The organism is Cetobacterium somerae (assembly GCF_022430525.1).
In the GTDB taxonomy this organism is placed as follows: domain Bacteria; phylum Fusobacteriota; class Fusobacteriia; order Fusobacteriales; family Fusobacteriaceae; genus Cetobacterium_A.
On record NZ_CP092519.1, the window covers coordinates 1,730,143 to 1,787,813 of the forward strand.

At 30.4% G+C, this 57,671-nt stretch carries 70 protein-coding genes (2 of these 70 only partly in view); 6 read left to right on the forward strand and 64 right to left on the reverse strand.

Translation table 11 applies throughout. The features are described 5' to 3' along the window. The 6 genes from MKD34_RS08075 to MKD34_RS08100 all read right to left on the reverse strand — a co-directional run. Positions 1–748 carry the 5' portion of an aldo/keto reductase gene (locus MKD34_RS08075; RefSeq protein WP_240219002.1) on the reverse strand. 77 nt of this gene lie to the left of the window's left edge, so the window shows 748 of its 825 coding nt (coding positions 1–748); it begins with the start codon at positions 746–748; its stop codon lies off the left edge, out of view. Positions 749–770: 22 nt separating this feature from the next. After that, the gene (locus tag MKD34_RS08080) at positions 771–1,937 is read right to left on the reverse strand and encodes a class I SAM-dependent rRNA methyltransferase (protein WP_240219003.1); all 1,167 of its coding nucleotides are present in this window, start codon (positions 1,935–1,937) and stop codon (positions 771–773) included. Between the two features lie 74 nt (positions 1,938–2,011). After that, a complete protein-coding gene (locus MKD34_RS08085) occupies positions 2,012–3,406 on the reverse strand; it encodes a potassium/proton antiporter (RefSeq protein WP_240219004.1) in 1,395 nt (464 codons plus the stop codon). Positions 3,407–3,414: 8 nt separating this feature from the next. Beyond that, positions 3,415–3,591 (reverse strand): hypothetical protein, encoded by a 177-nt coding sequence (locus MKD34_RS08090; RefSeq protein WP_023050304.1) that lies wholly within the window; start codon positions 3,589–3,591, stop codon positions 3,415–3,417. Between the two features lie 44 nt (positions 3,592–3,635). Then, complete coding sequence (locus tag MKD34_RS08095) at positions 3,636–4,013, reverse strand: hypothetical protein (RefSeq protein ID WP_240219005.1); 378 nt, start codon at positions 4,011–4,013, stop codon at positions 3,636–3,638. A gap of 141 nt (positions 4,014–4,154) precedes the next feature. Beyond that, positions 4,155–4,418: a glutaredoxin domain-containing protein gene (locus MKD34_RS08100; RefSeq protein WP_240219006.1), complete on the reverse strand. Its 264-nt coding sequence runs from the start codon at positions 4,416–4,418 to the stop codon at positions 4,155–4,157. 144 nt (positions 4,419–4,562) lie between these two features. Here MKD34_RS08100 and MKD34_RS08105 point away from each other — a divergent pair, with 144 nt between their 5' ends. Beyond that, positions 4,563–5,012 carry a hypothetical protein gene (locus MKD34_RS08105; RefSeq protein WP_240219007.1) on the forward strand — a complete coding sequence of 150 codons (450 nt, stop codon included), beginning with the start codon at positions 4,563–4,565 and terminating at the stop codon, positions 5,010–5,012. Between the two features lie 25 nt (positions 5,013–5,037). Here the strand turns inward: MKD34_RS08105 and pgl are convergent, their stop codons facing one another. Genes pgl through MKD34_RS08125 form a run of 4 tightly spaced genes read right to left on the reverse strand, consistent with a single transcriptional unit; the run spans position 5,038 to position 10,789 of the window. Next, on the reverse strand, positions 5,038–5,682 hold the full coding sequence (gene pgl, locus MKD34_RS08110; protein ID WP_240219008.1) for a 6-phosphogluconolactonase: 645 nt from the start codon (positions 5,680–5,682) through the stop codon (positions 5,038–5,040). Then, positions 5,679–7,739: a polyphosphate kinase 1 gene (ppk1, locus tag MKD34_RS08115; protein WP_240219009.1), complete on the reverse strand. Its 2,061-nt coding sequence runs from the start codon at positions 7,737–7,739 to the stop codon at positions 5,679–5,681. Before ppk1 ends, pgl begins: the two co-directional genes overlap by 4 nt. Then, positions 7,736–9,262 carry an HD domain-containing protein gene (locus MKD34_RS08120; protein WP_240219010.1) on the reverse strand — a complete coding sequence of 509 codons (1,527 nt, stop codon included), beginning with the start codon at positions 9,260–9,262 and terminating at the stop codon, positions 7,736–7,738. The genes ppk1 and MKD34_RS08120 overlap by 4 nt, the downstream gene beginning before the upstream one ends. A gap of 12 nt (positions 9,263–9,274) precedes the next feature. Next, a complete protein-coding gene (locus MKD34_RS08125) occupies positions 9,275–10,789 on the reverse strand; it encodes a Ppx/GppA family phosphatase (protein ID WP_240219011.1) in 1,515 nt (504 codons plus the stop codon). Positions 10,790–10,949: 160 nt separating this feature from the next. Between MKD34_RS08125 and lon the strand changes: the two genes are divergently transcribed. After that, a complete protein-coding gene (gene lon / locus MKD34_RS08130; RefSeq protein WP_240219012.1) occupies positions 10,950–13,331 on the forward strand; it encodes an endopeptidase La in 2,382 nt (793 codons plus the stop codon). A gap of 27 nt (positions 13,332–13,358) precedes the next feature. Here the strand turns inward: lon and yfcE are convergent, their stop codons facing one another. Next, the gene (yfcE, locus tag MKD34_RS08135; protein ID WP_240219013.1) at positions 13,359–13,904 is read right to left on the reverse strand and encodes a phosphodiesterase; all 546 of its coding nucleotides are present in this window, start codon (positions 13,902–13,904) and stop codon (positions 13,359–13,361) included. Positions 13,905–14,095: 191 nt separating this feature from the next. On the opposite strand from yfcE, the gene MKD34_RS08140 reads away from it, so the two are divergent. The 4 genes from MKD34_RS08140 (at position 14,096) to MKD34_RS08155 (ending at position 17,679) form a co-directional block, all read left to right on the forward strand. Further along, the gene (locus tag MKD34_RS08140) at positions 14,096–14,275 is read left to right on the forward strand and encodes an indolepyruvate ferredoxin oxidoreductase subunit alpha (protein ID WP_023049759.1); all 180 of its coding nucleotides are present in this window, start codon (positions 14,096–14,098) and stop codon (positions 14,273–14,275) included. A 67-nt stretch (positions 14,276–14,342) separates the two neighbouring features. Beyond that, a complete protein-coding gene (gene sfsA / locus MKD34_RS08145) occupies positions 14,343–15,065 on the forward strand; it encodes a DNA/RNA nuclease SfsA (RefSeq protein WP_240219014.1) in 723 nt (240 codons plus the stop codon). A gap of 74 nt (positions 15,066–15,139) precedes the next feature. Beyond that, positions 15,140–16,219 carry an SEC-C metal-binding domain-containing protein gene (locus MKD34_RS08150; RefSeq protein WP_240219015.1) on the forward strand — a complete coding sequence of 360 codons (1,080 nt, stop codon included), beginning with the start codon at positions 15,140–15,142 and terminating at the stop codon, positions 16,217–16,219. A gap of 167 nt (positions 16,220–16,386) precedes the next feature. Beyond that, positions 16,387–17,679: an NCS2 family permease gene (locus MKD34_RS08155; RefSeq protein WP_240219016.1), complete on the forward strand. Its 1,293-nt coding sequence runs from the start codon at positions 16,387–16,389 to the stop codon at positions 17,677–17,679. A gap of 18 nt (positions 17,680–17,697) precedes the next feature. Here MKD34_RS08155 and MKD34_RS08160 read toward each other — a convergent pair whose 3' ends face one another. The 53 genes from MKD34_RS08160 to yqeB all read right to left on the reverse strand — a co-directional run. Further along, positions 17,698–18,402: an alpha/beta hydrolase gene (locus MKD34_RS08160; protein ID WP_240219017.1), complete on the reverse strand. Its 705-nt coding sequence runs from the start codon at positions 18,400–18,402 to the stop codon at positions 17,698–17,700. 55 nt (positions 18,403–18,457) lie between these two features. Next, on the reverse strand, positions 18,458–19,990 hold the full coding sequence (locus MKD34_RS08165) for an AbgT family transporter (protein WP_040405921.1): 1,533 nt from the start codon (positions 19,988–19,990) through the stop codon (positions 18,458–18,460). 198 nt (positions 19,991–20,188) lie between these two features. Continuing rightward, positions 20,189–21,253: a M24 family metallopeptidase gene (locus MKD34_RS08170; protein ID WP_240219018.1), complete on the reverse strand. Its 1,065-nt coding sequence runs from the start codon at positions 21,251–21,253 to the stop codon at positions 20,189–20,191. A 12-nt stretch (positions 21,254–21,265) separates the two neighbouring features. Further along, positions 21,266–22,309 (reverse strand): tRNA 2-thiouridine(34) synthase MnmA, encoded by a 1,044-nt coding sequence (gene mnmA, locus MKD34_RS08175; RefSeq protein WP_240219019.1) that lies wholly within the window; start codon positions 22,307–22,309, stop codon positions 21,266–21,268. 8 nt (positions 22,310–22,317) lie between these two features. Next, positions 22,318–23,025 carry a biotin--[acetyl-CoA-carboxylase] ligase gene (locus MKD34_RS08180; protein WP_240219020.1) on the reverse strand — a complete coding sequence of 236 codons (708 nt, stop codon included), beginning with the start codon at positions 23,023–23,025 and terminating at the stop codon, positions 22,318–22,320. 47 nt (positions 23,026–23,072) lie between these two features. Continuing rightward, the gene (gene galE / locus MKD34_RS08185; RefSeq protein ID WP_023050840.1) at positions 23,073–24,062 is read right to left on the reverse strand and encodes a UDP-glucose 4-epimerase GalE; all 990 of its coding nucleotides are present in this window, start codon (positions 24,060–24,062) and stop codon (positions 23,073–23,075) included. Positions 24,063–24,212: 150 nt separating this feature from the next. Then, positions 24,213–26,729 carry a DegV family EDD domain-containing protein gene (locus MKD34_RS08190; RefSeq protein WP_240219021.1) on the reverse strand — a complete coding sequence of 839 codons (2,517 nt, stop codon included), beginning with the start codon at positions 26,727–26,729 and terminating at the stop codon, positions 24,213–24,215. 15 nt (positions 26,730–26,744) lie between these two features. Then, positions 26,745–27,293 carry a helix-turn-helix domain-containing protein gene (locus MKD34_RS08195; protein ID WP_023050838.1) on the reverse strand — a complete coding sequence of 183 codons (549 nt, stop codon included), beginning with the start codon at positions 27,291–27,293 and terminating at the stop codon, positions 26,745–26,747. 3 nt (positions 27,294–27,296) lie between these two features. Then, a complete protein-coding gene (locus MKD34_RS08200; RefSeq protein WP_240219022.1) occupies positions 27,297–28,502 on the reverse strand; it encodes a CinA family nicotinamide mononucleotide deamidase-related protein in 1,206 nt (401 codons plus the stop codon). Positions 28,503–28,514: 12 nt separating this feature from the next. After that, complete coding sequence (locus tag MKD34_RS08205; RefSeq protein WP_240219023.1) at positions 28,515–29,012, reverse strand: phosphatidylglycerophosphatase A family protein; 498 nt, start codon at positions 29,010–29,012, stop codon at positions 28,515–28,517. After that, positions 29,012–31,162, reverse strand: a complete 2,151-nt coding sequence (locus tag MKD34_RS08210; RefSeq protein WP_240219024.1) for a peptidase U32 family protein — start codon at positions 31,160–31,162, stop codon at positions 29,012–29,014. The genes MKD34_RS08205 and MKD34_RS08210 overlap by 1 nt, the downstream gene beginning before the upstream one ends. Continuing rightward, positions 31,159–31,755, reverse strand: a complete 597-nt coding sequence (gene coaE, locus MKD34_RS08215) for a dephospho-CoA kinase (protein ID WP_240219025.1) — start codon at positions 31,753–31,755, stop codon at positions 31,159–31,161. Before coaE ends, MKD34_RS08210 begins: the two co-directional genes overlap by 4 nt. A gap of 105 nt (positions 31,756–31,860) precedes the next feature. Further along, the gene (locus MKD34_RS08220) at positions 31,861–32,061 is read right to left on the reverse strand and encodes a cold-shock protein (RefSeq protein ID WP_023050833.1); all 201 of its coding nucleotides are present in this window, start codon (positions 32,059–32,061) and stop codon (positions 31,861–31,863) included. A gap of 232 nt (positions 32,062–32,293) precedes the next feature. Next, on the reverse strand, positions 32,294–32,644 hold the full coding sequence (rplQ, locus tag MKD34_RS08225; protein ID WP_023050832.1) for a 50S ribosomal protein L17: 351 nt from the start codon (positions 32,642–32,644) through the stop codon (positions 32,294–32,296). Between the two features lie 24 nt (positions 32,645–32,668). Next, positions 32,669–33,646: a DNA-directed RNA polymerase subunit alpha gene (locus MKD34_RS08230; RefSeq protein WP_023050831.1), complete on the reverse strand. Its 978-nt coding sequence runs from the start codon at positions 33,644–33,646 to the stop codon at positions 32,669–32,671. 26 nt (positions 33,647–33,672) lie between these two features. Then, complete coding sequence (gene rpsD, locus MKD34_RS08235; RefSeq protein WP_023050830.1) at positions 33,673–34,260, reverse strand: 30S ribosomal protein S4; 588 nt, start codon at positions 34,258–34,260, stop codon at positions 33,673–33,675. A gap of 61 nt (positions 34,261–34,321) precedes the next feature. Then, the gene (gene rpsK / locus MKD34_RS08240; protein WP_023050829.1) at positions 34,322–34,711 is read right to left on the reverse strand and encodes a 30S ribosomal protein S11; all 390 of its coding nucleotides are present in this window, start codon (positions 34,709–34,711) and stop codon (positions 34,322–34,324) included. Between the two features lie 56 nt (positions 34,712–34,767). Beyond that, positions 34,768–35,124 (reverse strand): 30S ribosomal protein S13, encoded by a 357-nt coding sequence (gene rpsM / locus MKD34_RS08245; RefSeq protein ID WP_023050828.1) that lies wholly within the window; start codon positions 35,122–35,124, stop codon positions 34,768–34,770. Positions 35,125–35,278: 154 nt separating this feature from the next. Beyond that, the gene (rpmJ, locus tag MKD34_RS08250; protein ID WP_040407302.1) at positions 35,279–35,392 is read right to left on the reverse strand and encodes a 50S ribosomal protein L36; all 114 of its coding nucleotides are present in this window, start codon (positions 35,390–35,392) and stop codon (positions 35,279–35,281) included. A gap of 28 nt (positions 35,393–35,420) precedes the next feature. Further along, complete coding sequence (gene infA, locus MKD34_RS08255) at positions 35,421–35,639, reverse strand: translation initiation factor IF-1 (RefSeq protein WP_040407300.1); 219 nt, start codon at positions 35,637–35,639, stop codon at positions 35,421–35,423. A 91-nt stretch (positions 35,640–35,730) separates the two neighbouring features. After that, entirely contained in the window at positions 35,731–36,498 is a 768-nt protein-coding gene (map, locus tag MKD34_RS08260; RefSeq protein WP_240219026.1) for a type I methionyl aminopeptidase, read from the reverse strand. A gap of 25 nt (positions 36,499–36,523) precedes the next feature. Further along, positions 36,524–37,165, reverse strand: a complete 642-nt coding sequence (locus MKD34_RS08265; protein ID WP_040407298.1) for an adenylate kinase — start codon at positions 37,163–37,165, stop codon at positions 36,524–36,526. A 57-nt stretch (positions 37,166–37,222) separates the two neighbouring features. After that, positions 37,223–38,503 carry a preprotein translocase subunit SecY gene (secY, locus tag MKD34_RS08270; RefSeq protein ID WP_023050824.1) on the reverse strand — a complete coding sequence of 427 codons (1,281 nt, stop codon included), beginning with the start codon at positions 38,501–38,503 and terminating at the stop codon, positions 37,223–37,225. 37 nt (positions 38,504–38,540) lie between these two features. Next, positions 38,541–39,020 (reverse strand): 50S ribosomal protein L15, encoded by a 480-nt coding sequence (gene rplO, locus MKD34_RS08275; RefSeq protein ID WP_023050823.1) that lies wholly within the window; start codon positions 39,018–39,020, stop codon positions 38,541–38,543. A gap of 3 nt (positions 39,021–39,023) precedes the next feature. Then, the gene (rpmD, locus tag MKD34_RS08280; protein WP_023050822.1) at positions 39,024–39,206 is read right to left on the reverse strand and encodes a 50S ribosomal protein L30; all 183 of its coding nucleotides are present in this window, start codon (positions 39,204–39,206) and stop codon (positions 39,024–39,026) included. Positions 39,207–39,219: 13 nt separating this feature from the next. After that, a complete protein-coding gene (gene rpsE / locus MKD34_RS08285) occupies positions 39,220–39,720 on the reverse strand; it encodes a 30S ribosomal protein S5 (protein WP_023050821.1) in 501 nt (166 codons plus the stop codon). Between the two features lie 24 nt (positions 39,721–39,744). Then, positions 39,745–40,113, reverse strand: coding sequence for a 50S ribosomal protein L18 (rplR, locus tag MKD34_RS08290; protein WP_023050820.1), 369 nt, complete (start codon positions 40,111–40,113; stop codon positions 39,745–39,747). A gap of 47 nt (positions 40,114–40,160) precedes the next feature. Continuing rightward, a complete protein-coding gene (gene rplF, locus MKD34_RS08295) occupies positions 40,161–40,697 on the reverse strand; it encodes a 50S ribosomal protein L6 (RefSeq protein WP_023050819.1) in 537 nt (178 codons plus the stop codon). Positions 40,698–40,715: 18 nt separating this feature from the next. Continuing rightward, positions 40,716–41,111, reverse strand: coding sequence for a 30S ribosomal protein S8 (rpsH, locus tag MKD34_RS08300; RefSeq protein ID WP_023050818.1), 396 nt, complete (start codon positions 41,109–41,111; stop codon positions 40,716–40,718). A 23-nt stretch (positions 41,112–41,134) separates the two neighbouring features. Next, positions 41,135–41,422 (reverse strand): 30S ribosomal protein S14, encoded by a 288-nt coding sequence (rpsN, locus tag MKD34_RS08305; protein ID WP_023050817.1) that lies wholly within the window; start codon positions 41,420–41,422, stop codon positions 41,135–41,137. Between the two features lie 22 nt (positions 41,423–41,444). Continuing rightward, positions 41,445–41,996, reverse strand: a complete 552-nt coding sequence (gene rplE, locus MKD34_RS08310) for a 50S ribosomal protein L5 (RefSeq protein WP_023050816.1) — start codon at positions 41,994–41,996, stop codon at positions 41,445–41,447. An 18-nt stretch (positions 41,997–42,014) separates the two neighbouring features. Next, positions 42,015–42,356 (reverse strand): 50S ribosomal protein L24, encoded by a 342-nt coding sequence (gene rplX / locus MKD34_RS08315; protein WP_023050815.1) that lies wholly within the window; start codon positions 42,354–42,356, stop codon positions 42,015–42,017. A gap of 22 nt (positions 42,357–42,378) precedes the next feature. After that, on the reverse strand, positions 42,379–42,747 hold the full coding sequence (rplN, locus tag MKD34_RS08320) for a 50S ribosomal protein L14 (protein ID WP_023050814.1): 369 nt from the start codon (positions 42,745–42,747) through the stop codon (positions 42,379–42,381). Between the two features lie 34 nt (positions 42,748–42,781). After that, on the reverse strand, positions 42,782–43,033 hold the full coding sequence (gene rpsQ / locus MKD34_RS08325; protein WP_240219027.1) for a 30S ribosomal protein S17: 252 nt from the start codon (positions 43,031–43,033) through the stop codon (positions 42,782–42,784). A gap of 50 nt (positions 43,034–43,083) precedes the next feature. After that, positions 43,084–43,266 (reverse strand): 50S ribosomal protein L29, encoded by a 183-nt coding sequence (rpmC, locus tag MKD34_RS08330; protein WP_023050812.1) that lies wholly within the window; start codon positions 43,264–43,266, stop codon positions 43,084–43,086. Continuing rightward, positions 43,266–43,688, reverse strand: a complete 423-nt coding sequence (gene rplP / locus MKD34_RS08335; RefSeq protein WP_023050811.1) for a 50S ribosomal protein L16 — start codon at positions 43,686–43,688, stop codon at positions 43,266–43,268. The genes rpmC and rplP overlap by 1 nt, the downstream gene beginning before the upstream one ends. A 2-nt stretch (positions 43,689–43,690) precedes the next feature. Next, positions 43,691–44,347 (reverse strand): 30S ribosomal protein S3, encoded by a 657-nt coding sequence (rpsC, locus tag MKD34_RS08340; protein WP_023050810.1) that lies wholly within the window; start codon positions 44,345–44,347, stop codon positions 43,691–43,693. A gap of 15 nt (positions 44,348–44,362) precedes the next feature. Next, complete coding sequence (rplV, locus tag MKD34_RS08345; protein WP_023050809.1) at positions 44,363–44,695, reverse strand: 50S ribosomal protein L22; 333 nt, start codon at positions 44,693–44,695, stop codon at positions 44,363–44,365. Positions 44,696–44,742: 47 nt separating this feature from the next. After that, positions 44,743–45,024 (reverse strand): 30S ribosomal protein S19, encoded by a 282-nt coding sequence (gene rpsS, locus MKD34_RS08350; protein ID WP_023050808.1) that lies wholly within the window; start codon positions 45,022–45,024, stop codon positions 44,743–44,745. A 24-nt stretch (positions 45,025–45,048) separates the two neighbouring features. Then, positions 45,049–45,879: a 50S ribosomal protein L2 gene (gene rplB / locus MKD34_RS08355; RefSeq protein ID WP_023050807.1), complete on the reverse strand. Its 831-nt coding sequence runs from the start codon at positions 45,877–45,879 to the stop codon at positions 45,049–45,051. Positions 45,880–45,968: 89 nt separating this feature from the next. Beyond that, positions 45,969–46,256 (reverse strand): 50S ribosomal protein L23, encoded by a 288-nt coding sequence (gene rplW, locus MKD34_RS08360; protein WP_023050806.1) that lies wholly within the window; start codon positions 46,254–46,256, stop codon positions 45,969–45,971. Then, a complete protein-coding gene (rplD, locus tag MKD34_RS08365; RefSeq protein WP_023050805.1) occupies positions 46,256–46,888 on the reverse strand; it encodes a 50S ribosomal protein L4 in 633 nt (210 codons plus the stop codon). The genes rplW and rplD overlap by 1 nt, the downstream gene beginning before the upstream one ends. A 30-nt stretch (positions 46,889–46,918) precedes the next feature. Then, positions 46,919–47,545 carry a 50S ribosomal protein L3 gene (gene rplC / locus MKD34_RS08370; protein ID WP_040407289.1) on the reverse strand — a complete coding sequence of 209 codons (627 nt, stop codon included), beginning with the start codon at positions 47,543–47,545 and terminating at the stop codon, positions 46,919–46,921. 183 nt (positions 47,546–47,728) lie between these two features. Beyond that, positions 47,729–48,040, reverse strand: coding sequence for a 30S ribosomal protein S10 (gene rpsJ, locus MKD34_RS08375; protein WP_023050803.1), 312 nt, complete (start codon positions 48,038–48,040; stop codon positions 47,729–47,731). 205 nt (positions 48,041–48,245) lie between these two features. Next, positions 48,246–49,430: an elongation factor Tu gene (tuf, locus tag MKD34_RS08380; protein WP_040406695.1), complete on the reverse strand. Its 1,185-nt coding sequence runs from the start codon at positions 49,428–49,430 to the stop codon at positions 48,246–48,248. A gap of 112 nt (positions 49,431–49,542) precedes the next feature. Then, a complete protein-coding gene (gene fusA / locus MKD34_RS08385) occupies positions 49,543–51,624 on the reverse strand; it encodes an elongation factor G (protein ID WP_023051097.1) in 2,082 nt (693 codons plus the stop codon). Between the two features lie 36 nt (positions 51,625–51,660). Further along, positions 51,661–52,131 carry a 30S ribosomal protein S7 gene (gene rpsG, locus MKD34_RS08390; protein ID WP_023051096.1) on the reverse strand — a complete coding sequence of 157 codons (471 nt, stop codon included), beginning with the start codon at positions 52,129–52,131 and terminating at the stop codon, positions 51,661–51,663. Between the two features lie 25 nt (positions 52,132–52,156). After that, complete coding sequence (gene rpsL / locus MKD34_RS08395; RefSeq protein WP_023051095.1) at positions 52,157–52,525, reverse strand: 30S ribosomal protein S12; 369 nt, start codon at positions 52,523–52,525, stop codon at positions 52,157–52,159. Positions 52,526–52,647: 122 nt separating this feature from the next. Continuing rightward, positions 52,648–54,549, reverse strand: a complete 1,902-nt coding sequence (locus tag MKD34_RS08400; protein ID WP_240219028.1) for an ABC-F family ATP-binding cassette domain-containing protein — start codon at positions 54,547–54,549, stop codon at positions 52,648–52,650. 64 nt (positions 54,550–54,613) lie between these two features. Further along, a complete protein-coding gene (locus MKD34_RS08405) occupies positions 54,614–55,951 on the reverse strand; it encodes a sodium/glutamate symporter family protein (RefSeq protein WP_240219029.1) in 1,338 nt (445 codons plus the stop codon). Further along, complete coding sequence (gene moaC, locus MKD34_RS08410) at positions 55,944–56,414, reverse strand: cyclic pyranopterin monophosphate synthase MoaC (RefSeq protein WP_023051092.1); 471 nt, start codon at positions 56,412–56,414, stop codon at positions 55,944–55,946. The genes MKD34_RS08405 and moaC overlap by 8 nt, the downstream gene beginning before the upstream one ends. Beyond that, positions 56,398–57,189, reverse strand: a complete 792-nt coding sequence (locus MKD34_RS08415) for an XdhC family protein (RefSeq protein ID WP_240219030.1) — start codon at positions 57,187–57,189, stop codon at positions 56,398–56,400. The genes moaC and MKD34_RS08415 overlap by 17 nt, the downstream gene beginning before the upstream one ends. Continuing rightward, a protein-coding gene (yqeB, locus tag MKD34_RS08420) for a selenium-dependent molybdenum cofactor biosynthesis protein YqeB (RefSeq protein ID WP_240219031.1) crosses the window boundary here: on the reverse strand, positions 57,158–57,671 show its 3' portion. The gene runs 323 nt beyond the window's last position; the window shows 514 of its 837 coding nt (coding positions 324–837); its start codon lies off the right edge, out of view; its stop codon occupies positions 57,158–57,160. The genes MKD34_RS08415 and yqeB overlap by 32 nt, the downstream gene beginning before the upstream one ends.

Genomic DNA, 57,671 nt, shown 5'->3' on the forward strand with positions numbered 1-57,671 from the left:
CATCTAAAATAAAATTCAATTGAAAATTCTCTATAATTCTAGATGGTGTAACTGATTTAGGTAATGGTAATAATCCTTTTTGTAAATGCCATTTTAAAACTATTTGAGCTACAGTTTTTCTATTCTTTTCAGCTATCTTCTTTAAACCTTCATGATCTAAAGCTCCCTGCATTAATGGACTCCAAGCTTCTACTACAATTCCATTTTCATCACAGAATTTTTTTAATTCTCTTTGTTGTAAATATGGATGTAACTCAATTTGATTTACTGCAGGCACTATTTCAAAATTATTCATTATATATTTCAAATGGTGTTCTTTCATATTACATACACCAATAGCTTTAACCTTACCACTTTTATAAAGTGTTTCTAAAGCTCTCCACGTCTCCCAAGTTTTATTTAAATCTTTAGGTTGTGGCCAATGAACTAAATACATATCTATATAATCTAATCCTAACTTTTTTAAAGATTCTTCATAAGCTTTTAAAGTTGTATCATAACCTTGTTCAGTATTCCAAACTTTAGTTACAATAAAAAGTTCTTCTCTTGAAACATTATTATTTTTTAAAAATTCAGCAATTCCCTCTCCTACAGCATCTTCATTTCCATAAATAGCAGCTGTATCAATATGTCTGTATCCTATTTCTAAAGCTGTTTTCACTGCATTTTTACACTGCTCTTTATCAGTTGCTTTCCATGTTCCAAATCCTACTTTTGGGATCTTTAAACCATTATTTAATAAATACATATTTCCCCACTCCCCTTTTATTTTAAATTATTCTTATTAAAAAACCTTTTAAATACTCAGTTTCAGGAACTGCTACTGATATTGGATGACATGGACTTTGGTGTAGTTGATTTACTATTACCGCTTTTACTCCTGCGTCTTTAACAGCATAAGCCAAAGCCATTCTTAAATCTGCACTTGTAACTGCTCCACTACAGCTATAAATTGAAAGTAATCCGCCTTTTTTTGTAAGTTTTATTCCATTTAAAATTATGTCCTTATACGCTTTTAAAGCTTTATCTAAATCTCTTCTATTTGGTGCCAATTTTGGTGGATCTAGATTTACTACATCCCATTGACGTCCTTCTTTTACTAAATCTCTTAAAACATTAAATATATTCCCCTTTATAAACTCAACATTTTTATATTTTATTAAATTCTTTCTAGCAACATTCAAAACATCTTCACTAACATCTATTAAAGTTGATGAATTTGCTTCATTTACCATAGCATGAAGTGAAAAACCTCCAGTATAACTACATACATCTAAAAAATCTTTATCTTTCGATAGAGAACCCATTAAAATTCTATTATCTCTTTGATCTGAGTAAAATCCTGTTTTTTGTCCTTTTAAATCTATTGTGAACTTAGCCTCTCCTTCAAAAATTTCAATCTCATCTGGAACTTCACCAAAAAGAACTCCTGAAACTTCAGGAAGTCCTTCTAACTTTCTTCCATCACCTTCGCTCTTTTCATATATTCCCTTTAAATTTGGAATCTCTTTTTTTAAAGCTTCTATTAAAAGTTCTTTATCTTTTTCCATCCCTAAAGTCGAAGCCTGAACTACTAAGTAATCTCCAAAACGATCTACTATAACTCCTGGTAGAGAATCTGATTCACTATGAATTAATCTATATCCATTACTATTAATATTTATCATTTCTCTTAAAGCATATGCTTCCTTTACTTTTTCAGAATACCAATTTAAATCTATTTTTTTATTGATATCTTTTTCTAGCATACGCACCATAATTTTTGAATTTTTATTATAATGACCATATCCAATAAACTCTTTTTTCCAATTATATACCTCTATAACTGATCCTGCTTCTGGGTTTCCTTCTATCTTTTCCACTGCTCCAGAATACATCCAAGGGTGTCCACTCTGCCACATTCTTTCTCTATCTTTTTTTATAAAAATTTTACTCAACTTTTCACGTCCTTTTAGTTTTTAAAAACTAATATATTATATTACATTCTATAACTATATCTAAAAAAATACAATTAGTTTTGTGAAAATAGAAGAGTATCTCCCATCAAAAGTGTTACATCTCCTTTTGGAGTTATATAATTTTCATCTCTTTTTATAGATACAATTAGCATTCCTTGAGGTAATTCAAGTTCTCTAATCTTTTTATTAACATATTCTGATTGCTCATCTAATATCATCTTCTTCAAAGCAAGTTCTTCTAATTCCTCTATTTCTATAAATTTGTCTTCCTCTTGATCCTCTTCGAATAAATTTAATTTTTTCCCTACATATTTTAAAGTCATTCCTTGAAGAAGAACTGAAAATACAACAATATAAAAAGTTAGATTAAACATTCCTTGAGCATTAGGCAACCCTTCTGTTATAGCCATTGTAGCAAAAATTATAGGAACTGCTCCCTTTAATCCTGCCCATGATATAAAAAATTTCTCTTTATAATTAAACTTAAATGGCCATAATAAACTATAAACAACAAGCATTCTTATAACTATTATCATGATTACAGACAATAAACTTCCTATAAATATATATCCTAACAATTGACTAGGAAAAACTAATAATCCTAACATTACAAACATCCCTATTTGCATAAACCACGTTATCAGTCTCATATTTCTAATTGAGTTTAACTTATAGTTAAACTTCTTATTTCCAATCATTATTCCAGCAATATATATTGCCAAAAATCCATTTCCATCTAAAACTGTTGCCAGTCCAAAACAGATAAACAATATGGCAATTAAGTGTATAGTTAAAAACTCTTCCCTCACTATTTTTATATAATTAGCTAGCGGTAAAGTTACCACTCCAAATATATACCCTATAATTGCTCCTAGGGTTATTTGTTTTAAAAGAAAAATTATCCCTGTTACAATCGATGTACTTTCTCCCTCTTTAAAAAATGATAATAAAAAAAGAATTAAAGCATAGGCCATTGGATCATTACTTCCTGATTCTATTTCAACAACTGATTTTATATCCTTCTTTAGCTTTGAGTCTCCTAAGATAGACATAACTGCTGCTGCATCTGTTGATGATACCATAGCACTAAATAGTAAAGCTTCTTTTAAGGTAAAATCTGTTAAATAATATACAGCTACTCCAGATAGACCGGCAGTTAACAAAACACCTAAAGTTGCTAATGTTCCACTTGGATAAAGAGACTTTTTTACATCCTCTTTTTTAGTTTCTAATCCTCCTGAAAAAATTATAAACATTAGAGCTATTGTTCCTAAGTTTTGAGCAACTAGGGCATTATCGAAATAAATTCTACCTATTCCCTCTGATCCTGCTAACATTCCAACTAATAAAAACATTATCAATAAAGGTATCTCTAATTTCTTAGATATCCTTATTGAAAATAAACTTAATAATATAATTATTCCAGCAATTAATATCTCTACTCCCATATATTCACCTACCCTGAAATACCATATTTTATTATATGCTCCAATAGTTTAAAAGTAGTCACTCCTACTAACATTAAATATGATCCTACAAACATCATTAAAAATAACACTTTAAAAACTTTATCAAAAAAGCTTTCTTTCTCTCTTAAAATTTCATTCTCTTCAGTTAATAATAGTTTTTTCATTTTTTCCTCCAATTTTATTTTAATATCATTGAAAAAACTATTTTTTAAATTCTTAACACTCTATTTTCATATCTATTTAAAATTGTATATATTAAATTATTATTTGGATAAAAATTAAAAAATGGAATTTCTTTTAAATTAATTCTAAAAATTGGAGAAAAACTAGAATTAATAAGATAAGTTACACTATCATCATTTCCTAAATCATCATCTTTTTTATCTCTACTAGATGTTGTTATTATTTTAATATCTTTATTCGATACATTTAAAAGTATATGTTTATCATTTCTGTTATTTTTCGACTCTTTTATTTCTGAGTTAACAAAAGTATATAGGTGGGATCTATCTTTAATCTCCTCCCTAATACTTCCAAAAATTGAAATAATAGAAAGAAGTAAAAATAGAGATAATTTTTTTCTCATTTTTTTCACCTCTTAAGCTTATTCTACAAGTTTAAATTTATTCTTTTTTTATCTATAAATTTAATTAGATATTATACATGTTTTTTAACTACTTTCCAATAAAAAATAAAAACCATGCAAACTATTTGCATGGTTTTTTAATTAATGACCGCAGCTACATCCACATCCACCTGATGAATGTCCATTTTCATCAACGAATTTAGCGATTTGATCTAAGCCTATATATGTTTTTGTTCCGCTACACTTTTCCACAATTAAGCACGGTACAGATCTGATCCCATACATTCCTGCTAACTCTTGATTTTCCATAGCATTTATAATCTCTACACCTTCAGTATCTGCTAAAAGCTCTTTTGCTGGACCACAATATTGACAAGTTGGTGTTGTAAATAACATAATTCTCATTTTTATACCTCCATTTATACTTTTTCTGTATATATTAATATCATATAAAACTTTAGTATAAAAGTCAAGAATTTTTATATCTTTAATTTTTTTTGTATTTAATATATAATAGACAGATATTATTTTATTTGAGGAGAATATATTATGAAAAATTTTATAGCTTTTATTTTTATTTTTTTAACACTTTGCTCTACTCAAATTTTAGCTAACCCTGGTAAAGGAAAGGCTAAAGGTCATGCACACAAAAATATTAATACCGATACTAACTGGGGACATAATAAAGAATTTATTGAGTGGTTAAATCTGAATCCATCCTTTAAACATAAAGATAGAAAAAATGTTGAAAAATTTTATAAGGAACAACTTAAAGAGGAAAAACGATTACGTAAAGCTTTTGCTAAATATAATAGAGAAATCTCATCATTTCCTGCATACAAAAATTATAACGACCCTTTAAAATATTTCATCAATGATTTATTGTACCATCCAAATAGATTAAATAATTATAATTTCTCTTCAAACTTTAAACAGACATTAACAAAAGAAGAGAAAATTGCAATGGATTTTCTTAGATTACTTGATAATTTCAAATAAAAAAGTGGATTTAATCCACTTTTTTTTACTTTTCATATTCCATTAAAACTATGGGATTATCTATAAAAAATGCTGGACATTTAAATTTAGGTAAATTCTCTAATACCTCAGCTTTTTCTTTTGTTGCTATTACTATTTTCTTTTCAGCTTTATTTATCGTTTCCATACTTAAAGTTATTCTTTTGTGGGGATGGTTTGAACTTTCCGTTATAAGAGTTGGTTCTAATACTTCTATATCATCCATAGTAAATATCGATCCTGTATGACCATCGTCTCCTATTCCTAAATAAACTGCATCGAATCTTATGTCACCTTTAAAATATTTTAATAATCTTTTTTCATAATCAATTTTTGAATCTAAAGGAGTTTTTAATATTTCTATTTTATGTATATTTTTTTCAGGAATATCAATTTTATCCAAAAGGTTTTTCTTTAAAAGATTATAATTACTACTGTCACTATTTAATGATACAAATCTTTCATCCACTAAAAAAATATTTATTTTTTCCCACTCTATATCTTCTTTTGATAATTTAGTGAAAAATTCTTTTGGAGTTCTACCACCTGAAAATGCAATATTAACAACATCCTTCCCATAAGTTGTCTCTTTAAATATATCAATTGCTTTTTTAAAAAGATCACTTTTTTTAGAAACTTTTATTAATCTCATATTGTACCCTCCTTTTTTATTTCACTAGATTTTTCTCTATAGTATTCTTGATAATTAAATTTTAGTGTCGTTTTTTTTATTTTTTGATTTATCAAAGAATAACTGCCATCTTTATTTTGAATTCTTAATTTAACATTATCTTTTAAAATATCTTTTATGAGTTGAATAACTTTTTTTCTATCTTCTTTATTTTCCAAAGGAAACATTGTTTCTACTCTGCCATCTAAATTTCTTCTCATACAATCTGCACTTCCTAGATATAACTCTTCTTCTCCATTATTTTCAAAATAGTATATTCTATCATGTTCTAAGAAACGTCCAACTAAGCTATAAACCTTTATATTTTCACTTAGTCCAATTATTCCACTTTTTAAGCAACATGCTCCTCTAACAATTAAAGTGACTTCAACCCCTGCTTTAGATGCATCGTAAAGTTTTTCTATTACTCCTTGATCTGTTAAACCATTTACTTTAATAACTATTTTTCCTAGTCCACCTTTTGAAGTATTTTCAATCTCTCTATCTATAAATCTATATAATGTATCTCTTAAATGAGTTGGTGCGACTATTAATTTTTTCCAATCATCTATCTTTGAAAACCCAGTTAATTTATTGAAAAGATAACTAGCATCTATTCCCATCTCCTCATCCATAGTAAAAAATGAATAATCTACATATAATTTTGCCGTTGAATCATTATAATTTCCAGTTCCTAAGTGGACATACCTTTTTATACCATCCTCTTCTTTTCTAATTATCAATAAACACTTAGCATGAGTTTTTAATCCGCTTAATCCATAAATTACATGACACCCTGCTTCTTCTAACTCTCGCGCCCATTTAACATTTCTTGCCTCATCAAATCTAGCCTTTAGTTCTACTAATACTGTTACTTGTTTTCCATTTTCAGCAGCTTTTTTTAAATATTTTATTATAGGTGAATCACCACTTACTCTGTATAAAGTTTGTTTTATAGCCAAAACTTTAGGATCTTGAGCAGAGACTTTTACCAAATCAACCACATGATCAAAACTTTCAAAAGGATGTCTGAGTAAAATATTTCTTTTTGACAAAATTTTAAATATATTTTCACCAGATAACTCTTTATAATACCTCGGAATATTTTTTTCAAATTTTAATCCTTCTACTCCATCAACATCTGTCATTCCCCATAAAAAAGTCAAATCTAGAGGTCCTAAAACTGGATAAAAATTTTCTTCTTCAAGTTCTATTTGTTCTTTTAAAAACTCTAAACTTTTATTTGAAACTCCACGAATATATTCAACTCTAACTGGATTTCCCCATTTTCTATTTTTTACTTCTTTTTCTATTTCAACTAATAAATCCTCTGCTCCACTATTTTCATCGATACCTAAATCCTCATCTCTTGTTATTCTAAAGTATCCTATATCTATTATTTCGTAACCATTAAATAATTTATTCAAATTGTTCTTTATAACTTCTTCCAATAATATAAAATTATTTCCACCTGGTAACTTGATTAATCTATTTACAACTCTTGGAATTTCAACTATAGCAAAAGATATCCCATCCTTTTCTTTTACATTTAAAATCAAATTTATGGCTCCACTATTTAAGTGCGGAAAAGGTCTAAACGTATCAATTGCCATTGGTGTCAGTATTGGAAATAAAGTTTCACTATAATAATTTTCTATAAATCTCAATTCTTTTCCTGCTAATTCATCATATGTCTTTATAGAAATTTTCCCTTCAAGTTTTATCTTATCCATAATTGAAGAATAAAGTTTATATTGCTTATCTATAATCTTAGTAACATCTTTTTTTATCATAGATAATTGTTCTTTTGGAAGTAAACCTGCTATATCTCTTAATTCTAAATTTGATTCGTCTTGAGCTTTTAACCCTGCAACTCTTACTTTAAAAAACTCATCAAAATTTGAGCTTACAATTGCCAAAAATTTTATTTTTTCTAAAAGTGGATTATCCACTGTTTCTGCCTCTGATAATACCCTTTTATTAAACTCTATCCAACTTATCTCTCTATTATAGAAGTCTTTTCCAGTATAGGGACTCATTCTCCAAACCTCCTATTTATTTTAAGCTCTATATCTAAATCAAACAAATATTTAAATAGTTTTGATTGTTTTTCAAAACTACTTTTTTCCATATAAAAATCCTCATTTGTTTCCATTTCTATTATTAAATTATTTTTATTAAGACTTATTTTTTCATTTTGTAATCGTCTTTTTTTCCCTCGGTCTAAAGATGTCGCTATTTTTATAATTGCTATAATTTTTAATAATTTTATTAATTCCTCTCCTTTAAAACCATAGTTATAAAGTGATTCTAATTTGGTATTTGATGTATGAGCTCTAATTATAAACCCAACTTTTTCAATCATTTCTCTATTTAAACCAAATATTGTTGTATTTTCAAGTATATAAGCTGAATGTTTACTATGATTTTCAAAATCTATTGCTTTTCCAATATCATGTAAATAAGCAGCTATTATAAAATATTTATAATCCTTTAACCCTAAGGAGTGGTACCCTTTTAATTTATCAAGTAATTTTATACCTATTTTTTTTACAAATTCAGAATGCTCTTTATCAAAATCAAATTTTTCTCCCAAATCTATAACTGAATCTAATGTTATTTTCCATAAAGTTTCTTCAAAACAATATCTTATATCAGGATAAAACTTTTCTAATGCACATAAATCCTTTATATTAAAATCTAAAAATTTAATCTCCTTTATTTCAAAATAATCTATAAAGCTTATTATTAAACAAATAGATATAACTATTAATTTTGCTATAGGAACACTACATTTATATTTTATAGAAATTTCATTGTATGAGTGCTCTTGTAAAAATTTCAATTTTTCTTTTAATTCATTTAGTGTTATATTTTTTAAATCTTTTTTTCCAAAAACTAACTTTAAAAGCTTTTCCTCTAACTCACCTTCTAAAATTAATTTTTTTATAACTTTTCTTCCTATATCTCTTTTTATAAACTCAACATAACTTTCCATATAATCACAAATAAAATCAAAAGCTTTTTTAGAATTTATATTATTTTCTTCAAGAATTAAATATAACTTTTCTGTTCCTAGATTTATATGTTCATTTATACATAATTCCCCTTTATAAAATAGATATACTCCTGAACTAAATGATTTTAAATTAAAAAACAATCTACTTTCTTTTTTTGAAAAAATTTCTTTTTCTAAATGAATTAATTTTTTTATAGAGTAGTATGTTTTCTCACTCAAATCTATATTTTCTACTGACAAATTTACCTTTAGTTTTATTTGATCTAATACCATTGGAAAATTGGTTATTGTTTTAAAAAATTCACTAAATATAATTTTCTTTTCTATAACTCCATAATCTCTTAATAAATTGTCCATTTTTTTCAATATCTCACACAATTTCCTCATTTTTTCTAAAGAGATTTCATCTTTATCTCTAATATCTTTAAAAAGATTTATATCCTCTGTTACTTTCTCTAAAATTTTGTATCCAATTTCCTTTTTTTCATATATTTTCATCTCTATAAAAGTAGAGTTAACTTCTATCACTGCGTAAGTCCCCATATCGTCTCCATTCTATTTATTCATTTTAAACCTTAATTTTTTATCAAAAGTATTAACAAATTTTTTTTGAGATATAAATAAATCAATAATTTTTAAATCCTCCTCATCTTTTTCTTTTATAAAAAATATAATCTCATCTTTTGCTATTTCAATTTCAAAGTTTTCTTCCTCCAAAAGTAAATCATCATAAAATATATTAGTTATATTCAATATTTTAGAAAGCATCATCAATTCTTCTATCTCACTCTCTTTAAACATCTCTTTATATTTTTCTAAACCTTTATACTTTTTATTTCCTCTTGCTATGATTAGAGCTGATGCTACAAGATCCTTTTGCTCAATAGCTTTTATCCCCAAATTTAATATCATATAAGCTGAATGGAGTGGATAATTTACAAAATTAATACTTTTTCCAATATCATATAAATAAGTTACTATTTTTATTATTTTTTCATTTATTCCTTTTATCTTGTATTCTTCATCTAATGCTAAACATATTTTTTTAAAAATTTTATATTGTTTTTCTTTTATTTTTGTATTAATATCTAAAATTTCTAAAATTTCTTTAAAGCCATCCTCAAATGGATCTTTTATAACTTTTCCACACTCACTAAGTCTCTCATATAAAACACCTTCTCTTATTCCATAACCACTTATTATCAACTCTTTTAAATTGAAATATGCTAATACTTCTTCTACAGCAATAGCTGCTCCTATAAATACATCTGCTCTGGCTTTAGATAATCCTTGTACATCTTGCTTTTCTTTATAATCTTTTTCTTTTATAAAATTCACTACCTCTTCTACACCATCTATACTTACCTTATAATTATGTAATAATTCTAAAGGATAGTTATTTAAATATAAATTTACTCCTCCAATATTTCTAACAGTTCCTCCAACTCCAATTAAAGGTAATCCTTTTATTTTCTCTTTCCACTGAACTATTTTAAATTGTTCTCTTATAAACTCCCTTAATATTTCTTCATCTTTTTTACTTAATTTATCTTTTAAATTTACGATTTCTGATAAAGTTACTGCTCCAAAATTTAAGCTTATTCTTTCTAAAGCTTCTCTATTTTCAAAGTGAACAATTTCTAAACTCGATCCTCCTAAATCAATTACAACTCCATCTTTTATGTCCAATGTATTTATGGCACCTTCAAATGAAAAATACGCTTCATCTTCACCTTTAAATATAATTACATCTATACCTGTTGTTTTTAAAATCTCTTTTAATAAATACTCTCCATTAACTGCAATTCTTAAAGCAGCAGTTCCAAATGCAACAATTTCATCTACATTATTTTTTATACATACTTTTTTAAATAACTGTATTGTTTTTAAAGCCAACTTTATCTTTTCTTCTTTAAGCTCGTTTTTATCATTTATTCCTTCTCCTAATCTAACTGTTTCTTTTATATCTTCTACAGGAATAAATGATTTATTAGGAGTAATTTCATATATAACCATTCTAATAGAGTTAGAACCAATATCCATAACGCAAATTTTTTTTCTTAAAGTCATTTTAACTCCTCCAAAACTTTTGTATTTTTAAGGATTTACTGCTTTTTCATCTCTCTTCCTTTTCAAAATAAATTTAGGTTTTTATTTTTTAATTTATAAAAGGAAATATGAGCATTTATATGTACTCTAATTATAATAACGGAAACAAAAGGAGGAGGCTATGACTAGTACAAATAATAATTCTACTGATCTTGTTAATATAAGGGATTTATTACCTGAAGATATTCCTATTTTACCACTTGTAATAAGACCTATTTTTCCAAATATTTTAACTCCAATCGCTTTCACAGGAGAGGATTTTTTACAAGCTATAAAAGATGCGGAAGAACATTACAATGGTTTTATTGGTTTAGTTTTTGTAAAAGATATTGATGATAATGATTACTTTAATTCAACTTTATACGACGTTGGAACTGTTGTTAAAATCAACAAAGTTACATCTATCTCCCAAGATTCTGTTCAAGCAATTGTTTTTGGTGTAGAAAGATTCAAAAAGAAAAAAGTCGTACCTGGCAACTCTAGATTATGCTGGAAAGTAAAGTACAATAAAGAAAATGCTGATTCTTCAATCGAACTTAAAGCCTATATGCTTGCTATTATGACTTCTTTAAAAGAGATTTTTGAAGTTAACCCTATTCTAAAAGAGGAGCTAAAACTTTTAGTCTCACAAGCATCATATGATCATCCTAGTATTTTTATAGATTTTGTTTCTTCAATGCTAAAAGCTGAAGCAAAGGATCTTCAAGAACTTTTAGAAGAATTTAATATAGTTAATCGTTCTCAAAGACTTTTAACAATGCTTAAAAAAGAATTAGAAATCTCCCAACTTCAAGCTAAAATTTCTAAGCAAATCGAAGATAAAGTTAGTAAACAACAAAAAGAATATTTTTTAAGAGAACAACTAAAATTAATAAAACAAGAACTTGGATTAGAAAAAGATGAAAAATCTGCAGTTATTGATAAAATTGTAGATAAAATAAATCATATTCATTTATCTCCAGAAGCTGAAAAAATAGTTGATGAACAACTTGAAAAACTTTCTCTTCTTGATCAGGGTTCTCCTGAATATCATGTAGCTCGAACATATATTGAGTCTATTGTTGAACTTCCATGGGGTATTTTTTCAAAAGATAGATTAGATATAAAAAAGGCTAAGACAATTTTAGATCGAGATCACTACGGTCTTGAAGATATAAAAAATAGTATTTTAGAATTCGTAAGTACAGTTATAAAAACTGGAAATGTTAATGGATCTATTCTTTGTTTGGTTGGACCTCCAGGAGTTGGAAAAACATCTATTGGTAAATCAATAGCAGAATCATTAAATAGAAAATTTTATCGTTTCTCTGTTGGTGGTATGGTTGATGAAGCTGAAATCAAAGGACATAGAAGAACATACATTGGGGCTATGCCTGGAAAAATTATTCAAGCTTTAAAGCTTGTACAAACATCAAATCCTGTTATTATGATTGATGAAATAGATAAAATTGGAAATAGTTTTAGAGGAGATCCTGCTTCTGCCTTATTAGAAGTTTTAGATCCTGAACAAAATAAGGATTTTTTAGATCACTACTTAGATATAAGATATGATTTATCAAAAATTCTTTTTGTTACAACTGCGAATCAATTAGATACAATTCCAAGACCATTACTTGATAGAATGGAAATCATTCATTTATCAGGCTATATACTTGAAGAAAAATTACAAATAGCTCAAAAATACTTAATTCCTCAGCAACTTAAAGCTCATGCTTTAGATAATAAAGAAATTACAATAAGTAAAAATGCTCTGAAATTTATAATAGATAAATATGCTAGAGAAGCTGGAGTTAGAACTCTGGATAAATGTATTCGAAAAATTATGAGAAAAGTAAATCTTAAAATTGCTGAAGGAAATAAAGAAAAAGTTAGAATAAATGAAAATAATGTTGAATCTTACTTAGGAGCTCCTATTTTTACTACAGAGGAACTTTATCAAAATGAAATTCCAGGAGTTACTCTTGGATTAGCGTGGACTTCTATGGGTGGAGCAACGTTATACATTGAGGCAGCTAGTATCAGCAATAAAGAAAGTGGACTAAAACTAACAGGACAATTGGGAGATGTTATGAAAGAATCTGCAGAAATTGCATATTCATATATTAGATCTTTACTTGCTAAGGATGCTACTCTTCCTACTGAAACAAAAGAATTTTTTGATAAAAATAGAGTTCATCTACATGTACCTGAAGGTGCAACTCCTAAAGATGGTCCATCTGCCGGTATTACAATGGCTTTAGCTCTTTACTCTTTAGCTACTAATACTCCTATTAGAAAAGGTATTGCCATGACTGGAGAATTAACTTTAACTGGTAAAGTTTTACCTATTGGAGGAGTTAGAGAAAAAACTATTGCTGCTAGAAGAGTTGGGATTTTTGAACTACTTCTTCCTAAAGATAATAAAAAAGATTTTGATAGACTCCCAGATTTTTTAAAAACTGGTATTACAGTTAATTATGTTGATTATTTCACTGATGTTATTAATTACGCTATAAAAAAATAGAAAAGGAATGCTTCAATGCATTCCTTTTTACTTTATTTCAATCTCTTTTATTATATCACCATCTAAACTTTTTACACAAAAGTAATTGTCCTCTAAAATTCCATAACTATTTATATTTCCACCTTTTGGCAAAGATATAGATCCTGGATTTAATCTATATATGCCATCCTTTTCATATGCCACAGGTAAATGAGTATGTCCATACATAAATATATCTCCTTCACAAATATTAGGTAGATTTTCTTCACTATATATATGACCATGTGTTACAAAAATTCGTTTCTCTTTTAAAAAAAGTGTAGAATAGTCTCCTAAAATTGGATATTGTAACATCATTTGATCTACTTCACTATCACAATTTCCTCTAACTGCAATTATTTTATTCTTATAATTATTTAGTATATCTGCGACTTCTTTTGGATTATATTCCAATGGCAACGGATTTCTTGGTCCGTGATATAATTCATCACCTAATATTAATATATACTTAGCTTCTTCTTTTTCATAAGCTTCTAACGCTTTTTTTAAGAAATAACTTGATCCATGAATATCTGACATTACAAAAATTTTCATAGCTAATCTCCTTAAAATATTTTTTTTCATTATATATCAATTTTCTAGAAAAAAAAAGGAATTTATTATTTTCTTTTTAATAATACTTTTAGAAAAGAGTTGCCTTTTTAATATTAAAATGGTATACTTCTGTCGAGTATACATTAAAGTTGTATATTTATACTTAATTAAAATTATTTTAGGAGGTTATCATGGCTCATAGAATTAACGAAGATATCTGTATTGGATGCGGAACTTGCGAGGCAATCTGTCCTGTTAGCTGCATTTCAGAGGTTGATGGAGGAAAAAGAAGAATCGACGAGGATCAATGTATTGATTGTGGTGCTTGTGCAGGTGCTTGTCCTGTTGAGTGTATCGCTCCAGCTGAGTAATAACTTACAATAAGAGATCAAGAAATTGATCTCTTTTTTATTATATATTTATATTAAAGGGGGCTTAATGAAACTTATTTACAAAGTTGATATTGATGAAGTTGGAAAATTTATAGATAGACCTAATCGATTTACAGCATCACTAGAACTCAATAATAATGAGATAATTACCGCTCATGTTCACGATTCTGGAAGAATTAAAGAGCTTCTTTTTCCTGGAAATAAAGTTTTTTTAAGAAAAGCAAAAAATATTGAGAATAGAAAAACTTTATGGGATGTTATTGCTGCCTATGCAGATGATAATGAAGAAATTTTAATTAATTCATCTATTCATAGATATATAACCGATAATTATTTTAAAAATGAAGATATTTCTATCTTTGGAAAAATAGATTTTATAAAACCTGAAGTTAAATTTGGTAATAGCAGATTAGACTATTTAATTGAAAAAAATGGGGAAAAGATATATATTGAAACTAAAGGAGTATCACTTTCTAATAATAAAATCGCCACTTTCCCAGATGCTCCAAGTGTAAGAGCAACTAAACACTTAAATGAGCTAATTGAAATTAAAAAATCTGGTCATCGCGCTGCTGTTATTCTTATTATTTTGAGAGATTCTAATTTTTTTGTTCCTAATTATGAAACTGATCCAATTTTTTATAAAACATTTTATAAAGCAATTGAAGAGGGGGTTGAAATCTATCCACTTCAATTTTCTTTTATTAACGGAAAAATTTTCTTTAAGCATAAAAAAATTAAAATCATTCCTTATAAAAATAACTTCTAAATATAGATTTCTATACATTTTTGTATTTTCATATTTTTATGATATAATAGTAATAAAAATGTTTGGAGGTCACTGTGGAAGACAAATTTTTAATTGAATCTTTAAATAGTTTACTTAAAGATGATCTTTTTAAAATCTTAGCTAAATTTAATATAAAAATTGCTAAAAGTACTGTTAAAGGAAAAATTATAGAAAAGGTTACAGAAGCTTATGAAAATAACACTTCAGCTTTTTTAGAAATTTTTTCTAAAGATACTATATCTTTACTTTCTCAATTTAATGTTGAGAAAAACCAAGTTAGTGAACAAGATTTCTTTGAATATGAGGAATTTTTACTACCATTACAAAGTTTTGGATTTATATCTAAAAATATTATAAAAGAAAAAGATAATAATCATTACATCATCTCAACATGGTTTATTGAAACTATAAATTCTATTTCTCAAAATGAAGAGAATAAAGTTTTAATTGACTCTTATCAAGAACTTGAGATGCTAATTTTAGGAATGATTAGATTCTATGGTGTTATTGATGAGCATAAATTATTAGAACTTTTACTTCCTACATTTAAAGATATTACTTTAGAAAAAATTCATGCTTTTATTGATTGTAGATGGATTTTAAATGTATTTATATCAAAATTAGAAGATTCTGGAAGCAAAACTATCTATTTAGTAGCTGATTCTGTTTCTGAACCTGTTGATATTTTACATGAAACAATTAAATATGATGGTTTAGAGTATAAAATATTAACAAATGATGAATACAAAAACTATTGGAATTACTTCTTTATTGAAAAAACTCAAGAAGTTGCTGATTTAATTGCCCTTCTAATGTCTCACAAAATGCAAGGAGCTCAAATTGGATTTGAAATTACAACAATAATTGATAGATTAAAAAATAATCTACCTATAGAAGAGATTGTTTCTGATAGTAAAACTAGAATTAAATTTGAAAATTCTAATTCTGAATCTATATTTACAGCTCTTGTAACTAAAATCTCTAAATCTTTACCTCTTTGGACTCTAAAAGGACATTCATACGTTGAAGTTTTTGGTGAAAATCAACCGCCAAGAGTAGTTAATAAAGTTGGTAGAAATGAAAACTGTCCATGTGGATCAGGAAAAAAATATAAAAAATGTTGTGGAAAATAAAAAAAATAGGAGCTTAGCTCCTATTTTTTTATTCAATTATATTTGGTTTTAGTTAATTTCTATACCTTAATAGTATAGTATTTATCAAACTTTGTCAAGATTTTATTTTTTTCTTCATTTTAATGTATTTTTTATGTATAATGTATAGAAAAATAAAGGAGTTTTGTATGAATTTTTTAAACAATTTTTTTAAGATTAAGGAAAGACATAGTAGTATCAAACATGAAATTATTGGAGGTACTACTACTTTTCTAACTATGGCTTATATTATCTTTATCAACCCTGCAATTCTTAGTGAATCTGGAATGGATAAAGGAGCCCTTATCACTGTTACCATTGTTTCTGCCGCAATTGGAACTCTTATATCTGCCCTTTTAGCTAATGCACCTTTTGCTTTAGCACCAGGTATGGGGTTAAATGCATTTTTTACTTATTCTCTTGTTATTGGAAGAGGTATACCTTGGGAAACAGCTTTAGGTATTGTTTTTCTTTCTGGTGTATTTTTCTTCTTTTTATCAATTGGAGGAATTAGAGAAAAAATTGCAAATGCCATTCCACTTTGCTTAAAAATATCTGTGACTGGAGGAATTGGTCTTTTTATCGCTTTTATTGGTCTAAAAACTTTAGGAATTGTTTCTTCTAATCCAGCAACAATTATTGGTTTAGCGAGATTTAACTCACAAATTTTAATTGGAGTTATTGGTTTATTTATAGCAATTATATTAGAAATAAAAAAAGTTAAAGGTGGAATATTAATCGGTATAATTTCATCTACAATTATCGGTATTTTTACTGGTGATACTATTATGCCAGAGTCTATTATATCTATGCCTCCTAGTATTGCACCGATAGCTTTTAAATTAGATATTCTAGGTGCATTAAAATTATCTTTATTAGGACCTGCTTTCTCTTTTATGTTTGTTGATCTTTTTGATTCACTTGGAACTCTAATTGCATGTTCTAAAGAAATTGGACTAGCTGATAAAAATGGAAAAGTTAAAGATCTTGGAAAAATGCTATACGCAGATGTTACTTCTACTATAATCGGTGCAGTTCTAGGAACAAGTACTGTTACTACTCTTTCTGAAACAGCTGCTGGAATTGCTGCTGGTGCTAGAACTGGATTAGCTTCAGTTGTAACTTCTTTTTTCTTTATAGTTGCACTATTCTTTACACCTTTAGTTTCTATTGTTCCATCATTTGCAACATCTCCAGCTCTTATTATCGTTGGAGTTTATATGTTTAAAAATATTTACGAATTAGATTGGAAAGATTATAAAACTCTTTTTCCATCTTTTGTTACAATATTGATGATGCCATTAACATATAGCATTAGCACTGGACTAGCATTTGGTTTTATATCTTATATAATCATTCATGCGGGAACAGGTGATTTTAAAAAATTAAATCCTACTCTTATTTTTATAGGAGTATTATCTGTTTTAAGTTTAATTGTATAAAAAGAAAGACAGCTATTTTTAGCTGTCTTTTATTAATTTAACCAATATTTCAATTAATTTTTCTCTAGCAGGTGATTTTGTCATTGGAACATGATCTGAATCTAATGTTATATACTTCCATTTTCTTTCTTTTACTCTTTTTCTCATAATTTTTTTTGGTTTTTCCAAATGCTCAAATCCAGTACCATCCAGACAATCAATATAAGCTCCTGGGATTCTTTTTCCATTGCCTTTAAATTCAATTTTTTCTACATATGGATTAAAAGGCATATCTTTTATTAAAGGATGTTCTTTTCCAAATAATCTTTTAGGTAAATATTTTCCTTCTCCTTCATCTTCACATATTTTATATAGTTCCTTTTCTCTTTTTTCTCCAAATAAATTTAAAATACTTTCATTATCCTCTAAAAAAAAGCTATCAATATATATTTGATATTTTATTCTATTAGGAATCAATTCTACCACAGCTGAAACTACTGCTCCTCCAAAAGAATGACCTATCAAATAAACATTATTTAAATTATTTGTTAGTATTAAGTCCTCTATCTCTTTTGCATAGGTAGTTAAATTAACTTTATTTTCTAATAATTTTTTTCTATCCCCAATTCCTGACAAATTTGGACAATATACATTATTTCCATAAAGTTTCAATATTTTTTCTATATCTCTAAAAACCCATCCACCTACGCCTGCCCCATGTATTAATATTATATTTTTCTTCATTTTTCACCTCTATAAATAATAAAAGGCTTGAAATTAATCAAGCCTTAATATATTTTTACATTCCTTTTAATAATATTTGTACTTCCGGTCCAATTGGGAATCCACTTAACATCCAAGCTGCTAAGAAAATTGACCATCCAATTAAGAATGTTATTGAGTAAGGAAGCATTACTGATATTAATGTTCCTAAAGAAGCTTTCTTATCATATTTTTGCATGAATACAATTATCATCGCAAAGTATGACATTAAAGGAGAAATTATATTTGTACTTGAATCTCCTATTCTATAAGCTAATTGAGTAAATTCTGGTGAATACCCTATTCTCATTAACATTGGAATAAATACTGGTGCTAATATAGCCCACTTAGCTGAAGCTGATCCCATAAATAAATTTAAGAATCCTACGATTAATATAAATCCTATTACTAATGGAATCCCACCAATTCCAGCTGTTTCTAAGAAGTCTGCTCCTTTTACAGCTAAAATTGTTCCTAAGTTTGTATATCCAAAATATGCTATAAATTGTGCTGCGAAGAATACTAAAACTATATATCCAGCCATTCCTTGCATTGATTTAGTTAGCATACCCATCACATCTGAATCATTTTTTATTGTTCCAATAGATTTACCATAAGCTAATCCTGGAAGTGCAAAGAAAATTACGATTATTGGTACTAATCCACTTCCTAAGAAGTTTTTACCTAATGCAAAATAAATTGGTACTAATAAAACTAACATAACTACTGTAGCCATTCCAGCCGATCTTAAAGCTTTTTTCTCTTCCACAGTAACTTCTTGGAAATCAATAGCTTCATCTCCTGTATATTTCCCTAATCTTGGCTCTACTATCTTATCATTAATTAAAGTTCCTAAGAAAGCAATTACAAATGTTGATGCCATCATAAAGTACCAGTTTGCTGTTGGTAAAACCTCATAAGTTGGATCAAGTATTTTTGCAGCTTCTGTTGAAATCCCTCCTAAAAGTGGATCGATTGTTCCAATTAATAAGTTAGCTGAGAATCCTCCAGAAACTCCAGCAAATGCTGCCGCTAATCCAGCAATTGGATGTCTTCCAAATGATAAGAAGATTAATGCTGCCAATGGTGGTAATACAACATATCCTGCATCTGATGCTACGTTTGACATAATTCCTAAGAAAATAACCATTACAGTTACTAATTTTTTAGGTGTAGATAATGCAACTTTTTTTAATATTGCTGCCATTAATCCAGATCTTTCAGCAATCCCTATTCCAATTATTGCTACAAGCACTGTCCCTAAAGGTGCAAATCCAGTAAAGTTTTTAACCATAGATGTAAATATATAGTTTACTCCCTCTTTAGTCATTAGAGATTTTGTTGATATAACCATCTCTTCTGTCTTCATTGTTTTACTATTAATTCCAACGAAATCAACAGACCAACCTAAAGCTCCACCTATTCCAGATATAATAATAACTACTACAGCTAATATTGCAAAAAGTGTAGCTGGATGTGGTAGGGCATTTCCTCCCTTTTCAATTATGTTCAAGAATTTGTCAATAAAACTCTTGTTATTAAGTTCGTTCTTTTTTAATTCAGCTTCCATTTTCCCCTCCATATTGATAATTTATTTTCATTTTATTATAAAATGATTAATAAACTTTCTACTATAGATAAAGGATACCATATTTTATATAAAATTAACAAGATTAATTTTATATATTTTTTATAAAAAAAATATATATTGTTCTGCAATTAGTACTTTTTACGAACATTTTTTGTATTTTTTATATTATTTTATACATTATTTAATTTTTTTAAATGATTTATCCAATGACGTTAAAATTTCATAAGAATCTTTTTTTACTAAAATATCATCTTCGATTCTTACTCCACCAAAATCTGGAATATAAATTCCAGGCTCAATTGTTATTACCATTCCCTCTTTTAATATTTTATTCTCCGCCTTAAAAGAAACTCCTGGATATTCATGAATTTGAAGCCCAATACCATGTCCTAATCCATGACCAAAATATTCTCCATATCCTTTTTCTTTAATAAAATCTCTAGCTACTGCATCTAATTCATGAACTGAAATTCCTGCTCTAACCTCTTTTATTGCTTTTTCATTTGCTTGTTTTACAATTTCATATATTTCTAAATGTTTTTCTGAGGGATTATTTCCTACATAAAATGTTCTTGTTATATCTGAAGCATATCCTTTGTAAAAACATCCATAATCTATTGTCAAAAAACCTTCTTCTATTTTTTTATCACTAGCTACACCATGAGGTAAAGCAGATCTTTCATTAGATGCTACAATAAGATCAAAAGATGGTTTTGAAGCTCCTAATTTTCTCATTTGATATTCTAGCTCTGCTGCAATCTCACTCTCTTTTACTCCAATTTTGATTTTAGGAATTGTTAATTCTAAAGCTTTTTCTGCAATTTCCACAGATTTTTTTATTATTTCTATCTCTTTTTCTGACTTGATTTCTCTTATCTTTGTAAAATTATCATCTAAATATACATATTCTAAACTTGGAAAATTGCTTTCAAAAAGTTTAAATTGATCTAGTGTTACATTTTGATTTTCAATACCTAATTTTTCAACTTTAAATTCTTTTAATATCTCTCCAACTTTTTTTAATGTCGATATATTTTCACAAATTAATTCATAACCATTTTTTTCTACTTGTTCCTTCCCCTGAGCTACATATCTAAAATCAGTTATAAAAAATTTCTTATCTCCTGCTACTAATGCTACTCCTGTTGTTCCTGTAAAACCTGTAAAATATCTCACATTAAGCATATTAGTAATTAAAACCGCATCAACATTTTTTTCTTTCATTAACTTTTCTAAATTCATTAAATTACCCCCTTAAAATATTATTTTTCCTCCACCCACTACTAAGTCATCACTATATATTACTAAATGCTGTCCTTTTGCATTTTGTGGATTTTCATTTTCATATTCAAAATATATTTTTTCGTTTTCTTTAATTACTTTACCATAAAAACCTTGGCTTGAAAACCTTGGCTTTGCTAAAACCCTCATTGATTTTAATTCATCAAAAGAAATATGAGTTTTGAAGTTTTCTAATTCTACTCTTTTTTTATATAACTCTGAATAATCACCTAAAATTATTTCATTTGTTTCTGGTAAAATATCAACAATAAAATATATTTTAGAAAATAAGACTCCTAATCCTCTTCTTTGACCGATTGTATATAATTGATATCCTTGGTGTTGACCTAAAATCTTTCCAGTTTTATCTAAATAGTTTCCAGGTTTAATCTTGTCACCTAACATTTTTTTTAAAAATTCTAGATATCCCTCTTTTGCAAAACATATACCTTGACTATCTTTCTTATCAAAAACTTTTACTCCATATTTTTTAGCTTTTTCTCTGACAATAGTTTTTTCATATTTAGCTAAAGGAAATATCATTCTTTCTATTATTTCAGGCTCTATTCTATACAACATATAACCTTGATCTTTTCTTACATCCTTTGGTTTTTTAAATAGATTTCTTTTAAATCTATTTTCTTTACTTATCTCACAATAATGACCAGTTGCTATATAATAGGCCTCTTTTAAATTAGCAATCTCTATTAATTTTTTTATTTTTATTATCTCATCACAAACTACGCAAGGTGATGGTGTCATCCCTTTTGAATATTCATCTATAAAATACTTTACAATTTTTTCATTAAATTCATCTACAATATCCAAAACTATATGCTCTATATTTAATTCTTTTCCAAGAGATATTGCATCTTTCAGATCTTGTGATTCTCTCTGCTCTTTACTAACTACTAAAGTAACTCCAATTACTTCAAATCCATCTTCTTTTAACATATATGCTGAAGTTGATGAATCTACTCCACCACTCAGTCCTAAAATTATTCTTTTCTTATTCATATTTTCCTCTATTTTTTCGATATGTGAATTGATCCAATATTATATTTTTTTATTTCATTTCCTACAAATACTTCTAACATTCCATCTTCTAAAATATCTCCTGCTATTCCACTTTCTTCTTTATCAAATGTAACAATATTTATTCTCTTACCGTATAGATAGTTAACTTCATTAATTTTTTCTAATATCTCTTTCCATTTTCCTTTTTTAAACTCTTGAAAATTATTATAAAAATCTTCAACAACAGTTACTATAACTTTGTCCAAATCATATATTTTACCTGTTTTTTCTCTCAGAGATATTGCAATATTTTTAGCTTCTTCTAAATTTAAATTATTTATATTTAAACCTATTCCAATAATATAATTATCTTTTATTTTTTCTACTAAAATTCCACTTATTTTTTTTTCATCTAAATATAAATCATTTGTCCATTTAAACTTATAATCTAAATTTTCTATTTTCTTTAATGAGTATAAAAGAGAGTATCCTATTAAAAGAGATAATTTCATATACTCCTCTTCTGGTATTTCTATATCATGTTTTAACACAAATGAAAACAATGCAGCTCCCTCTGTAGAAACCCACTTATTTCCTCTTCTTCCTCTTCCCAACGTTTGAACTTTTGCTATTGCTAAATCTCCTTCTGTTACATCAGACTTTTCTCTTAAAAACTTATTTGTAGAATCTATCTCGTCAAATTTATATATTTTCATTCTTTCTCCTTATAAAGAAAAAATTAGGCAGAATTCTGCCTAATTTTTTAGTCGTTATATCCCTCAGGATTTTCTTTATGCCACTTCCAAGCTGTTTCTATTATTGAATCTAACGATGCATACTTAGGTTTCCATTTTAACTCTTTCATCGCTTTCTCTGAACTAGCAACTAATTTCGCTGGATCTCCTGCTCTTCTTGGAGATACCTCTGCTGGTATTGGATGCTTCGTTACTTTTCTTGCTACATCTATAACTTGCTTAACTGAGAATCCCTCTCCATTACCTAAATTATAAACTGTGCTTTCTCCACCATTTTTTAATCTATCTAAAGCTAAAATATGTGCATCTACTAAATCCATTACATGAACGTAATCTCTTATACATGTTCCATCTTCAGTTGGATAATCATCTCCGTATATACCTATTTTTTCTCTCTTTCCTAATGCTACCTGTAATATTATTGGAATAAGATGAGTTTCTGGACTATGATCCTCTCCAATTTCTCCCGTTGGATAAGCCCCTGCTACATTAAAATATCTAAGAGCTGTGTACTTTATTCCATATGCATAGTCATACCATTTTAATAGTTTTTCAACCATTAATTTACTTTCACCATAAGGATTTGTTGGCAAAGTTTCATCTGTTTCTAAAATTGGTATATTTTTAGGTTCACCATATGTTGCTGCTGTCGATGAAAATACAATATTCTTTACATTGTATTCTTTCATTGTATTTAATAAGTTCATTGATCCAACTACATTATTTTCAAAATATTTAGCCGGATTTGTCATACTTTCTCCCACTAGAGAATCAGCTGCAAAGTGTATAACTCCTTCTATTTTATTCTCTTTAAAAACTTTTTTTAAAAACTCTACATCTCTTAAGTCTCCTAAAGCTAACTTTATATTCTCTGGAATAGCTTCCACATGCCCTGTTTGCATATTATCTAAAACAATTACCTCTCTTTTTGCTTCTAATAAAGCTTTTACTGCATGACTTCCAATGTATCCAGCTCCACCACAAACTAATATTGCCATCATTATCCTCCTATGGTTTTTTCTTTATTATATTTGCTTTTTAATGTCCAGTCAATCCTTTTAAAACTCTTTATGCTATATCTTATTTAATTTATTTAAAAAAGATTACATTTGTAAAAATAGCTAGATTATAAATCTAGCTATTTTTTACTATCTTATTTTATTTAAAATTCCCATTCCATATACAGGTCCTGTATGCGAAGCTATAGTTGCTCCTATTTCCATTCTACCTCTATAATCCAATTTTTTTGTTTTTTCTGCAATACTTCTCAATTGGTCTGCAGCCTCTAATTCACTACGAGTTCCACCCCAACCAGTATACATTATTATTGAATTTTTTTCATTTTTAATTAGCTTTTCCATATATGATAAAGCTCCTCTTTCTCCAAGAGCCTTCGCTTCAATACATACTTCTCCATTTTCTAATTTTAAAACTGGTTTAATTTTTAAGAATCCTCCAATTACTGACGATGCTCTTCCTATTCTTCCACCTTTTTCTAAATATGAAAGTTCTTTTACAACAAAATAAACTTTCATTTTACTTTTTGTTTCGTCAATCCATTCTATTATCTCGTCGAATGACTTTCCTTCCTTTACCATTTTTGCTGCTTCTAGAACTATATGTGCTAAAGCAAATGTTACTACTTTAGAATCCACTATAGCAATATCATCCTCTTTATTTAGCATTCCTCTTGCTACTCTAGCAGCTTGTTGAGTTCCACTTAATTTACTTGAAATATGAATTGAAATTATTTTTTTATAACCTTTTTCAAGTAACTTTTCATAAAGTTCTTTAAACTCAGCTGGTGATGGTTGAGATGTTTTTGGAACTATATTTTCTTTTAATAATTGTTTCCAAAACTCCCCTTTAGAAATATCTACACCATCTCTATAATATGTATCTCCTGCTAACTTTATTTTTAACGGGATTATGTCCACATCTAAGCCTTTTATCATATCTGGTGTTAAATCTGACGTAGAATCTGTTACAATGGCAATTTCAGGCAATTCAGGGTTTCTATTTGTTATATATATATAGTATGGATAATTTTCCTGTCCTATTACTAAATCTGAATATTTAACTGTAGATTTTATTCCTTTAAGAATTTTATTTGCTTCCTCAGTAGAACCTTTTCCAATACATGCAAATATATTTAATGTTTCACTATTTACACACTCTTTATATGTATTTTCTATAATCTCTTCTAATGTAGCTGCTCTTAATTTTATTTTTCCATTAATTAATGCTATATAATCTCCTTGAGATATCAATAAGTCATCAACTTTTGTGTCTCTAACTGCTTGTGTTATCTCAATAGAAGTATTAAATGGAAGTTGCTTTAAGATTTCATCCATTCCAAAATCTTTATTTTTTACAACGTACTCTCCTTCTAACATTGTTTTAGTTTCTAAAACAGTAACCTCTTTAGAAGATCTTTCTGCTGCCATTTTAGCAGATGATATGATATTTTTATTATTTGGTAAAATAACTATCTTATCAGCTTTTATTTTATTAATTCCTTCTTCTATATCAGCAACACTAGGATTTTGTGTTTGTCCTCCTATTAATACAGCTGTAGCTCCATTATCTAAGAATAAATTACCTAGTTCCATATTATCAACAATAGCAAAATATGCTATAGGTTTACTATTTTCATTTTGAACTAGAACTTTACCTTTTTTATCAATTTTATACTGTTCAGCATCTGCTAAAAGCATATTTTTATGCTGAATCTCCATATTGTCGATTTTTATATTTGATAAATTACCTAATTTACCAGCTATCTCTAAAACTGCTCCTGGGTTATTTGTATGTATATGAGTCTTTGTTTTCTTTGATGTTTGAGCACATACCATAGAATCTCCAAAATTTACTATTTTAGATTTATAGTCATCTAAATCAAAATCTCCAGACTCAATTACAAACTCTGTACAATATTTAAATTTTATATCTTCAAACACATGATTTCCAGAGTGTTCCATTATATCTTTTCTCTTAGCTTGAGATTGAACTATTCTCTCTAAATCGTGAAGCATTTCTGGATCTGTAATTGACTTTTCAAACCCTTCTAAAATATAGAATATTCCCTGTCCTCCAGCGTCTACTACACCAGCTTCTTTTAATTTGGGCAATTGATTTGGTGTCTCTTCTACTGCTTCTTTTGCTGCCTCTTTTAAGTAAACTAAAAATGGAATAAAGTCATCTGATGGACCATTATAGATTTCAGCTTCCTCTGCAACTCTTCTTATAACAGTTAGCATTGTTCCTTCTACAGGCTCACTTACAGCTTTATATGCCTTCTCTTTAGCTAATCTAAAAGCTATCTTTACATCATCTACTGTAACTTCCTCTTTAGTTCTAACTCCCTCTAAAAATCCTTGAATAATTTGAGATAAAATTGTTCCAGAATTTCCTCTTGCTCCTAAAAGAATTGCTTCTGAAACTATATCTGCTAACTCTTCCATATCTGGCTCATGATTTAACTTTATTAATTCATTTTCAACTGCTTGTAATGTCATAGACATATTTGTTCCTGTATCTCCATCTGGTACAGGATATACATTTAAATCGTTTAAAACATCTGAATATTTTGATAACCATCTACTTGCAGCTATCAATAACTTTGTTAGCCTAGTAGAGTTTAATACCTTTACTTCTATATTCATTATTTTCCTCCATTTTTAGAATGTTGGTGGATTTACCACCCAAAGAGCTCTAGCTCTTTTATCTGAATTATTTTTAAATCTATGTTTTTGACTAGATTTAAAATAGAAACTATCTCCTTCATGTAAACTATGAACCGTTTCTTCTATATATATATCTAAACTTCCTTCAAGAATAAATATAAACTCTTCTCCATGGTGAGTGTAGTAACTTCTTCCACTTTCACCACCAGGACCAATCTCATATAAAATTGGCTCCATACTTTTCTCTATATTTGATGATGTTAATAAAGAAATTGTTGTATTTGAATCAACACTTTCTACATATTTTCTTTCTTTTGCTCTAATTAAATCAGAATTTTTCTTTACTTCTTCGTCTTCAATTAGATAACTAACTCTTACATCTAATGAATTTGCTATTTTTTTTAAGTTCTCAATTGAAGGAGATGCTTTTCCTTGCTCTATTTGTGATAAAAAACTAGCTGATAAATCAACCATTGTTGCTAACTCTCTTAATGATAACGATTTTTCATTTCTACTTTTTTTTATTCTCTCTCCTATACTCACTTTTTATTCATCCTCCTCTAAGATTTTATATAGTTCAAATAGACTATGGAGAACTGCTTTTTTTCTTATCTTTTCCCTATCCCCTGTGAAATTGAATTTAAAGCTTACCATTTTTTCTTTAACTTTAATTCCAATATAAACTAATCCTACAGGTTTTTCCTGACTTCCACCATCAGGTCCTGCAATTCCTGTCGTAGAAATTCCTACATCGGTTGTTAATCCATTCACCATTTTTTCTGCTACTTCTTTACTAACAGCTCCATATTTTTCTATTAAATTTTTATCTACTTTTAATCGACTTACCTTTGATTCATTACTATATGTTATTATTCCCTCTTGAAAATATTTTGATATTCCTGGTATTGTTACAATTCTTGAAGATAACATTCCTCCTGTACACGATTCCGCTACAGAAAATGAATAGTTTTTCTTTTTTAATATATTAAAAATTTTATCCTCAATTCTTTCTTTATCTTCTCCTAATATATATTTTCCTATACTATTATATATCTTTTCCTTAATTTTTTCCACTGCGATTTTATGTCTATTTGATGTCTGCATTCTAACTATTATACCATAATCTTTTACTAAAAATTCATATTCTATATTTGGGTCAATAAAATACTCTTTGATTTTCTCTTCTAGTATTGATTCTGGAATTCCAGAAACTATTATATCTTTAATATATATCGGATCTAACTCCACACAAAATCTCTCTGTATAAAATTTTAAAAATTTGGGAAACATATTATACAACTCTCTAGGCACTCCTGGAAATGCTACAATTCCATCAATATAGAATGCTGGTGCCATTCCTACATCATTTTTTATAGAAATTGCTCCTTCTGGTTTTTCTACCTCTTTATGGTTTTTATCTAAAAATTGAATATTTAGTTTTTTAAATTTTTCTTTTAATTCTTCTAATTCACTTTCATCTATTATAAATTTTTTATTTAAAAATTTTCTTATTGCTTCTTTAGTTAGATCATCATCTGTTGCACCTAGTCCTCCAGATAATATTACTAAATCACTTGTTTCTTTAGCAAATATTAAAGCTTTTTCTATTTTCTCTAATGAATCCCCTACAGTTAATTTAAAATCTATTTTTATTCCAACTTTATTTAACTCTTCAGCCATAAATACACTATTAGTATCTAAAGTTGCTCCATTTAAAAGTTCTGTTCCTACTAATATTAACGTACATCTCATTTTATCTACCTCTTAGAAAAATATTGTCCATATACAAACCATTAAAAAATTTCCAATAACTCCAGCTAAAAAATCATCTAAAACTACTCCTACACCATTTCCAAAAAATTGTGATTTATAAATTGGTCCTATTTTAGTTATATCGAAAAATCTGAAAATTATAAATCCAATTATTATAGCCATGATAGTTTGAAATATGCCTACTGGATTTATTAAAAAAAGTGTTGTCAAAAATCCAAGCACTTCGTCTATAACAACTTTTTGTGGATCTTTTTCTTTAAAAATTTCTCTTTCTGCTATATCACAAACGTAAACAGAAATCGCAAAAAATGTCATCAAAAACATAAAATAAAAAGAATTATAAATCATATTATTAGGAAATATTTTTTTTAAAAGTACTAATCCTATGTATATCGGAATTCCTCCTAAAGTACCAAAAGTTCCTGGAGCTACAGGCATCTCTCCTAACCCAAACACTGTGGCTAAATTTTTTACTACTTTTCTATTCATTAAAACACTCCTTTTTCATAGTTATAAGGCTTATATATTCCCTTTCCATCTAGAATATCTTTTATCTCTTCAGGTGTTTCGGTTGTAAATTCTAAAACTAATTCAGAGATTCCAATCTTTTCTAAATATTTTCTATCTTTAAGTATATTTAATGGTTTTTCTAAATAAATCTCACTATTTCCTATACTATTTTTTATTATTGTAAACTTATCTCCTTGCTCATTTTCTATAATCTTTACTTCTTCATCTCCTAAAGATAGCTCTGTATACATAGCTCTTGGTCTTCCATAAGCTAATATAGCTTTTTTTATTTTTGTTTCTCCTATCTCTTCCAATCTTCTATAACTAATTTCAGGAGAAACTATAATTGTATCTATTTTCTCTATATTAGAGAAGTGGTCAAAGGCATAACGATTTGATATATTTAAATTCCATCCCAGTGTTATTTGTGTATTTTTATTTTCTAAAGCTTGATATAAATTACTTGCCATTTTATTTGATAAATCTATTTTTTCTAAATTCTCTTCTCTTGCTACATCATATCCTTTAAAATATATTTTATCTATTCCATAAGAATTTAAAATATTTTTTTGCTCTTCTGTTGAAACTATTGCTGATAGTATACTGTTTTTTTCACTAGACTCTATTTTAGAAAGTTTTATTAACTCATTACAACTTTCTTTTCTATAACTTAATATTAACTTCTCTAAAAGAAGCTTTACTGCATCTCTTTTTAATTGTTTCAACATAGAAATTGGTAAAAACATATTCTCGTCTATTTCAATATTTTTTATAAATCCAGTAAATGTTGTGTCTCCTATCTCTAATAATTTTTCACTTATAATATCTTGTGATGTACCTTTATTTTTAGCTTGTTCTATTATACCTTGACTTTCTAATGATACTTTTATTAGTTCAAATTTATTATTTAATGTTGAAACTATTATTTTTGCTTTCTCTCCAATTTTTCCTTTAAACTCTATATCTATAACATGTTTTTTATCTGTTATTTTCATTTTTGATTCAATAAAATCACTAATTTCTTTAGAATAGTTTCTATATACATACTTTGTTTCTTTTGGAATATCTTTCAATACTAATGTTTCTCCAGCATTAGCTTCTCTCTTATTTCTTTCAAATCTGGTATCTATTTTATTTATATAAGTCCCACCAATTTTTTCATAATCTTTAGATAAAAAAGTTACTCCATCTCCTAAGATTATTCTTTCTTTTAATTTTAGTTCTTTACCGTTTAATTCACCTAGATTTTTTCCTAAATGACTAGCAAAGCTCTTATTCATTATATCTTTTCTATCTTTATAAAAATAGCCAGTACTATATCCTCTATTAAATATTTGTGAGCTTTTCTCTTCAATATTATTTCCATTAATTAATTCTTTATAATAATTAACCGTTTGAAACACATAATTAGGTTCTTTCATTCTTCCTTCTAACTTAATACTATCTATCCCTATTTCTTTTAATTTTTGAATTTCATCGTATCCATACAATTGATCTTTTGGACTTAATGTATATCCTTCATCATTGCCATCACAAGTATACTTTTTTCTACAAGGTTGTGCACACATTCCTCGATTTCCACTACGTCCTCCTATAAAACTACTCATATAGCAATTCCCTGAATAAGATATACATAGTGCTCCTGAAACAAATATCTCTAATTCAATATTGCTTTTTTCTCTTATTTCTTTTATTTCTTCAAATGTTAATTCTCTTGGTAAAACTACTCTTTCAAAACCAATAGATTTTAAATAATTTGCTTCTATATGATTTGCTACAGTCATTTGAGTACTTCCGTGTAATTCTAAGTCAGGAAAATTAACTTTTATAAATTCTGCTAATCCAAAATCCTGAACAATAACTGCATCTAATCCATATTTATAAAGTTCTCTTAAATTTATAGCTATTGCTTCTATCTCAACATCCATCATTATAGTATTCAATGTTAAGAAGACTTTTACTCCTCTTGCATGTGCATAATCTAATGCTTCTTTATACTCTTCTAAAGTCAAATTTACAGCATTTCTTCTTGCACCAAAACCTTTTAATCCCATGTATATCTCATCTGCACCTGCTTTTATAGCAGCGTGAAATCTTTCAATGCTTCCTGCTGGAGCAACTATTTTCATATTTTTCCTCTTTCTATATCTTTGATTATTTTTTCTATTTTTTGTTTTAACTTCTCTAAACTTCCATTATTTTCAATTAAAATATCTGCTTTCATATTTCTTTCTTCTCTAGACATTTGAGCAGATATTATTTTCTTTATTAAAGGAATATCAATATTATCTCTATTTTTAATTCTTTCTATTTGAACGTTTAAATCTATATCTACTACCATTACCTTATCACAATATCTTTGTAAATTAACTTCAAATAATAATGGAATATCAAAAATTACAATTTCTTTTCTATCTTTATATTCTAAATATTTTTTTTTATATATATCTACAACTTTAGGGTGGACTATTTCATTTAAGATTTTTAATTTTTTTGAATTATTAAAAACCTCCTTTTTTAATAATTCTTTATCTACAGAATTATTTTTTAAATTTATAAACTCTTTTCCGAATTTTTCTTTTATTTCCTCTTTTACTTCTTCGGTTTCTAAAATGTCTTTGGCAATTAAATCAGCATCAAAAACTTTAATTCCCATAGATAAAAATATTTTACTAACTGTAGATTTTCCACTTCCTATACCACCAGTTAATCCTAATATCATTGTCATCTCCTTAAAATAGAATATATTATATTCTAACATATTTTCTGATTTTTTTTATAAAAAAAAGAGTGAAATCTTAATTTCACTCTTGGTTTTATATATATATTAAGCTGCAGTTACTTCTTTAGCTATTGGTCCTTTATTCCCTTCCTCAACTATAAATGAAACATTTTGACCCTCTTCTAAAGTTCTAAATCCATCCCCGATAATTCCAGTAAAGTGTACGAAATAATCTTTCCCCTCTTCACATGTTACAAAACCAAATCCTTTTTCTTTGTTAAACCATTTAACAGTTCCCTTTAACATCTTAACCTCCGAATAATATAAAAGTATATATAAGTCCCCCTAGGCACTTTATGGATATATTATACATTAAAGACCTTTAATTTGCAATACATTTTGTTTGTTTTTTGAAGAAAAAAAAGTTTTTGTATACAATAATTAAAATTTAGGACATTTTTTTTATTTTGTTTATTATTATAGTATTTGAATAAAAAAAGAGAACTACAATGTAGTTCTCTTTTAAAATGAATTAGAATTAAACTAATTCAATTATAGCCATCTCAGCAGAATCTCCCTTTCTTACAGAAGTTCTGATGATTCTTGTGTATCCACCGTTTCTCTCAGCGTACTTTGGTGCTAAATCATTAAATAACTTAGCTACAGCCTCTTCGCTTCTTAAGAAAGCGAAAGCTTGTCTTCTGTGCGCAAGAGTTCCTTTTTTACCAAGAGTAACCATTCTCTCAGCAAACTTTCTAAGCTCTTTTGCTCTAGTAACAGTAGTTTCTATTCTATCTGATAAAATTAGAGATATTGTTAAGTTCATTAACATAGCTTTTCTATGGTCAGCTCTTCTCCCTAACTTTCTATATGATTTATTGTGGTTCATTAGTCAGTTAGCCTCCTTATCTAATTATTCTACAGATCCGTTTCCATTTAGATCGAACCCAAGTTCTTTCATTTTTTCAAGGATCTCATCTAGTGATTTTCTTCCTAGATTCTTTATTTTTAGAAGTTCGTTCATTGACATTCTCGCCAACTGTCCAACTTCTTCTATTCCAGCTTTCTTTAAACAGTTAAATGATCTAACTGTTAAATCTAGCTCTTCTATTCTTGTATTTAATACATCATCAGCCTTAGCAGTTGATGTAGGAGTTTCCTCCTCTTCCTCAAGATCTACTCTTAAGTGATCCATTCTATTTCCTAAGTCAAGGAACGGATCTAAATGATACTTTAGAAGCTCTATTGCATAAGAAATAGCATCTCTTATCTCAACACTTCCGTCTGTTTCTATGTTTAAAGTTAACTTATCGAAATCAGTCATTCTTCCAACCATTGTATCCTGAACTGAGTAAGATACTTTTCTAATTGGTGTATATATAGCATCAACTGCTATAAAGTCTACAGCCCAATCTTTCTTCTCTATCTCTTCAGCAACAACAAATCCTTCACCAGTATCAACTATGAATTCCATATCTATCTCTCTATCTGTAGTTAATGTACAAATAATTTGATCAGGATTTACAATCTCTAATCCGATATCTGGTATTATATCAGCAGCTGTAACAGTCTTAGGTCCCTTTGCAGAAAGAGTCATTTTTCTTTCTCCAGCAGTTTCTGCCTTTATTACTACCTCTTTTACATTTAGCATTATTTCAGTTACAGCCTCTTTAACACCTTCCATAACTGAAAACTCGCTTAGTACTCCGTCGATTCTAACACCTTTAACGGCAGCACCAGGTATAGATGATAGTAAAACTCTTCTCAAAGCATTACCAATTGTATGTCCATATCCTCTATATAAAGGTTCTATAACATATTGACCAGAAAAGTCACTTGTTTTTAATTCGGTAATGTTAATACCCTTAGCATGTTTTTCTATTTTTAACATTTAATCAACTCCTGTCAAAGGATTTATTATCTTGAATAGAACTCAACTATTAAAGCTTCGTTTAGATCGAAATCTAAATCGTCTTTAGTTGGGTTCTGAAGAACTTTTCCTGCGAAGTTAGCTTTATCTAACTCTAACCATGCTGGAACTGTTTTCTCTTCTACTGCAGATTTGATTAACTCGATATTTTTTGAGTTCTCAATTACAGATACTACATCCCCTGCTTTTACTCTATAAGATGCGATGTTAACTCTTCTTCCGTTAACAGCAACGTGTCCGTGAGACACTATTTGTCTAGCTTGTCTTCTAGTTTTAGCGAATCCTAGTCTGTAAACTACGTTCTCTAATCTTCTCTCTAAATATTGGATTAAAGTTAAACCAGTAACTCCATCCTTTCTTGAAGCCTCATCATATAATTTTCTGAATTGCTTCTCCATTACATTGTATATAAATTTAGCTTTTTGCTTTTCGTTTAACTGAATTGCATACTCTGTAGGCTTTCTATTTGCATTTGGTCTTGGCCCTCTATTAGAAGATTTGTTAACTCCTAAAACAACTGGGTCGATTCCAAGAGCTCTACATTTCTTTAAAACAGGTTGTCTATTTCTTGCCATCTCTTTATTGTTCCTCCTTACACTTAATAAATTTCTACGATAATGAGCTTAGAAAAGTGTACTACACTCTTCTTCTTTTTGGTGGTCTACATCCGTTGTGTGGAACTGGAGTTACGTCAGTTATCTTTGTAACCTCTAATCCTGCTGCCTGTAGAGATCTTATACATGCTTCTCTACCTGATCCAGGTCCTTTCACTTTTACTTCAACCTTCTTCATTCCGTTTTCCATTGCAATATGAGCTGCTTGCTCTGCTGCGATTTGAGCTGCGAATGGAGTTCCTTTTTTAGTTCCCTTAAAACCAGAAGTTCCTCCTGATTTCCAGCTTACTACTTTACCTTCCACATCAGTAATTGCTACTATTGTGTTGTTGAAAGTTGAGTGTATATGAGCTACTCCGTTAGGAATATTTTTCAATTTCTTCTTGATTTTAGCTACTTTCTTCTTAGCCAATTTAGCTACCTCCTTACGATAAAATTCCGTTCTTATATACTACAATTAGCTTTAAACTATCTCTTTATAGGCTTTTTAGGTCCTTTTCTAGTTCTTGCATTTGTTTTTGACTTTTGTCCTCTTACTGGTAAGTTCATCTTGTGTCTTGAACCTCTGTAACATCTAATGTCCATAAGTCTCTTTATTGCAAGTCTGATCTCTTTTCTAAGATCTCCCTCTACCTTGATAGTTTCAACAATGGCTCTGATTTTGTTTAACTCTTCTTCAGTTAAATCCTTTACTCTAGTGTCAAAGTTTACTCCTGCTTCTGTTAATACTTTTTGTGAAGTTGGTTTTCCAATTCCGTAAACGTAAGTTAGAGCAATCTCTATTCTTTTGTTTCTAGGAATATCTACTCCTGCGATTCTAGCCAAAATTTTTCCTCCTCTTCCGAAAATTTTATATATCCGTCAGTATATTAACTGACTAAGACTTTCTTCGGTATGCCTCTTTCGAGTACTAGCTCTACAGCCTAACATACCTTTACAGTACTTCCCATGTCAGTACTAGTTTGCAAAACTTTTCAAGTTATCCTTGTACTTGTTTGTGCTTAGGGTTTTCACAGATTACTCTGATTTTCCCGTGTCTCTTGATAACTTTACATTTGTCACAAATAGGCTTAATTGATACTCTTACTTTCACTTAATTACCTCCTCTCGTGATCATAACTTTACTTTTTTCTGTATACTATTCTTCCCCTAGATAAATCATATGGAGAAATTTGTACCGTTACTTTGTCTCCAGGTAAAATTTTAATATAATTCATTCTCATTTTACCAGAGATGTGCCCTAAAATTGTGTGTCCATTTTCTAATTCAACCTTAAACATCGCATTTGGAAGGGCCTCTAATATAGTTCCTTCTAATTCGATAACATCCTTTTTCGACATACTACCTCCTATCGAACAGAAATTCATATTATTTTAACATTTATTTTACAAAAAGTCTAGTTAATTTTTAACATTTTTATTGTTATTTTTATTAATCTAACTCAGTTAAAACAACAGGTTTTCCATCTATTATGGCAACAGTGTGCTCGAAATGCGCTGAACGCTTTCCATCTCTTGTTACTACTGTCCATCCATCATTAGTTATATTCACTTTGTAAGTTCCAACATTAACCATTGGTTCTATAGCTAAAACCATACCTTCCTCGATTTTTAACCCTCTACCTTTTCTACCAAAGTTTGGGATACAAGGATCTTCATGCATAGCTTTTCCTACTCCGTGCCCAGCAAAATCTTTAACTACAGTGAATCCATTTGACTCTACATATTTTTGGATTGCATTTCCTACGTCACCAAGTCTATTTCCTGCAATTGCTTCTTCAATTCCAATTCTTCTTGCTTCTCTAGTAACATCAATTAATTTTTGTGATTCTTCATCAATTTCACCAACTGCGTATGTTATTGCTGAATCTCCATAAAATCCATCTATTCTTGCTACTACATCAACACTTACAATATCTCCATTTTGAAGAATTTTATCATTTTTTGGAACTCCATGAACTACTTCTTCATTTACAGAGATACAAGAACCTGCCGGATAAGGATTTATTGGTCCTCCTACACCTATTGTAGCTGGTTCTGCACCATTTTCAATTAAATATTCCTCAATAATTTTATTTAATTCATATGTTGAAATTCCAGGTTTTATATACTTTGGTAGATATTCTGTATATAATCTTGCAATTAATTGACATGGTTTTTTTATTTTTTCTATTTCTTCTCTAGTTTTTATTATAACCATAATTTTCCTTTCTGGTTTTCTAAAGTTATCCTAAAATATTAAAGATTTCCTTTGCAATTTCATTTATTTCTTTAGTTCCGTCTAACTCTACCATTACTCCTCTTTCAGAGTAGAAATTAAATAGAGGTGCTGTTTGCTCATGATATGCAGATAATCTTTTTTCAACAGTGTCCTTATTATCATCTTTTCTTATGATTAAGTCTGATCCACAGTAGTCACATTTACCCTCTACTTTTGGTGGATTATTTTCAATATGGAAAGATGCTCCACAGTTTGGACAAACTCTTCTTCCAACTACTCTTCCAACTATTAATGAATCAGGAACATTTAAAGAGATAACTTTATCTAAATTCATATTTAATTCTTTTAATAGTACCTCTAATGCTTCTGCTTGCGCTAATGTTCTTGGGAATCCATCTAAAATAAATCCTTTTTTACAGTCTTCCTGTGATAATCTATCTTTTATTATTCCTATTATAGTTGAGTCTGGAACTAATTTTCCTTCATCCATAAATTTCTTAGCTTCCATTCCCATTTCAGTTCCTTCTGATATAGCAGCTCTTAGCATATCACCAGTTGAAATTTGTGGAATTCCATACTTATCAATTATGAATTTTGCTTGTGTTCCTTTTCCAGCACCTGGTGCTCCGAATAACATTATATTCATTACATTCATCTCCTTTATTAAAAATAAAAAGGGCACGACATATGCCGTGCCAAGATTTTATAAAAATCCCTTATACTCTTTCATGATAAGGTGAGCATCTATCTGTTGTACAGTATCTAGTGCTACCCCTACTACTATTATTATCCCTGTTCCACCAAAGAATATTGGTAGTCCAAAAGCTTTAAATAGTACCATAGGTGCAATTGCGATTAAAGCTAAAAATATAGCTCCACCCCAAGTTATTCTAGTTACAACTCCTTCAAGATAATCAGCCGTATCTGCTCCAGGTCTAATACTTGGAATCGTACCTCCACCTTGCTTTAAGTTTTCTGCAACCTTTTCAGGATCAAAAACTATTGAAGTGTAGAAGAACGAGAAGAATATAATTACAGCAGCATATAGTATTAAATATACAGGATGCTGGTCACCAAATATTCTAGCAAGTATTACCTTTCCAGAAAACTCTCCGGGAAGCATGTTTACTACTAAAGAAGGTATCATCATCACCACTGAAGCGAAAATTACAGGCATTACTCCTGAACTATTTAACTTCAATGGAATATATGAATTCTGACCCATTCCATTATTTCCAGCAAATCCTCTTCCTACATAGTGAACTGGTATTTTTCTTTGCCCTAATTGGAATACAACAATTCCCGCAATTGTTATAATTGCAGCAATCCCCACTAATAACAAAACAGGAATAAGAAACTTACTCCCTCTCATATCTTGTATAGTTTGAATAACAGCTCCTGGAGCTCCTGAAATAACATTTAAAAAGATTAGTAGCGAAACTCCATTACCTATACCTTTGATAGATATTTGTTCCCCTACCCACATTAAAAATATTGTTCCTGCCGTTAAAGTTGTTATTGTTGTTAAGAAAAATGTAAACCCTGGTGTTGTTACTAATCCTACCGATTGTAACCAAGTGCATACCCCAATTCCTTGGACTATAGCTATTACAATTGTTAGGTATCTAGTCCATTGAGTAATCTTATTTCTTCCTGATTCTCCCTCTTTTTGAATCTCTTCAATTTTAGGAATAATTACAGCAAGTAAACTAAATACGATTGATGAATTGATATATGGTACAATTCCCAATGCAAATATAGATACTCTTTGGAAAGCCCCACCTGAGAACATATTAATATATCCTAGTAAATCACTTTGCGCAGTCATTTGAGCCAAACGATCAATGTCCACACCAGGAGCAGGGATATATGTCCCTACCCTAGCTACTAGGAACATTAATAAGGTGAAGATGATTCTCTCTCTCAGTTCCGGAATTTTAAATATACCTCTAAGCTTCGTTTCAAACTTTTCAATTAAACCCAAAATTCTTCACCTCACATTGAAATAACTAGTCTTTTAATTACTTGTTATTTTTTGCTACATCAGCAAAAGTTTTAACTTCAAGAATCTCTACAGATCCACCTTTTGCTTCGATAGCTGCTTTCGCAGAAGCAGAAACTTTGTGAGCTTTTACAGATACTTTCTTCTCTAGCTCTCCGTTTCCTAAAACTTTGATTCCAGCAAGAGTTTTCTTGATAACACCAGCAGCTACTAATAACTCTGGAGTTACTTCTGTTCCCTCTTCGAATCTATTTAAATCACATAAGTTTATTATTGCATAATCTTTTCTGAATATTGCGTTAGAGAATCCTCTCTTTGGAGTTCTTCTGTATAAAGGCATTTGTCCACCCTCGAAGTAAGGTTTTACCCCTCCTCCAGCTCTAGAGTTTTGTCCATTGCTTCCTTTTCCAGCAGTCTTTCCTAATCCAGAAGACTCTCCTCTTCCGATTCTTTTTCTAGCTTTTCTTGGTACAGAAGGCTTTAATTCATTTAATTTCATTGATTATTGCACCTCCTCTACTTTTATTAGGTAAGATATTTGAGCAATTTTTCCCATTAATTCTGGAGTTACATTGTGCTCTCTAACATCATTCATCTTCTTAAGCCCTAGCGACTTTGCAGTTGCTATATGGTTAGGCTTTCTTCCGATTATGCTTTTTACAAGCTCTATTCTAAGCTTTGCCATCTTTTTTTACCTCCTAGCTTAAGATTTCCTTTACTTCTTTTCCTCTTAAAGCTGCAACTTCTTCAGCAGTTCTTAATGCTGCTAATCCTTCAATTGTAGCTCTTGCAACGTTGAACTTATTTCTTGATCCTTTAATTTTTGTAAGGATGTTATGTACTCCTGCTAACTCAAGAATCTCTCTACAAGATGATCCTGCGATAACTCCAGTACCTTCATAAGCTGGTGCCATCCATATAGATGTTGCTCCCCATTTACCAACGATTTCGTGAGGAATAGTAGTTCCTTTTAATGAAACCTTTACCATGTTTTTCTTAGCAGAAGCGATTGCTTTTCTGATTGCATCAGGTACACCATTCGCTTTTCCTAGTCCTATTCCTACGTTTCCTTCAGCGTCTCCTACAGCAGCTAAAACAGAGAAAGATATAGTTCTTCCTCCTTTAGTTGTCTTAGAAACTCTAGAAATCTTCAATAATTTCTCTTGAAATTGTTTTTCTTCTTTAACTAACTTAGACAAGTGAAGTCCTCCTCTCTACAAGAATTAGAATTTAAGTCCTGCTTCTCTTGCAGCCTCTGCAAGGGCAGCTACTCTTCCTGTGTATTTATATCCAGATCTGTCAAATACTATAACAGATATTTCTTTTGCTACAGCTCTTTCAGCGATTGCTTTTCCAACAAGCTTAGCAGACTCGATGTTTCCACCGTGCTTTACATTTCCTTTGATCTCTTTATCGATAGTAGATGCAGAAACTAAAGTTACTCCATTTACGTCATCAACTAATTGAGCAAAAATGTTGTTGTTTGATCTATATATAGAAAGTCTTGGTCTCTCAGCTGTACCAGAAATCTTGCTTCTGATAGATAAGTGCTTTCTTCTTCTAATAGCGTCTCTATTAACTCTCTTAAACAACTTTTTAACCTCCTTATTCTCAGCACACTAACCTTTTTTAGTTAGTATTATGATTTCTTACCTTCTTTTCTTCTGATTACTTCGTCAGAATACTTAACTCCTTTTCCTTTGTAAGGCTCTGGAGCTCTCTTAGATCTGATGTCAGCAGCAACTTGTCCTACTACATCTTTCTCTATTCCTTCAATGTGGATAGTTGTATTTTTCTCAACTGTCATTTTGATTCCTTCAACAGCATTGATTACAACTGGGTGAGAATAACCTAAAGCCATCTCTAATCCAGCATTTTTCTCAGTAGCTCTGTATCCAACTCCAACAAGTGTAAGAGTTTTCTTGAAACCTTCAGATACTCCAACAACCATGTTGTTTAAAAGTGCTCTTGTAGTTCCGTGTATAGCTCTTACAGCTGGTAGATCGTTTGGTCTTGCAACTGTGATCTCATTGTTTTCTACATTTATTGTTAACTCTTCGTTAAATTTTTTAGTTAAAGTACCTTTAGGTCCTTTTACAGTAACTACGTTTCCTGCAGCTAATGTAACTTCTACCCCAGCAGGTACCACTATGATCTTTTTACCTACTCTTGACATATGGCTACCTCCTAGTTATTACCAAACGAATGCAAGAATTTCTCCACCCATGTTCTCTCTTCTAGCAGTTCTATCTGTTACGATTCCTTTAGAAGTTGAAACAATAGCGATTCCTAAACCTGATAATACTCTTGGCATATCCTCTACAGAAGAATAAACTCTTCTTCCTGGCTTAGATATTCTCTTGATTCCTTTGATTACTCTTTCTTTTCCGTCATACTTTAAGTATACTCTTATATTCTTTTTATTTCCATCTGTTACAATTTTGTAGTTAGAAATATATCCCTCTTCTTTTAAAATCTCAGCGATTCTCTCTTTTACGTTAGAGTGAGGAACATCTGTTTTCTCATGCATTACAGCATTTGCATTTCTAACTCTTGTTAACATATCTGCAATTGGATCTGTTAAAAACATCTATTAAATCCTCCTTTCATCAATTACCAAGATGACTTCTTCACACCTGGAATAAGTCCAGCACCTGCTAATTGTCTGAACTTAACTCTCGAAATTCCGAATTCTCTCATGAATCCTCTTGGTCTTCCATCTAATTGACATCTATTTTTCTTTCTAACTTCTGAAGAGTTCTTAGGTAATTTGTTTAGCTCAAACATAGCTTCCATATCTCCCTCGTTGATTCTCTTCTTCAGCTCAGCTCTTTTTTCAGCATATTTGTCGCATAAAGTTGTTCTTTTAACTTCTCTAGCGATCATTGACTTTTTAGCCATTTATTATTAACCTCCTCACTATTTACTTTTTAAAAGGCATTCCGAATGCCTTAAGTAAAGCTCTTCCTTCTTCATCTGTTTTAGCTGAAGATACTATAGTGATAGACATTCCTAAAAGCTTGTCAACTTTATCAAATTCGATCTCAGGGAAAACTAATTGATCTCTTAATCCTAAAGAGTAGTTTCCTCTTCCGTCGAATGAATCCGCTGGAACTCCTTCGAAGTCTCTTACTCTTGGAAGAACTACATTTACTAATCTATCTAGAAAATCGTACATTCTCTCTTTTCTTAAAGTAACTTTTGCACCGATTGGCATTCCTTCTCTTAACTTAAATCCAGCTTCTGATTTTTTTGCTTTTCTTACAACTGGCTTTTGTCCTGTGATTATTGCTAAATCAGCCATTGCAGCATCGATTAACTTAGAGTTTTGAGTTGCCTCTCCTACTCCCATGTTAACAACGATTCTGTCTAATTTTGGACATTCCATAACGTTAGATAATCCTAACTCTTTTATTAAGTTAGCAACTATTGTTTCGTTATATAACTTATGATATCTAGAAACGTATTTAGACACTTACGTTCTCCTCCTCTCTTATAAAGTTTCTCCAGATACTTTAGAGTATCTTACTTTTTTACCGTCCACAAACTTGTATCCAACTCTAGTTGGTTTACCAGCTTTCTCATCAAATAACATTACTTTTGAAGAGAACATTGGAGCTGGTTTAGTTACAACTCCACCTTGTGGGTTTATTTGTGAAGGTTTCATATGTTTTGTGATCATATTGATGTTCTCAACAACGATCTTTCCTTTTTTAGGGAATACTTTTAAAACCTTACCTGTTTTTCCTTTATCTTTTCCAGATATTACGTAAACTGTATCTCCAGTTTTTACATGTAATGACTCTGGTACAAATTTAATCTTAGGTTTAGCCACGACAATTAGCCTCCTCTCTCAATTATATTACTTCTGGAGCTAGTGAAACTATCTTCATGAAGTCTTTAGCTCTTAATTCTCTTGCAACTGGTCCGAAGATTCTTGTTGCTTTTGGTTCATTATTGTTATTTAAGATAACAGCTGCGTTATCATCAAATTTAATATATGATCCATCTTCTCTTCTTAATTCTTTTCTTGTTCTAACAATAACTGCTTTTACTACGTCTCCTTTTTTAACGTTTCCACCAGGTATTGCTTCCTTAACTGATGCCACAACAATGTCACCGATTCTTCCGAATCTTCTTCTAGATCCTCCAAGAACTCTTATAACCATAAGTTTTTTAGCTCCCGAGTTATCAGCAACATTAAGGATAGTTTGTTGTTGTACCATTAAATTATCCTCCTCTCAACAATAATTTGGATTATTATCTAGCTTTCTCTATAATATCAACTAGTCTCCATCTCTTATCTCTAGATAATGGTCTAGTTTCCATGATTTTTACTTTATCTCCAGTTTGAGCTACGTTGTTCTCGTCATGTGCTTTGAACTTCATAGTCTTCTTAACTCTCTTTTTGTAGATTGGGTGTAATGTCATTGTTTCGATAGCAACAACTATCGTCTTGTCCATCTTATCAGAAACAACGATTCCTTCTCTTACTTTTCTCTCGTTTCTCAAGATTTTGACCTCCTCTTCTTAAGAATCTATATCCTAACTTTAAGATTTAATTATCTTTCGTTTAATATAGTGTTTATTCTTGCGATCTCTCTTCTTACTTCTCTAATCTTAGCAGTGTTAGTTACTTGTCCTAATGAAAGTTGAAACTTTAGGTTGAAAAGTTCTTCCTTAAGCTCTTTACACTTTACTACTAAGTCTTCAGTAGATATTTCTCTTATTTCCTTAGCTCTCATTAGTTCTCACCACCATTCTCTCTTTTTACAATCTTACATCTGATAGGAAGTTTCATAGAAGCTTTTCTTAAAGCTGCTATTGCTTTCTCTTCAGTAACACCAGATACCTCGAACATTATTCTTCCAGGTTTAACTACTGCTACCCAACCTTCTACGTTTCCTTTACCTTTACCCATTCTTACTCCAGCTGGTCTAGCAGTAATTGGCTTATCAGGGAATATTCTAATGAAAGTCTTACCTTCTCTTTTGAATGTTCTGTTGATTCCAACTCTACAAGATTCAATCTGTCTGTTTGTTATCCATGCTGGCTCAAGGGCTTGTAATCCGTAATCTCCGAAAGCAACAGTGTTACCTCTTTGAGCTGTACCCTTCATTCTTCCTCTAAACATTTTTCTATGTTTCGTTCTTTTAGGCATTAACATGATTACGCTTCCCCTCCTTCCTTCTTAGTTGGAAGTACTTCACCGTGGAAGATCCAAACCTTGATTCCAAGAGCTCCATATGTTGTATGAGATGTAGCTGTTGCATAGTCGATATCTGCTCTTAATGTGTGTAGAGGTACTTTTCCTTCTACTACCCACTCAGATCTTGCGATCTCAGCACCATTTAATCTTCCAGAAACCATAACTTTGATTCCTTTTGCTCCTGCTTTCATTGCTCTCATAACAGCTTGGCTTACTGCTCTTTTGTAAGCTACTCTCTTCTCGATAGATGTAGCTATATTTTCTGCAACTAAAGTTGCATCTTTATTAAATTCTTTAACCTCTTGAACTTTAACTGTAACTTTTCTTCCAGTCATTGCTTCAAGTTTAGCTCTTAATGATTCTATTTCAGAACCTTTTCTTCCGATGATTATTCCAGCTTTAGCTGTGTGTATTAAAACTACAACGTGTGACGGAGAAGTTCTCTCGATTTTTACCTTCGAAATTCCCGCGTGGAAGTAGTTCTTTTTGATCATTTCTCTGATCTTTGTATCTTCATGGAAGAACTTTGCGTATTCTTTTTTATCTGCATACCAGATAGAATCCCAAGTTCTTGTTATTCCAAGTCTCAGTCCTCTAGGGTCTACTTTTTGTCCCACAGTCTTACCTCCTTACTACTTTTCAGACACTGCCACAACAATGTGTGCTGTTGGTTTTCTTATTATATCTGCTCTTCCCATCGCTCTTGGCATTATTCTCTTAAGCGCTGGTCCGTCGTTTATCATTATAGTTGATACTACTAACTTCTCCTCATCCATGTTGAAGTTGTTAGTTGCATTAGCAATTGCTGATGCTAGTGTTTTCTTTATAAATCTAGCTGCTTTTTTGTTAGTAAACTCTAACGTATCTAAAGCTTCTAATGCTGATTTTCCTCTCACTAAGTCTGCTACAAGTCTAGCTTTTCTTGGAGATAATCTTACGAATCTAGTTATTGCTCTAGCTTCCACTAGTCCAACCTCCTTTTCCTACTATCAATTTATTAATTTAAAATCGATTATTTTTTCTTTTTCTTTTTGTCTACACCGTGACCATAGTATGTTCTAGTTGGTGCGAACTCACCTAGTTTATGTCCAACCATTTGCTCAGTTACATGAACTGGTATGTGCTTTTTACCATTGTAAACACCAAATGTTAATCCTATAAAGTTAGGGAATATTGTTGATCTTCTAGACCAAGTCTTTATTACCGCTTTTATATTCTCAGTAGCTACTGCTTCCTCAACTTTTTTCATTAAGTGGTGGTCACAAAAAGGTCCTTTTTTTAATGATCTAGCCATTACCTATTAGCCTCCTCTCGAAAATTACTTTTCGTTTCTTCTTCTTACGATAAACTTGTCTGAAGTTTTTCTTCCTCTTGTCTTAACACCATGAGCTGGTTTACCCCAAGGAGTCATAGGAGATTTTCTTCCAACTGGAGCTTTACCTTCTCCTCCACCGTGTGGGTGATCACAAGGGTTCATTACAGATCCTCTTACGTGAGGTCTTCTTCCTTTGTGTCTGTTTCTTCCAGCTTTACCTAGTGATACTAGGCTGTGCTCAGAGTTTCCTACTTCACCGATAGTTGCCATACATTCTCCGTGAATTAATCTTAACTCACCTGATGGTAACTGTACGTGACAGTAAGTTCCTTCTTTTGCAACTAGTCTTGCTGCAGTTCCTGCAGATCTAACTAATTGTCCACCCTTTCCTCTTTGTAACTCAACGTTGTGTATCTGTGATCCAACAGGCATCTCTTTTAATTTAAGAGCATTTCCTGGCTTTATTTCAGCATTTGAACCAGCCATTACGATATCACCTTTCTTAAGTCCCTTTGGAGCAAGAATATATCTCTTCTCTCCGTCTGCGTACGATAGTAATGCAATGTTTGCAGTTCTATTTGGATCGTACTCTAGTGATACTACCTTTGCAGGTACATCTAATTTATTTCTTTTAAAGTCGATGATTCTGTAAAGTCTTTTGTGTCCCTTGTCTCTATTTCTACAAGTTCTGTGTCCATAGTTATCTCTACCATAAGCAGATTTTAATGGAGTAGTTAAAGACTTTTCAGGTCTAACTTTATCTAAATCTTCGTTAACTAATCTAGACATATGTCTAGTACCATTAGTTATAGCATTTAACTTTCTAATTGCCATTTTGTTAACCTCCAAAATTTCCTGACCTATAATTATCTTTAGCTTTATCCTTTTATATATAAAGAACTAAACCTCTAATTATCTTTCAATTATACTTCTGCGAAGTAAGTTATTGTGTTTCCAGCAGCTAATTTAACAATAGCTTTTTTCTTAGCTTGAGTCTTGTAAAGTTTCATTCCATGTCTCTTAGTAACTGGCTTTACGTTGATTGTAGCTACAGATTCAACTTTTACGTTAAATATAGTTTCGATAGCTTTTCTAATCTCAACTTTATTTGCTTTAGGACTTACCTCAAATGTGTACTTGTTGTAATCTCTTCTTAAAATTTCAGTTTTTTCAGTGATTACAGGCTTCTTTACGATATCGTAAGCAGTCATTATGCAAGCACCTCCTCGATTGTCGTTAACGCTTCCTTAGTTACGATAACTTTCTCTTGCTTTAATAACCAGTAAACTCCAATCTCATTTGGTTGAAGAACTACTGCGTTCTCTAAGTTTCTAGCTGATAAGTATAAGTTGTAATCAGCTTCTGTAGCAAGGTCATTTACAACGAATAATTGCTTTGTGTTTGCTGTTAAAGCATTTGTTAAAGCGATTATTGTTTTTGTTTTTGGAGCTTCGATAGTTCCATCAAGAACTAAGATTTCTCCAGCAGCAACTTTCGCAGAAAGTGCTGATCTTAAAGCAAGATTTCTTACTTTTTTGTTTACTTTTTTCTCATATGATCTTGGTTGTGGTCCGAATGTTACTCCTCCACCTACCATGTGTGGAGCTCTTATAGAACCTTGTCTAGCTCTACCAGTTCCTTTTTGTTTAAAAGGCTTTCTTCCTCCACCTTTAACCATAGCTCTAGTTTTAGTAGCTGCAGTTCCTTGTCTAGCAGCTGCTAACTCTGCAGTTAATACTTCATGTAATACTGCTTGATTAGGCTCGATTCCAAATACAGAATCTTTAACTTCTACAGTACCAGTTTGGTTTCCTGCTAAGTCATATATGTTTAAAACTGCCATTATTTTCCTCCTTCCTCATCTACTAACTAATTATTTCTTTACAGCTGGCTTTACAACGATATATCCGTTCTTTGGACCAGGTACTGCACCTTTAATTAGTAGTAAGTTGTTTTCTGCGTCAACTTTAACAATTTTTAAGTTTTGAACTGTTACAGTTGCATTTCCGTATTGTCCAGCCATTTTCTTGTTCTTAAGAACTTTTCCAGGCCAAGACGACATTCCTATAGATCCTCCAAGTCTGTGGTTTCTAGAAACACCGTGTGAAGCTCTGTTTCCACTGAAGTTATGTCTCTTCATAACTCCTGATGTTCCTTTACCTTTTGAAGTTCCTGTAATGTCTACGAAAGCAACCTCTGCTAAAGCATCTACTTTAATCTCTTGTCCAAGTTCGATTCCTTCTACTGAATCAACTTTTAACTCTTTAACAAATCTTAACGGCTTTACACCAGCTTTGTTAAAAATTCCCATTAATGGCTTTGTAGTATTTTTTTCTTTTTTCTCGTCAAATCCTAATTGTAAAGCTGAGTAACCATCATTCTCTACAGTCTTCTTTTGAAGAACATAGTTAGGTCCAGCTTCAACAACTGTAACTGGAATAAATTTTCCATCTTCGAAAATTTGAGTCATTCCAATTTTTTTTGCTAAAATTCCTGACATGTGTTTTACCTCCATCAAATAATATATTGGTTGACAACTTGCCCTCGTGGTTCCACCACTTTTTCTTTAAAAAAAAACGCCAACTTGTATTATTCTGTAAGGATAATTTAATTCTTCAATTAGCATCAAATTACCCGAAAATCAGCCGTCTGCTTTTTTCTCAGAATCTTTTCTTTCAAACAATTATGCTTGCTTTATTTCGATTCCAACACCAGCTGGTAAGTTAACTGCTGTTAAAGAAGCAATTGTCTTAGGGTTAGAGTTTTTAATCTCTACCATTCTTCTGTGCACTCTCATCTCGAATTGCTCTCTCGAGTCTTTGTTTACGTGTACTGATCTTAGTACAGTATATTTTTTAATCTTTGTAGGTAGTGGCATAGGTCCTGCAATTTCTGCTCCAGATTTCTTTGCTACTTCTACTATTTTTTTAGCTGATTGATCTAATAAAGTGTGATCATAAGCTTTTAAGTAAATTCTTAACTTGTTAGAAGCCATTTTACTTTTCGCACCTCCTTAAAAGTTTCGATTAAAAGAATTAAATAATTCTTTTGTACACTCTGGTAATTATATCACATTTTTTACAAAAAGCAAATGTTTTTTGTTTTTATTTAAAAGTTTTTTTATCTAGCTTTTTTAAGAATATAAAAGGGGACGAAGTCCCCTCCTATATGAACTAAATTTCACTATATATTAAGTAAGATTACTTAGTAATTTCTGCAACAACTCCAGAAGCTACTGTTCTTCCTCCCTCTCTGATTGCGAATCTTAATCCTGGCTCCATTGCGATTGGGTGAATTAACTCTACTGTCATCTCAATGTTGTCTCCTGGCATTACCATTTCTACTCCCTCAGGTAAGTTGATTGCTCCAGTTATATCTGTAGTTCTGAAGTAGAACTGTGGTCTGTATCCTGAGAAGAATGGAGTATGTCTTCCTCCCTCTTCCTTAGTTAATACGTATACCTCTGATTTGAATCCTGTATGTGGTAATATTGATCCTGGCTTACATAATACTTGTCCTCTTTCAACATCCTCTTTCTTGATTCCTCTTAATAATGCTCCGATGTTATCTCCTGCTTGACCTTGATCTAACAGCTTTCTGAACATCTCTACTCCTGTACAAGTTGATTTTGTAGTATCTTTGATTCCTACTATTTCAATCTCTTCTCCAACTTTTACAATTCCTCTTTCTACTCTTCCAGTTACAACTGTTCCTCTTCCTGTAATTGTGAATACATCCTCAATTGGCATTAGGAATGGTTGGTCTACTGCTCTTGCAGGTGTTGGAATGTAAGAATCTACAGCGTCCATTAGAGCTTTGATTTGGTTAACCCATTTCTCTTCTCCGTTCATTGCTCCTAAAGATGATCCCATTATTACTGGTAAATCGTCTCCTGGGAATCCGTACTCTGTTAATAACTCTCTTACTTCCATTTCAACTAACTCTAATAACTCTTCGTCGTCTACCATGTCAGCTTTGTTTAAGTATACTACGATGTATGGAACTCCAACCTGTCTTGATAATAGGATGTGCTCTCTTGTTTGTGGCATTGGACCATCTGCTGCTGATACAACTAAGATAGCTCCGTCCATTTGTGCTGCTCCAGTGATCATGTTCTTTACGTAATCCGCGTGACCTGGACAGTCAACGTGCGCGTAGTGTCTCTCTACTGTTTCGTACTCGATGTGAGCTGTATTGATTGTGATTCCTCTTTCTCTCTCTTCTGGTGCAGCGTCGATGTTAGCGAAATCTACTTTCTTAGCTAGTCCCATATCTGATAATACTTTTGATATTGCTGCTGTTGTTGTTGTTTTTCCGTGGTCAACGTGTCCGATTGTTCCAATGTTAACGTGCGGTTTGCTTCTTTCAAATTTTTCTTTAGCCATTTGAAATTTCCTCCTATTTTTCTTTGTATTTTATAATTTTTGTTGTGACTCAACTAAGAGTCACAACATTATTAAACTTTTTTCAAGTTGAAGTTTTAAAAAAGATAAATTATTATCTTCCTCTCTCTTCTTGGATAGCTTTTTGAACTGACGCAGGAACTTGTGCATACTCTTCAAATTCCATAGAGTAAGTTGCTCTTCCTTGAGATTTAGATCTTAAGTCAGTTGCGTATCCGAACATTTCTGATAAAGGTACTTTAGCGTTGATTATCTTCGCTCCGTTTCTATCAGTCATTCCTCCGATCATTCCTCTTCTTGAGTTGATATCTCCTATGATATCTCCCATGTACTCTTCTGGAGTAGTTACTTCTACTTTGAAGATTGGCTCAAGGATGATTGGTTTTGCTTTTTGAGCAGCTTGCTTAAGTGCCATAGATCCAGCAATTTTGAACGCCATCTCTGACGAGTCAACCTCGTGGTATGATCCATCATAAAGTGTAACTTTTAAGTCAACCATAGGGTATCCAGCTACAACTCCGCCTTCAAGAGCTTCTCTACATCCTTTTTCAACAGCAGGAATATATTCTCTAGGAATTGCTCCTCCTGTTATTTTGTTAACAAATTCGAACTCTTTACCTGGGTTTGGCTCAAGAGTAATCTTAACGTGTCCGAATTGTCCTTTTCCTCCAGATTGCTTAGCATACTTAACTTCTTGATCTTGTTTAAGAGTTATAGTTTCTCTGTAAGCAACTTGTGGTTTACCAACTGTTGACTCAACTTTGAATTCTCTCTTCATTCTATCAACGATGATCTCTAAGTGTAATTCTCCCATTCCTGAGATGATTACTTGTCCAGTTTCCTCATCAGTTTTAACTCTGAATGTAGGATCCTCTTCAGCAAGCTTTGATAAAGCTAGACCCATTTTCTCTTGGTCAACTTTTGTCTTAGGCTCAACTGCAACTGAGATTACTGGCTCAGGGAACTCCATTTTCTCTAGAACGATTGGAGCATCTTCAGCACATAGAGTATCTCCAGTAGTTGTATCTTTTAATCCAACTGCTGCTGCGATATCTCCACAGTAAACAACTTCGATTTCTTCTCTTTTGTTTGCGTGCATTTGAAGAATTCTTCCCATTCTCTCTTTTTTACCTTTTGTTGAGTTTAAAACGTAAGATCCTTTTGTTAGAACTCCCGAGTAAACTCTGAAGAATGTTAATCTTCCAACAAATGGGTCAGTCATAACTTTAAATGCTAAAGCAGCAAATGGAGAGTTATCTGAAATCTCTCTAGTTATTTCTAACTCTTCGTTCTTAACGTCTGTTCCTTTGATTATTCCTTTATCTGTTGGAGCTGGCATGTACGCGATGATAGCATCTAGTAAAGCTTGAACTCCTTTGTTTTTGAATGCAGTTCCACAAGTAACTGGTACTATTGTGTTTGCTAATGTTGCAGCTCTTAAAGCAACGTTGATTTCAGCTTCAGAGATTTCTTCTCCTCCGAAGAATTTCTCCATTAACTCATCAGAAGTTTCTACTACTGATTCGATCATGAAGTTTCTAGCTTCTTCAGCAGCATCTGCTAATTCAGCTCTGATATCTTTAACTTCAAAATTCTGTCCATTGTCAGAATCTTTTGGCCATACAATCTCTTTCATTGCTAATAAGTCGATAACTCCTTCGAAGTCATCCTCAGCACCGATTGGTAATTGAATAGGTACTGGATTAGATCCTAATTTTTCTCTAATATCGTTAACACACATTTCGAAGTTAGCTCCGATTCTGTCCATTTTATTAAAGAAAGCTATTCTAGGTACACCATATTTGTCAGCTTGTCTCCAAACTGTTTCAGACTGTGGTTGTACTCCGTCAACTGCTGAGAATACAGCAACTGCACCGTCAAGTACTCTTAGAGATCTTTCAACCTCAACTGTAAAGTCCACGTGTCCTGGTGTGTCTATTATATTTACTCTGTGATTTTTCCAGAAACATGTTGTAGCAGCAGAAGTAATTGTGATACCTCTCTCTTGCTCTTGCTCCATCCAGTCCATTGTAGCGGCACCTTCGTGAACCTCTCCAATTTTATGAGCTACTCCAGTATAGAATAAGATTCTCTCTGTTGTAGTAGTCTTTCCTGCGTCGATGTGAGCCATGATACCAATGTTTCTAGTCATTTCTAAAGAAACGCTTCTAGCCATTTTGTTATCCTCCTAAATTTTAAATTACGACTGAAATTAGAACTTGTAGTGTGCGAAAGCTCTGTTAGCTTCTGCCATTTTGTAAGTATCTTCTTTCTTCTTAATAGTAGCTCCCTCATTGTTTGCTGCTGCTATTAATTCTGCTGCTAACTTTTCGATCATTCCATACTCTTTTCTTTGTCTTGTATAAGTAGTTAACCATCTGATAGCAAGAGTTTGTTGTCTCTCAGGTCTTACTTCTACTGGAACTTGATAAGTAGCTCCTCCGATTCTTCTTGATCTTACTTCGATCTGTGGCTTAATGTTATCTAATGCTTGCTTAAATACATCGTACCCCTCTTGACCAGTTTTTTCTTTTATTAAATCCATTGCAGAATAGAATATTCCTTCAATGATTGACTTTTTTCCATCTAACATGAAAGAGTTGATAACTTTAGTTACAACTTTATCAGAATATCTTGAATCAGGTAATACATCTCTTTTTACTGCTGCTCTTCTTCTTGACATTTACTGTCCACCTCCTTAATAATTATTACGCTTTCTTAGCTCCGTATTTAGATCTTGATTGTTTTCTCTTAGCAACTCCAGCTGTATCTAAAGCTCCTCTGATAACTTTATATCTAACTCCTGGTAAATCTTTTGTTCTTCCTCCTCTTACTAGAACGATTGAGTGCTCCTGTAAGTTGTGTCCCTCTCCTGGGATGTACGAAGTTACTTCGATTCCGTTAGTTAATTTTACTCTGGCAACCTTTCTTAAAGCTGAGTTTGGTTTCTTAGGTGTAGTAGTATAAACTCTTACACACACTCCTCTTCTTTGTGGGTTTCCTTGTAATGCTGGTGATTTTTTACTCTCTTCTAGAGTTTGTCTTCCTTTTTTTACTAATTGACTTAAAGTAGGCATTTTACCCTCCTTCCTCTGAATTTTTTTATTTATTATTTTTAAATAATATTTAACTTTAGTATTATAATCGCTTTATTGCAAAAAGTCAAAGATAATTTTACCACAATTTTATTTTTTTACAACTATTTTTTTAATTCTTCTAGCTCTAGAGCTGTTTCATCCCAGCTTTCCATAGCATCTAGAATTCTTTCATCTCTTAAATCTATCTCTTTTTGAATGTCCATTAATTCATCCAAATTGTTACTTTTTCCAGCAATTTCATATTTCTTTTCTAAATCACTTTTTTCACTTTCTAATCTTTCTATTTCTTCTTCTAGTTTTTTATATTTTTTTTCTAAGGTTGTTATTCTATTTCTATTTCTTTTTTGTTCCTCATAATTTAAGCCTGCTGTCTCATCTTTTGGTTTCACATTATCCTTTTGCGAAATATACATTTCATAATCCCCTTTGAATAAAGTTGCTCCATCTTTAGTAACCTCATATATATTATTAACAACACTTTCTAAAAAATATCTATCGTGAGATACAACAATAATTGTCCCGTCATAATCTTCCAAAGCTTCTTCTAATATTTCCCTAGAATAAATATCTAAGTGATTCGTTGGTTCATCTAATATTAAAAAATTAGGTTTCGATAAAATCAGTTTCATAAAAGCTACTCTAGCTTTTTCTCCTCCAGATAAAGATTTTATTTTTTTATCTACATCGTCTGCTGAAAAAAGAAATCCCCCAGCTATAGTTCTTGCCTCTTCATCACTCATTGGAAAAGCATATAATAACTCTTCTAGTATCGTATTCTCCATTTTTAATCCTTGATGATTTTGATCATAATAACCTATTTTTATTCTTTCTCCTAATTCCACATCACCACTTTTAGCTTTTTCTAGTCCATTAACTATTCTTAAAATAGTTGATTTTCCAACTCCATTTTTTCCAATTATTCCAATTCTATTTCCTCTAAAAACTGTTAAATTCAAGTTATTAAAAAGTTTTTTTTCTCCATAACTCATACTTAAATTTTTTAATTCTAAAACTTTATCCACACTTGGAGTTTCAACTTCAAATTTAAGTTTAATTTTTCTTACTCCTATAATTGGATTATCGCTTTTTTCCATTCTATCTAAAAGTTTTTGTCTTCCTCTAGCTTGTTTTGATTTCTGTCCAGCTTTATAACGTCTTACAAACTCCTCCATTTTTCTAATTTTATCCTGCTCTTTTTCAAAAGATTTTACTGCTCCTGATAAATAAGCCTCTTTTTGAATAACATATTCAGAAAAATTACCTTTATAAGCTTTTAATGTTTTTCCTTCTATTTCAAAAACTCTATTAACAATATTATCTAAAAAATATCTATCATGTGATATAACTACAAAAGCTTTTGGATAGTCTTTTAAAAATTTCTCTAGCCACTCAATTGCCACTAAATCTAAATGGTTAGTTGGTTCATCTAATATTAATAACTCTGGTTCTTCTAATAAGATTTTTCCTAGAGCTACTCTCGACTGTTGCCCTCCTGAAAGATCTTTTATTTGTACTTTCCACATCTCTTCTGGAATACTTAAACCTATTAATATTTGTTTTACTTTATATTCAATTGCATATCCTTCTTCTTGCTCATACCTACTACTTAAAACAGCTAACTCTTCCATATGTTTATCAAAATTTTCTAAATCATTTGCAACCAAATTATTTAACTCTTTTATTCTTTCATAGTCCGATTTCAAATTAGAAAACACACCTATTAGCTCATCAAAAATTGTATTTTCTTTGTTTAGATTTATACTTTGAGAAAGGTATCCTATTTTTAATCCACCTTTTTTAGAAATTGTTCCTCTTTCATTTGTTTCTGGATTAGGATCTCCCTCTTCTAATTCCATCATCATTTTTATTAACGTTGATTTTCCTGCTCCATTAACACCTATTATTCCAATTCTATCCTTTTCATCTATTGAAAATGTAATATCTTTTAGTAAAGACTCTCCTGAAAAGCCTTTATATAAACTATTTACACTTAGTAAAGCCATCATCATTCTCCTTTTTATATATTTATCCCTTTAATTATACCATAACTTTAAAAAAAGAGTGGATTTATCTTTCCACTCCTTTATTATAATATTCTAGACTCAAAATTGTTAAACTAATTAAAACTATTAAAAGCCCCATTGGATAAAAATAGTTATATGTAAAGCTTAACTGAATGCATACAGCTATTAAAATTGGTCCTAATAATGCTGTTATTGAAAATCCTAATGAATAATCCTGTAAAACTGGTGTTTCTAATTTAGGATCACATATTCTTAATAATAGTAAACCTGTTATAAATACTCCTGTTGATGTTCCAAACATTGCTAAAGTTCTTTCTAAATGATAATCTTTAAAATATTTTTTAGAAAGTTGATCTATTACTATCCAAGTAATTGAAAATCCAACTAAACTAGTAACTACAATTGGAAATATATAACTTATAACTCCTCTTAAAGGAATTGTTGCTACTGCTGCAACTATTGCAAATTCTGTTAGTGTTCCTGTTATTTTCCCCTTTACTTTAGAGTCTACACTCCACTCTAACTTCAGTTTAATCATTGTTTTCCATACAAAAAACATAACTACCATACCAAATGACCAAATCGTTAATTTTGATAATAATGGAATTTGAAATTTTTTAAATATATTTAATGTTATTATAGCTAAACCAGAAACAGAAAAAATAATAGCTAAGTGATAAGCTAGGGTATCAACTGTTGTTGTTAACATAGTTTCTTTTCCTAAGATTGCTTGTTTCTCTCTATTTTTTATATATCCATTTTTATACTCTGATAACACTTCATTTTTTAAAATATTCCCAAATTTTCTTCTTATTTGAAATATACCAAAAATAATTCCTGTAACTAATCCAATTGTTGCTAGTGTTACTGTTACTCCTTGAGCTAATTCCCAATAGTTGCTTTCTAGTTCCTTTAAAGTTCTAGCAACTACTCCAGCAGTTCCATGTCCACCTGCAAATGCAGAGTTTAACTCAGCTCCAAAACTTTTGTATAATTTAATGTTAAATACTTTATCAAAAATAAAGTTAATGAAATATCCTATAAATAGTTGTATAAATGTTACTAAAAACAATATTCCACATGTATTTATAGTGTTTTGAAAGACTTTATTTTTTCTTCCTAACTCCATTCCTAAAGGAATCGATACTAAAATAGGTATAATCAAAACTCCTGGTATAGCTCTCATATCATTAATCCAGTTTTTAGGTATTACCTCATAATACTTTCCAAAAAAATCCGGCCCCATAATTAATCCAATTACCCCACCTATTACAGAAGCTGGTATAAATAGTTCTTGAAATACCCTTACCTTACTTTTTATAATTATTCCTAATATTAATAAGATACTTAGATACGCAGTTATATTTAAAAAATCATTCATTTATAAATTCTCCTGATTTCCCCCCAGTTTTTTTACATAACTTTATATCGCTAATTAACATTGTTTTATCCATAGCTTTACACATATCATAAATTGTTAGAAGTGCTGTAGATACACCTGTCAAGGCTTCCATCTCTACTCCTGTTTTCCCAAAAGTTTTAACAATTACTCTAGCTTGGATAGTTAAATCTTCATCTAAAAAATCAAATTCAACCTCTACACCTGTTAAGAATAATGGATGACACATAGGAATTAAATCACTAGTTTTTTTAGCTGCCATAATACCTGCAACTCTAGCCACTCCCAGAACATCTCCCTTTTCAATAGTACCTTCTTTTACTTTATTATAAGTTTCCAAATTCATAGTAATTTTTCCACTTGTTATAGCAACTCTTTTAGTTTCTTTTTTTTCTGTTACATCTACCATTACTGCTTTTCCATCTTCATTAAAATGTGTTAACATCTTTTGTAAGCCTCCTATGACTCAACTCTCCATTATTTTTAACTTTTAATATCTCTGCCATAATCTCTATAGCAATTTCATATGGACTTCCATCAGATATTTTTAATCCTATTGGAGAGTATAGTTTTTCTTCAGGTATAACTATTCCACTTTCTAATATCCCTTTTTTTATCTCTATAACTTTTTTTCTACTTCCAACCATTCCAATATATCTACTTTGTTTCTTCAAAATACTTCTTAACGCTTTCTCATCTGTTACATGTCCTTTAGTAACAATTACATAATAAGAGTTTTCATTCTCAGCTAGTTCTTCTATAAGTTTGTCATAGTCTCCTATTTTTATATCTGTCGTATAACTTTTATACTCTTCTCTGTCATCAAAAATAACTCTCTCAAAATCAGAACCATCTAATATTTCATATAACTTTTGTCCTATATGTCCTGCTCCTATAATAACAATACGATTTTTAGGATTTATAACTTTTATGTATCCTTCAACACTGCCACCACAACTCATACCTAACTCAGCCTCTTTTGTTAAATCATAGTTGAAATTTTGATTTTCATTTTCTTCTAAGCATTTTCTAGCTTGATTAATAACTCTATGCTCTACCAATCCACCACCAATAGTTCCTATAAAATTTTCTTCCCATACACCCATTAAAGTTCCTTCTTTTCTAGGTGTTGATCCACTAGATTTAGTTAATGTAACTAGAGCTACTCTTTTTCCTGATTTAACAATTTCAAAAATTTTCTCCAAAATATTTAAATCCATCTTTCTCCCCTTTCTCTACAATTTCACTAAAAATAGCTTCAACAACAGAGCCACCTAAAGCTCTAGCTTTATCAGATATTGTAAAACAATTACTATATTGATTTAATCTTGGATCTATATCAGCAATCTTTAACCCCTTTTTTACATCATAATCATCTCTAATTATTCCTCTTAATAAACCATCTATGCTAGCGCTAACTACTTCGTTATCAATAGTTCCTATTATTTCATCTTTTTTTACAATATCACCAATTTTTTTTAAAGATTTAAATTTTCCAGACACTTCAGCATAAATAACTCTCTCAGTCGTAAAGCCACCTATATCTCCAGGATTTCCTGTATTTTTTTCAGCTTCACCAACCTTTATAATTCTTCCCAAATTATGACCTCTCATTGTCTCTATAACAATTCCTACATCTTTTCCTGCTATAAATCCAGGTCCTAATCCTATTGTTATTGGTGCCATCGTTATTGTTGTTCCT

Bases quoted from the DNA above. Each gene is read 5' to 3' on its own strand.
- MKD34_RS08085 (WP_240219004.1), bottom strand. From the start codon at position 3,406: ATGGGAGTAGAGATATTAATTGCTGGAATAATTATATTATTAAGTTTA.
- MKD34_RS08090 (WP_023050304.1), bottom strand. From the start codon at position 3,591: ATGAAAAAACTATTATTAACTGAAGAGAATGAAATTTTAAGAGAGAAA.
- MKD34_RS08095 (WP_240219005.1), bottom strand. From the start codon at position 4,013: ATGAGAAAAAAATTATCTCTATTTTTACTTCTTTCTATTATTTCAATT.
- MKD34_RS08100 (WP_240219006.1), bottom strand. From the start codon at position 4,418: ATGAGAATTATGTTATTTACAACACCAACTTGTCAATATTGTGGTCCA.
- MKD34_RS08105 (WP_240219007.1), top strand. From the start codon at position 4,563: ATGAAAAATTTTATAGCTTTTATTTTTATTTTTTTAACACTTTGCTCT.
- pgl (WP_240219008.1), bottom strand. From the start codon at position 5,682: ATGAGATTAATAAAAGTTTCTAAAAAAAGTGATCTTTTTAAAAAAGCA.
- ppk1 (WP_240219009.1), bottom strand. From the start codon at position 7,739: ATGAGTCCCTATACTGGAAAAGACTTCTATAATAGAGAGATAAGTTGG.
- MKD34_RS08120 (WP_240219010.1), bottom strand. From the start codon at position 9,262: ATGGGGACTTACGCAGTGATAGAAGTTAACTCTACTTTTATAGAGATG.
- MKD34_RS08125 (WP_240219011.1), bottom strand. From the start codon at position 10,789: ATGACTTTAAGAAAAAAAATTTGCGTTATGGATATTGGTTCTAACTCT.
- lon (WP_240219012.1), top strand. From the start codon at position 10,950: ATGACTAGTACAAATAATAATTCTACTGATCTTGTTAATATAAGGGAT.
- yfcE (WP_240219013.1), bottom strand. From the start codon at position 13,904: ATGAAAATTTTTGTAATGTCAGATATTCATGGATCAAGTTATTTCTTA.
- MKD34_RS08140 (WP_023049759.1), top strand. From the start codon at position 14,096: ATGGCTCATAGAATTAACGAAGATATCTGTATTGGATGCGGAACTTGC.
- sfsA (WP_240219014.1), top strand. From the start codon at position 14,343: ATGAAACTTATTTACAAAGTTGATATTGATGAAGTTGGAAAATTTATA.
- MKD34_RS08155 (WP_240219016.1), top strand. From the start codon at position 16,387: ATGAATTTTTTAAACAATTTTTTTAAGATTAAGGAAAGACATAGTAGT.
- MKD34_RS08160 (WP_240219017.1), bottom strand. From the start codon at position 18,402: ATGAAGAAAAATATAATATTAATACATGGGGCAGGCGTAGGTGGATGG.
- MKD34_RS08165 (WP_040405921.1), bottom strand. From the start codon at position 19,990: ATGGAAGCTGAATTAAAAAAGAACGAACTTAATAACAAGAGTTTTATT.
- MKD34_RS08170 (WP_240219018.1), bottom strand. From the start codon at position 21,253: ATGAATTTAGAAAAGTTAATGAAAGAAAAAAATGTTGATGCGGTTTTA.
- mnmA (WP_240219019.1), bottom strand. From the start codon at position 22,309: ATGAATAAGAAAAGAATAATTTTAGGACTGAGTGGTGGAGTAGATTCA.
- MKD34_RS08180 (WP_240219020.1), bottom strand. From the start codon at position 23,025: ATGAAAATATATAAATTTGACGAGATAGATTCTACAAATAAGTTTTTA.
- galE (WP_023050840.1), bottom strand. From the start codon at position 24,062: ATGGCAATATTAGTTTGTGGTGGAGCTGGATACATTGGAAGTCATGCA.
- MKD34_RS08190 (WP_240219021.1), bottom strand. From the start codon at position 26,729: ATGAATATAGAAGTAAAGGTATTAAACTCTACTAGGCTAACAAAGTTA.
- MKD34_RS08200 (WP_240219022.1), bottom strand. From the start codon at position 28,502: ATGAGATGTACGTTAATATTAGTAGGAACAGAACTTTTAAATGGAGCA.
- MKD34_RS08205 (WP_240219023.1), bottom strand. From the start codon at position 29,012: ATGAATAGAAAAGTAGTAAAAAATTTAGCCACAGTGTTTGGGTTAGGA.
- MKD34_RS08210 (WP_240219024.1), bottom strand. From the start codon at position 31,162: ATGAAAATAGTTGCTCCAGCAGGAAGCATTGAAAGATTTCACGCTGCT.
- coaE (WP_240219025.1), bottom strand. From the start codon at position 31,755: ATGATATTAGGATTAACTGGTGGTATAGGAAGTGGAAAATCTACAGTT.
- MKD34_RS08220 (WP_023050833.1), bottom strand. From the start codon at position 32,061: ATGTTAAAGGGAACTGTTAAATGGTTTAACAAAGAAAAAGGATTTGGT.
- rplQ (WP_023050832.1), bottom strand. From the start codon at position 32,644: ATGAACCACAATAAATCATATAGAAAGTTAGGGAGAAGAGCTGACCAT.
- MKD34_RS08230 (WP_023050831.1), bottom strand. From the start codon at position 33,646: ATGTTAAAAATAGAAAAACATGCTAAGGGTATTAACATTACCGAATTA.
- rpsD (WP_023050830.1), bottom strand. From the start codon at position 34,260: ATGGCAAGAAATAGACAACCTGTTTTAAAGAAATGTAGAGCTCTTGGA.
- infA (WP_040407300.1), bottom strand. From the start codon at position 35,639: ATGTCGAAAAAGGATGTTATCGAATTAGAAGGAACTATATTAGAGGCC.
- map (WP_240219026.1), bottom strand. From the start codon at position 36,498: ATGGTTATAATAAAAACTAGAGAAGAAATAGAAAAAATAAAAAAACCA.
- MKD34_RS08265 (WP_040407298.1), bottom strand. From the start codon at position 37,165: ATGAATATAATGTTATTCGGAGCACCAGGTGCTGGAAAAGGAACACAA.
- rplO (WP_023050823.1), bottom strand. From the start codon at position 39,020: ATGAAATTAAATGAATTAAAGCCTTCTGTACCAAGAAAAGCTAGAAAA.
- rpmD (WP_023050822.1), bottom strand. From the start codon at position 39,206: ATGGCAAAGCTTAGAATAGAGCTTGTAAAAAGCATAATCGGAAGAAAG.
- rplF (WP_023050819.1), bottom strand. From the start codon at position 40,697: ATGTCAAGAGTAGGTAAAAAGATCATAGTGGTACCTGCTGGGGTAGAA.
- rpsH (WP_023050818.1), bottom strand. From the start codon at position 41,111: ATGTTTTTAACAGATCCAATTGCAGATATGTTAACAAGAGTTAGAAAT.
- rpsN (WP_023050817.1), bottom strand. From the start codon at position 41,422: ATGGCTAAAAAGTCAATGATCGCTAGAGAAGTTAAAAGAACAACTTTA.
- rplN (WP_023050814.1), bottom strand. From the start codon at position 42,747: ATGGTACAACAACAAACTATCCTTAATGTTGCTGATAACTCGGGAGCT.
- rpmC (WP_023050812.1), bottom strand. From the start codon at position 43,266: ATGAGAGCTAAGGAAATAAGAGAAATATCTACTGAAGACTTAGTAGTA.
- rplP (WP_023050811.1), bottom strand. From the start codon at position 43,688: ATGTTAATGCCTAAAAGAACGAAACATAGAAAAATGTTTAGAGGAAGA.
- rpsS (WP_023050808.1), bottom strand. From the start codon at position 45,024: ATGGCTAGATCATTAAAAAAAGGACCTTTTTGTGACCACCACTTAATG.
- rplB (WP_023050807.1), bottom strand. From the start codon at position 45,879: ATGGCAATTAGAAAGTTAAATGCTATAACTAATGGTACTAGACATATG.
- rplW (WP_023050806.1), bottom strand. From the start codon at position 46,256: ATGACTGCTTACGATATCGTAAAGAAGCCTGTAATCACTGAAAAAACT.
- rplD (WP_023050805.1), bottom strand. From the start codon at position 46,888: ATGGCAGTTTTAAACATATATGACTTAGCAGGAAACCAAACTGGTACT.
- rplC (WP_040407289.1), bottom strand. From the start codon at position 47,545: ATGTCAGGAATTTTAGCAAAAAAAATTGGAATGACTCAAATTTTCGAA.
- rpsJ (WP_023050803.1), bottom strand. From the start codon at position 48,040: ATGGCTTCTAACAAGTTAAGAATTTACTTAAAAGCTTATGATCACACT.
- tuf (WP_040406695.1), bottom strand. From the start codon at position 49,430: ATGGCTAAAGAAAAATTTGAAAGAAGCAAACCGCACGTTAACATTGGA.
- fusA (WP_023051097.1), bottom strand. From the start codon at position 51,624: ATGGCTAGAAGCGTTTCTTTAGAAATGACTAGAAACATTGGTATCATG.
- rpsG (WP_023051096.1), bottom strand. From the start codon at position 52,131: ATGTCAAGAAGAAGAGCAGCAGTAAAAAGAGATGTATTACCTGATTCA.
- rpsL (WP_023051095.1), bottom strand. From the start codon at position 52,525: ATGCCTACTTTAAGTCAATTAGTAAAAAAAGGAAGACAAACTCTAGAA.
- MKD34_RS08400 (WP_240219028.1), bottom strand. From the start codon at position 54,549: ATGGCTTTACTAAGTGTAAATAGTTTATATAAAGGCTTTTCAGGAGAG.
- MKD34_RS08405 (WP_240219029.1), bottom strand. From the start codon at position 55,951: ATGAATGATTTTTTAAATATAACTGCGTATCTAAGTATCTTATTAATA.
- moaC (WP_023051092.1), bottom strand. From the start codon at position 56,414: ATGTTAACACATTTTAATGAAGATGGAAAAGCAGTAATGGTAGATGTA.
- MKD34_RS08415 (WP_240219030.1), bottom strand. From the start codon at position 57,189: ATGGATTTAAATATTTTGGAGAAAATTTTTGAAATTGTTAAATCAGGA.